The sequence below is a fragment of the Halopseudomonas phragmitis genome, from assembly GCF_002056295.1.
Lineage (GTDB): Bacteria > Pseudomonadota > Gammaproteobacteria > Pseudomonadales > Pseudomonadaceae > Halopseudomonas > Halopseudomonas phragmitis.
In genome coordinates, this window is record NZ_CP020100.1 from 230,687 (window position 1) to 285,475 (window position 54,789).

Here is a 54,789-nt window from a genome sequence, read left to right on the forward strand (position 1 = left end):
TGATGATCAGTTTGTCCATACGGTATCTCTTGGTTAGGCGCCGCTCAGGCGCGGCTGGCCCAGGCTTGGCGGGTAAAGAACTTCATGGTCACCGCATGGATTGCACCGCTCTGGATCTGGTCGTTGAGCAATGCGTAAATCTGTTGCTGGCGTTTGACCGGCGACAACGCCGCAAGGCTGTCACTGATCACGTTGAGCTGAAAATTGCAGCCTTCGCCTTCCACTTCGACCTGGGCGTCGGCCAGGCTGGACTCGATAAGCTGCTTGACTTCACTGGCCTGCATTTACATCTCTCCACTGCGGCATGACCGCAAAACTTCGATTGTCGACTGGCGCGCCTCAGGCGTCCAGCCATTCATCCAACCCATAGACTTCAGCCATGCTGCGCAGACCAGCGGGCATGCCTTCAACCTTGAGTTCGACCGAGCGCTCTTTCAGAGCCCGCGCCGCTACCAGCAGCAGTGACAGGCCGACACTGTTGGCACGCTCGACCTGGGACAGGTCCAGCACCACGCTCTGCTGGACATGGCGCATGGCGGCGATGATTTGCTCACGCAGGTCCTTGGCGGTGTCGAAGTCAAGATTGCCTTCGACCACCCAGCGACCGGGCTGGGCGCGGCTCTCAATCAGCTTGGCTTTCACTCGGCGGCCCCATTGTTTTCAAGGGTTTCGGCGATCACGCCGCCCCAACCGTCGATCACTGCGTCGAGATTGTTGCGGTTGGCCTGCATGGCCTGGGCGAACTGATCACGGAACAGCAGGCCGATGTTGATGCCTTCAACGATCACATTGCGCATCATCCATTTGCCGTCGACCAGGGCCATGGTGTAGTTGACCTGATAGACGTTGCCGCTGGCAGTGTGGATTTCCATGGTCACGTTGGTCCGGTCCGGACGCTGCTGATCACGCGCGGTCGGCGGCAACACCTTGACTTCGCCACTGTTGAACTCCAGCAGAGCGTTGCCATAGAACTGCACCAGGCTGCGCTTGAAGGTGTCAACGAAGCGCTCGATCTGCTCGTCGGTCGCGTTGCGGCTGAAACGCACGGTCATCACGCTGCGGGCAATGCCCTGGTAATCGATGACCGGCTCAAGAATTTCGTTCAGGCCGTTCAAAAAGGCCTCGGAATCCTGCTTGTACAGCTCACGATTGGCGTCCAGCACCTCAAGCACCCGCTTGGAGGAGTCCTCAACGATCTGATACGGCGTAGCACTAGCCTGAGCCAGCACCGGCAGGCTGCACAGCAGAGCAAAGAAAGTGGTGAGTATGGCTCGCATCGGTTACTCCAGTTTTTAGTCGTCGTTACTGACCGTATTGAACAGGAAACGGCCAATCAGTTCCTCCAGCACCATGGCGGACTGGGTATCGTAGATCTCGCTGCCGTCAACCAGGAAGTCGTCTTCGCCACCCACGCTGATGCCGATATATTTCTCGCCCAGCAGCCCGGCGGTAAGGATTGAGGCGGAGCTGTCGGCTGGCAGGGTGTCGATATCGCCACGAATAGCCATCTCCACCCGGCCGGTGTAGCGGTCTTTGTCGAACTCGATGGCGGTAACCTGACCGATGGTAACCCCGGCCATGGTGACTCGGGCCCGAGTGGTCAGGCCGGAGATGTTGTCGAAGTGGGCATGCACCTTGTAGGTGTCCCCGGTGGCGTTCACGGTCAGACCACTGACACGCAGGGCCAGCACCAGCAAGGCCAATACGCCGATCAGGATGAACAGGCCAACGGTCAATTCCAGAGTACGGGTACGCATGATCGGTTTCCTTGGCTGATCAGAACATCAAAGCTGTAAGAATGAAATCAAGGCCGAGTACGGCCAACGAGGCATAAACTACGGTACGGGTGGTCGCCCGGCTGATACCCTCGGAAGTCGGCTCGCAGTCATAACCCTGGAATACCGCAATCCAGGTCACTACGAAGGCGAACACCACGGCCTTGGTCAGACCGTTGAGCACATCATGAGTAAACTGCACCGAGTTCTGCATGTTTGCCCAATAGGAGCCGGAATAAACTCCGAGCCAGTCCACGGCGACCATGGCGCCACCCCAAATGCCAACGACGCAGAAAATCAGCGCCAGCAATGGCATGGAAATAAAACCGGCCCACAGACGCGGCGCAATCACGTATTTGAGCGGGTCAACGCCGATCATTTCCATGCTCGACAACTGCTCGGTAGCCTTCATCAGGCCGATCTCAGCGGTCAGCGCAGAACCGGCACGACCGGCGAACAGCAAGGCGGTCACTACCGGCCCCAGCTCACGCAGCAGTGTCAGTGCAACCATCTGGCCGACGGCCTGTTCGGAACCGTAGTCCTTGAGGATGTTGTAGCCCTGCAGGGCCAGCACCATGCCGATGAACAGACCAGACACCACGATGATCGCCAGCGACAGCACACCCACGGCATAAAGCTGCTTGACCAGCAACTGGAAGCCGTTGCCAAAACGCGAGCGGCCGACCAGCGCGTTAAACAGAAACACCCCGGAACGGCCCGTCGCAGCCAGTACATCCAGACCTGAACGGCCGATCAGGGCCACCCGATCGATCATAGTCTTCACGCCTTGCGATCTCCTTTGAGCAGGTCATCCATATAACGGCTCGCCGGGAAGTGGAACGGCACCGGACCGTCCGGTTCACCCTTCATAAACTGGCGAATGCGTGGATTGTCCGAATTCATCAGCTCGTCCGGGCGCCCGTGACCCAGCACCTGGGTATCACCAACCACATAGATGTAGTCAGCGATGCTGGCGGTTTCGGTCAGGTCGTGGGAGACCACAATGCTGGTCAATCCCAGCGCGTCGTTGAGCAACCGGATCAGACGCACCAGCACGCCCATGGAGATCGGGTCCTGGCCGACGAATGGCTCGTCGTACATCATCAACTGCGGGTCCAGGGCAATCGCCCGGGCCAGTGCCACCCGCCGTTTCATGCCCCCGGACAACTCATCGGGCATCAGGCCAATGGCACCGCGCAACCCCACCGCCTGCAACTTCAGCAGCACGATGTCACGGATCATGTCTTCAGGCAGATCGGTATGCACCCGCAACGGGAAGGCGACGTTCTCGAACACCGACAGATCAGTAAACAATGCGCCACTCTGGAACAGCATGCCCATGTGCTCACGGGCCCGGAACAGGGCATCGCGCCCCAACTCGGGAATATTCTGACCATTGACCAGGATTTTGCCGCCATCCGGGCGTAACTGCGCGCCGATCAGACGCAAAAAAGTGGTCTTGCCGCAACCGGACGGGCCCATGATGGCCGTTACCTTGCCACGCGGGATACGGATATTGACCCGATCAAAGATGATCCGGTCGCCGCGCCTGAACGTGACGTCTTGCAGCTCGACGATGTAATCCGAAAACTCGGTCATAGAGGGACTCAGCCTTAAGTCTGGACGGATGTCGGCTAAAATGAACGCGGTAATATACCAGCTCCCCCCGCCCGGCCCAAGCCGCGCAACATCCACTTACCGATTATGCCCGCCGTGGCGGGCAGGGTCATAGCGCCAGAGCTGGTGAGTTGTCGCTCACAAACCGCTATACTGGCGCGCTAACCTGAATACCGATGGCGAGTTCATGTCCGATTTTGATTACATTGCCTCCGCCAGGCGCACCATTAGCCTCGAACGCGATGCGGTCGACAGCCTGCTGGCGCGCCTGGACGACACCTTTATTCGAGCCTGCGAGACCCTTCTGGCCTGTACCGGCCGGATCGTGGTAACCGGCATGGGCAAATCCGGCCATATCGGCCGCAAACTCGCCGCCACCCTGGCCAGCACCGGATCGCCGGCATTTTTCGTCCACCCCGGTGAAGCCAGCCATGGCGACATGGGCATGATCACCAGCGAAGATGTGGTGATCGCCCTGTCCAACTCCGGCAATACCGCCGAGGTCGTCACCCTGCTGCCCTTGATCAAGCGCCTGGGCGCACCACTGATCAGCCTGACCGGCAACCCCGAGTCGACCCTGGCCGAAGCCGCGGTGGCCAACCTCAACACCGGCGTCGAGCAGGAAGCCTGCCCGCTCAACCTGGCCCCGACCTCCAGCACTACTACCGCACTGGTCATGGGCGACGCCCTGGCCATCGCCCTGCTTGAGGCGCGCGGCTTCAGCGCCGAAGACTTCGCCTTCTCGCATCCGGGCGGTAGCCTGGGCCGGCGCCTGTTGCTGCTGGTTGACGACATCATGCATGCCGGCGAGCGCATGCCGCTGGTCAGCCCCGACACACCGCTGCGCGATGCCCTGCTGGAAATGACCCGCAAAGGCCTGGGCCTGACCGGGATCGTCGACGCCGAAGGCAAACTGGCCGGGATCTTCACTGACGGCGATCTGCGCCGCACCCTGGACCATGATGTCGACCTGCGCAGCGCCAGCATTGCCCAGGTCATGACCCCGCGCAGCAAGACCGTGCGCAAGGGCATTCTCGCTGCCGAAGCTCTGAAAGTAATGGAAGACGCCAAGATCAGCGGACTGTTCGTGGTCGACACCGAAGGCCGCCCGGTTGGCGCGCTGAACATGCACGATCTGCTGCGCGCGGGGGTAGTATGAACCTGAGTCACTCACAACTGCTTGAACGGGCCCAGCAGATCCGCCTGGCGATTTTCGATGTCGATGGCGTCCTGACCGATGGCCGGCTGTTCTTCATGCCCGACGGCACCGAGTTCAAGTCGTTCAACACCCTCGACGGCCACGGTATCAAGATGCTGATCGCCTCCGGCGTCGAGGTTGCAATCATCAGCGGCCGCCAGTCGCCACTGGTTGAGCGACGCGCCGCCAACCTTGGCATTCGCCACCTGATCCAGGGCCGCGAAGACAAGCTCAACGCACTGGCGGAACTGCGCCAGCAGGTACCGGTCGAACTGTCTCAGATAGCCTTTCTCGGCGATGACCTGCCAGACTTGCCGGTGATCCGCCGGGTCGGCCTTGGCATGGCGGTAGCCACTGCCGACAGCTTCGTTCGCGAGCAGGCCCACGGCATCACCCAAGCTTGTGGTGGCGCTGGTGCCGCCCGGGAATTCTGTGAACTGATCATGCACGCCCAGGGCACCCTGGACAGTGCAAGGGCCGCCTACCTGTGAAATTGCAACTGCCCCGCTACCTGCTAACCGGCGCGCTGGCCATCCTGGCTACCGTGGTGGCATTGGCTGTGGGCTATTGGAACATCGGCCTGTCGCGTTACACTCCGGCACCGCTGGTCACTGACCCGGCCCAGCCGGATTTCTTCATGGAAAATCCGCGCATTCTGCAGCGCAATGAAGAAGGCCGACCGCGCTACCGCCTGGAAAGCGAACAGGCCCGCCACCTGGCCAGCAACGACAGTACCGAACTAAGCGCTCCGCGCCTGCTGTTCTATCGTGAAGGCGAGGCACAACCGTGGGAAACCATTTCCCGCAAGGCCTATACCTACGATAACGCCGACCGGGTCGAACTGGTCGGCGATGTGCAGATCGAGCAGCGCCTGCCCGGCCAGCCGCGGCGCAAGCTGAGCACAGAGGCATTGACCGTGTTTCCGCCCCGTGATTACGCGGAAACCGACCAGGACGTTAAAATCGAGGCTGCCCGCGGCGTCACTACCGCCACCGGCATGCAGCTATACTTCAACGACGGCCGCGTAACGCTGCTGTCCAATGTACGAGGCCAACATGAGGTGCGCTAACCCTCTGCTGCTCACTGCACTACTGCTTACCCCTTCGCTGCCTGCGCTGGCACTGCCGAGCGACAGCGAACAACCGATTCGCATCCAGGCCAACAGCGCCACCCTGGATGATCGCAACAACACTGCGGTCTACACCGGCAACGTGATTGTCACCCAAGGCACCATGCGCCTGACCGGCAACCGGGTGACGCTCAATACCGATGCCAATGGCGAGGTCAGCAAAATCGTCTCGGTCGGCAGCCCGGCCACTTACCGGCAGACCCCCCGCGAAGGCCAGACGCCGATCAACGCCCGCGGTCTGACCATCGAATATCACGCCGATGTCGAACGCATCATCCTGATCGAGCAGGCCTTCCTCGAACAGGACAGCAACACCTTCCGCGGCGAATACGTCACTTATGACATTCAGCGCCAGGTAGTCGATGCCGGCCGGGCACCGGGCGCCAGCGGCCCCAGCGCCAGTGGCGACGAACGCATCGAAATCATCATTCAGCCGCGCAGACGCAGCGAGTAAGCCAGCCATGACAACCCTAGAGGCGCGCCACCTGGCCAAGGCCTACAAGGCCCGCAAGGTGGTCCGGGATATCTCGGTCACCATCAACAGCGGCGAGATCGTCGGCCTGCTGGGCCCCAATGGCGCCGGCAAGACCACCAGCTTCTACATGATCGTCGGACTGGTAAAGGCCGACGAAGGGCATATCCTGATCGACGGCAAGGACATCACCGCCCTGCCAATGCACGGCCGCGCCCGTCAGGGGATCGGCTATCTGCCCCAGGAAGCCTCGATCTTCCGCAAGCTGTCGGTAGCCGACAACATCATGGCGATTCTGGAAACCCGCAAAGACCTGAACCGCAAGGGCCGGCTGGGCAAACTCGACGCCCTGCTGCGCGAGTTCCACATTCACCACCTGGCCGACACCAAGGGCATGAGCCTGTCCGGCGGCGAGCGCCGCCGCGCCGAAATCGCCCGGGCCCTGGCCAGCGAACCCAAGTTCGTACTGCTTGACGAACCTTTCGCCGGGGTCGATCCGATTTCGGTCAACGACATCAAACAGATCATCCAGCATTTGCGTGACAAGGGGATCGGCGTGCTGATCACCGACCACAATGTGCGCGAAACTCTCGACATCTGCGACAAGGCCTATATTGTCAACGACGGCCATATCATCGCTGAAGGTGACGCTGAAGCTGTGCTGTCCAACCAGTTGGTCAAAGATGTCTATCTTGGGCACACCTTCCGCCTGTAAAAGCGCACACATTTCAGGCATGCTAGAGGCCTGTACGGTTTATTGGTTAACACCCGCCGCACAGGCCGACAGGGAGGGTGGGCCTGGCCTCGGAATGGTTAGACTCAGCGCATAAGGTATTTCGCCAAACAATGAAACCCACGCTCGTCCTCAAGATGGGGCAGCAGCTGACCATGACCCCTCAGCTGCAGCAGGCCATTCGACTACTCCAGCTATCCAGCCTCGATCTTCAACAAGAGGTTCAAGAGGCCATGGAGGCCAATCCGCTGCTGGAAATGGCCGACGATGGCGATGACGACTATCCCAGCGCCAGCCAGGAAAACGGCCTCGACAGCGACGACGCACCAGCAGTCACTCTGCCCGAGCCAGTCGAGCTTGACTCCATCAGCCCGCACAGCGACGACGAAGGCAACTGGAACGAACAGATCCCCAACGAGCTGCCGGTCGATACCCAATGGGAAGATGTCTACCAGACTTCGGCCAGCTCACTGCCCAGCAACGATGACGAAGACTGGGACTACACCTCGCGCACCGGCACCGGCGAAACCCTGCAGAGCCACCTGGAATGGCAGCTCAACCTGCTGCCGATGTCCGATACCGACCGCATGATCGCCACGGCCCTGATCGATGCGATCAACGCCGACGGCTATCTTGAAGAAACCCTTGAAGAGATTCTGGCCTCCTTCGATCCGGAACTGGAGATCGAACTGGACGAGGTCGAAATGGTCCTGCACCGCATTCAGCAATTCGAACCGGTCGGCATTGCCGCCCGCGACCTGAGCGAATGCCTGCTGCTGCAACTGCGCCAGTTGCCAAGCGACACCCCACTGCTCGAACAGGCGATGAAGGTGGTCAAGGATCACCTGGAACTGCTCGGCAACCGCGACTTTGCCCAGTTGATGCGCCGCACCCGGCTCAAGGAAGACCAGTTGCGGGTGGTCATCGCCCTGATCCAGACCCTGAACCCGCGCCCAGGCGCGGAAATCGCCTCTGGCGAGCCGGAATACGTGATCCCCGACGTGATCGTGCGGCGCGACAACCAGCGCTGGATCGTCGAACTGAACCAGGATGCCGTGCCCAAGGTCCGGGTCAACGGCCACTACGCCTCGATGGTACGCCGAGCCGACAGCAGCGAAGACAACACCTACCTGCGCAACCACCTGCAGGAAGCCCGCTGGTTCATCAAGAGCCTGCAGAGCCGCAACGAAACCCTGATGAAAGTTGCCAGCCAGATCGTCGAGCATCAGCGCGGGTTCCTCGAGCACGGCGAAGAAGCCATGAAGCCTCTGGTCCTGCACGACATCGCCGAAGCGGTAGGCATGCATGAATCGACCATCTCGCGGGTCACCACCCAGAAATACATGCATACCCCGCGCGGAATCTTCGAGCTGAAGTACTTTTTCTCCAGCCACGTCAGTACCAGCGAGGGCGGCGAGTTCTCCTCCACCGCTATCCGGGCACTGATCAAAAAGCTGGTTGCAGCGGAAAACCCGAAGAAACCATTGAGCGACAGCAAGATCGCTGGTTTACTTGAAGAACAGGGGATCCACGTAGCCCGACGGACCATCGCAAAGTATCGCGAGTCATTGAACATCGCCCCGTCGAGCGAACGAAAGCGTTTGGTTTAACCCATACAGATCAATGAATTCGGTAGTAACAAGTGGCAACATGGGTACCACACCGGTACCCGGTAACAACAGCCAACCAGGAGAAGCCGTATGCAACTAAACATTAGCGGTCATCAACTCGACGTCACCGAATCCCTGCGCGACTACATCAACGAAAAAATGGCCCGCCTTGAGCGGCACTTCGACAGGATCACCAATGTTCAGGTGACCCTGGAAGTCGAGAAGCTGCGCCAGAAGGTCGAAGCCACCCTGCACATCGCCGGGGGCGAAGTGGTCGCCAACGCCGAGCACACGGATATGTATGCAGCGATTGATTTGCTTACCGACAAGCTCGACCGGCAGCTGATCAAGCACAAGGAAAAACACCTGGATCGCCAACAAGGCGCCAACGACCGTTAATCCCGGCCCAACAGAGTCATGCAAATAACCCACATACTGACCCCCGAGCGCACCTTCTCCGGTGTGCAAGGGGGCTCGAAGAAACGTGTGCTGGAGCTGATCGGCAAGCTGATTGCCCAGCACACCGACCTCGACGCCGACACTATCTACGAAAACCTGATTGCCCGGGAAAAGCTGGGTTCGACCGGCTTCGGCCACGGCATCGCCATTCCCCACTGTCGGCTCACCGGCTGCGAACAGGCCGTTGGCGCCTTGCTGCAACTGGAAAGCAAGATCGATTACGACGCTCTGGACGGCGAACCGGTAGACCTGATTTTCGTATTGCTGGTCCCCCAGGAAGCCACCGAGCAACACCTGCAGATTCTCAAGATGCTGGCCGAAAAGCTTGACCAGGCCGAGCTGCGCGAAGCACTGCGCAAGGCTCCGGACGCCAGCAGCCTGTACCAGACAATGGTCGGCAGCGACGGGAGCTAAACATGCGTCTGGTTGTGGTCAGTGGCCGTTCCGGCTCAGGCAAGAGTACCGCCCTACACCTGCTGGAAGACAACGGCTACTACTGCATCGACAACTTGCCAGCCGGCCTGCTGCCAGAGCTGGCCAAGGAAGCCAACAACACCGAGCTGAACCTGCCCAAGGTGGCAATCAGCATCGATGCGCGCAACCTGCCCAGCGACCTGCGGCGCTTCCCCGAGTTGCTCAAGCAGGTCCGTGACGCCGGCATTCGCTGCGATATTCTGTTCCTTGCCGCCACCGACGAAGTGCTGATCAAGCGCTTCTCCGAGACCCGGCGCAAACACCCTCTGACCGACAGCAGCCACTCGCTGGCCGAGGCCATCGCCGAAGAACTGCGCCTGCTTGAGCCGATCATCGACCTGGCCGATCTCAAGATCGACACCAGCCACCTGACCCTCTATCAGCTGCGCGAACAGCTCAAGCAGCGGCTGCTCGGCAGCGATGCCAAGCAGCCCTCGATTCTGATTCAGTCATTTGGTTTCAAACGCGGCGTGCCGGTCGATGCCGACCTGGTTTTTGACGTGCGCTGCCTGCCCAACCCGTACTGGAATCCTGACCTGCGGCCCTATTCGGGCAAGGACCAGCCGGTCTGCGAGTTCCTTGAGGCCCAGCCGGATGTTCAGGAAATGTACCAGGACATCTTCCAGTTCCTGCAAAAATGGCTGCCGCGCTATGCCGCCGGCGAGCGCAGCTACATGACCATCGCTATCGGCTGCACCGGCGGCCACCACCGCTCGGTCTACCTGGCCGAACGTCTGGCCCGGGAACTGGGCGACACCAGCACCAACAACCTTATCCTCCGTCATCGCGACCTGCCCTGACCATGCCGACTACCCGCGTTCAAATCATCAACAAACTCGGCCTGCACGCCCGCGCAGCCGCCAAATTCGTCGGCGTCGCCAGCCGCTACGGCTGCCAGGTAAAAATCGGTCAGAATGAACAAAGCCAGGTCGATGGCAAAAGCATCATGCAAGTGATGATGCTCGCCGCCAGCAAAGGCAGCGAAGTCAGCATCACCTGCGAAGGAGAACAGGCCGAGCAGGCTATGGAAGAACTGCTGGCCCTGATCAATGATTATTTTGGCGAGGGTGAATAGATTCAGGCACTGAAGCCGGGGCCTACGCGCCGCCCACCGTCATCCCATCCACCAACCAGCTCCCGGTCAGATAGTTGCCGCGCCGCTCCACATCGCTGCCAACACAGCGCAATTGACGGAACATATCGCGCAGATTACCGGCAATGGTGACCTCCTTGACCGGATGCACGATCTGGCCATTTTCGACCCAGAACCCACCAGCACCCCGTGAGTAGTCACCGGTCACCCCGTTGACACCCTGCCCCATCAATTCCGTCACCAGCAGCCCCGTGCCCATTTCCGCCAACAGCGCATTCAGATCGCCGGCATTGCTGGTAATGTGCAGATTGTGAACCCCGCCGGCATTGGCCGTACTGGGCAGACCGAGCTTGCGTCCGGAATAGCTGCTGAGCATCCAGCTCTTGAGTACCCCATCCTCGACGAAGGCCTGCTCCCGAGTGGCCAGCCCCTCGCCATCGAAAGCCGCACTACCCAATGCCCGCAGCAGATGCGGGCGCTCATCGACCGTCACCCAGGCAGGGAACAGCGGCTTGCCGAGGGCATCAAGCAGAAAGGTCGACTGGCGATACACCGCACCACCGGCAATCGCCCCCATCAGGCTGCTCAGCAGACCGGCGGCCTGATCGGCCACAAACAGCACCGGCACCTTGGCGGTCTTGATCGAGCGCGCCCCGATCCGCGCCAACGCCCGTTCGGCCGCCTTGCGCCCCAGAGCATCGGCCGCAGGCAACAGCTCAGCCTGGCGATCAACGCCATACCAGTAGTCGCGCTGCATACCCTCATCGCTGTTGCTGATCATTACCGCCGAAACACTGTGACGGGTACCGAGCGAACTGCCAATAAACCCATGGCTATTGCCATACACCCGGCAACCCTGCTGACTGCTGACGTGAGCCCCGTCGCTGACCAGCCGGGTATCCAGCGCCAACCCGGCCGCCTCGCAGGCCAGCGCCCGCTCAATGGCCTGTTCAGCGCTCAGTTGCCAGGGGTGGTAAAGGTCCAGATCCGGCAGATCCCTGGCCATCAGCTCAGGATCACCAAGCCCGGCATAGGGGTCTTGTGAAGCATGCCGGGCAATCGCCAGCGCCGCTTCCACTGCTGAACGAATCGCCCCATCGGAGGTATCCGAAGTGCTGGCCGAGCCCTTGCGCTGGTCCAGATAAAGAGTGATACCAAAGCCCTGATCACGATTGAACTCGACCGTTTCCACCTCGCCCTGACGCACGCCAACCGACAGCCCGGTATTCTGGCTGACCGCCACCTCACAGGCCGACGCGCCCTGGCGGCGAGCCTCGTCGAGAATAAAGGCCACACGCTGCTCCAGATGCAGGCGCAAGCCTTGGGGATCGTCGTGTTGTACGGCGGGATTGGCAGTCATGTCACCTCCTGATAATCAGGCCCCTAGTCTACCCCATCCAGAGCCGGACAGCCGTCCCGCAACCGGGTATCATATTGGCTGATTCAATACCAACGGTATCACGATGACCGAGTTTCACGATGAACAGCAGTTTGATGAGGACGAAGGCGTCAGCAAGAGTCAGGTCAAGCGCGAACTGCAAGCCCTGCGCGACCTGGGCCAACGCCTGCTCGAGCTCAAGCCGGAACAACTGGCCAAGCTCGAACTGACCGACAAACTGCGCCTGGCACTGGCCGAAGCCCACAGGCACACCGCCCGTGGCGCGCTCAAGCGCCACATGAGCTTTGTCGGCAAGCTGATGCGTGATCAGGATATCGAAGCGATCCAGGCCTTTGTCGACCGTCTGGACAGCAGCAGCCAGGCCCACGCCCAGCACTTCCACCAGCTCGAACGCTGGCGCGACCGCATCCTCAGCGGCAACCCGGACGAACTGGAAGCCTTCATCAGCAGCTATCCCCAGGCCGCCAGCGAGCGCCAGACTCTACGCCAACTGACCCGTCAGGCAGCCAAGGAAGCCAAGGAAAACAAACCACCAGCCGCCGCCCGCAAGGTCTTCAAGCTGATCAGAACGCTGGTTGAAGAGTAAGCACAGCCGTCCCGAATAACTCGTTTATTCGGGAACTGGGCAACGAAGAGCGCTTCATCCACGCAGCGCCGCCTCGATCGCAGCAATGTCGATCTTGCGCATTTGCATCATCGCCTCGAAAACACGCTTGGCCGTAGCGGGATCGGGGTGCATGAGCGCCTGGGTCAGGACAACCGGCGTTATCTGCCAAGACAACCCCCACTTATCCTTACACCAACCACATTCGCTTTCCTGGCCACCGTTTCCAACAATCGCATTCCAATAACGGTCCGTCTCCTCCTGGTCCGTGGTTGCGACCTGAAACGAGAACGCCTCACTGTGCGTGAACTCGGGACCACCGTTAAGCCCCAGACACGGGATACCCATAACGGTGAAATCAACAGTCAGCACATCCCCCTTCTTACCCGCCGGATAATCTCCCGGTGCGTAGAGGACTGCACCGACGGATGAGTCAGGGAAGGTATCCGCGTAGAAGCGCGCGGCCTCTTCCGCATCGCCGTCGTACCAAAGGCAGATGGTGGTCTTGGCTGGTGTTTTCATGTCTTTGCTCCTGTTCGGCTCTGGGTATCACACCTGGTAGTCGCACGGAGAAAGAGCGAATCGACATGCCCGGCAAAGAAATGAGCTACAACAACGCCTTGAGGGCTTCCAAACTATCGGGCCCGCCCGCCAGCCGCACACAACCCTTTGCCTCCTGCTCCCATGAAGCAGCAGAAGACAGATGCAGGTGAACAGCAACCCGTGACGCAATCTCTCCGCTTAGCAGACCGGCAGGCACCCAGATCCAGCCTGTATCACGCAGCACGTTGGGCACAGGACTGCCACAGACCGAACAAAAATCACTGCGGTAGCCGGTTGGTTTTTGAAATGAACTGATCCTGGATTCGCCGGCAACCCACCGGAAGCACTCTTGCCGCACAAACGTAGCGGCATTGGCTGTAGACCCAGTAGCCTGACGACACAGAGAACAATGACATTGATAGAGATTCGGCAGATCCCCTTCTATCTCAAAAGCCACCTCACCGCAGAGGCACACACCCTTCATGGATCATTAACTCCCTGCTATGCCTTTTGCTGCGCACGATGGTATGCAACAAGCGCATTGGCGTGACCATGACCAATGCTGTGCTCCGATTTAAGAAAAGCCACTTGCTCCATATGTTTACGCTCTTTCACAGAGTCAAGAATGGCAAACCAGTGAGCAACGGGCTTTCCATAGGCCTTCTCAATAGATGGAAAGTAAGAGGCAGGCCCTTTGACTTTCGTTTCGGCTGTCATATTGAGTCCTCAGGTTTTGGTGTAGGAAGCATAGCGGCAGGGGCGGAAGGCTGGTAGTTAACGTTCGGCTCTGGGGCTGCATGGAGCGAAGCGTAATGCAGCCCCTAGCAGCCGTTTGTTAAAACGACTTATCAGCACGCTCGAACTCTTTTAGCATTTTAATACCCATGTAAATTGCTTCATGCGCATGCCCTTCTGATATTTTTTGACCATGAATAGCAGCGTTGCATACCTTTAGAATGTAGTCGAATGAACTATGCAAACCTTGGCATTTAGGGTATTGATTAACAAATTCACGGAATAACTGCCTTGCAGACATGTATTTTGACTTCATTGATAGCGGATCAGCGGTCTGTGTTCGCTTTCCTAGAATCTCTCTAAGAGATTTCTCCAACTCTATTCTGAGCCTAGCAAGTGCAAAGTTAGGATCATTTCCTGATTGGTTAAGATAAGCTTCCAGCTCATCCTCCACTTCCTCAGGAGACTCCTGATTTTTCAATGTTGCATTAAGTTCTTCTTTTGCTTCCTGAACCTGCTCTCTTCCGGGAAAATGCACATTAACTGTTTGATTTACCGTGTTAGATATTGCAGTTATCATGTCACTACAAACATTAAGGAATTGTCGAGTCTCTCCTTTAAATTCTGCCACTTCAGTCTTAACCTGGGATATCTCTTTCTCAAAAGCCAGAAACTTTCCAAGACTTATCTTTTTGCCATAGGCAGAAGCAAGAAAAGATCGCTAAAACCAGTAATGTCAGCGAAGCAGTGCCGATATCTTCTTTTGGCGGAAAACCGATGCCATATAGCCCCATAAGAAAAAGCCCGACACCAACTAATCTACATAGAAATGGAAAAATGTCGAATAGAAATATTACTTTGAGTTTTTCCACCGAACTTCCTTGTTGTTTTAACGCCTGTAGCTGCGACAAATTGCGAGCGCAGCGAGTAATTTGTCCGACAGGCTACACTTGTTAGCCATTGCTAGAGTAGCCCTTACCCCAGGATGTTTGGGCAAAGCCAGCATCGTCAGCGAGCAGCAGCCGCAGTTTGTTTGAAAATGATCGACCAGTTAGATCAAAGTACTTGATAGTAACTGGAATCTCTGCCCCAGCGCTCCATGAGTCCGATTGACCAAGGTGCCAAAACGCATTCGAAGCAGACCGCCCATTTGCAAGGACGGGAATGTAGATATTGCTAAAGAAGCAGCGCTGCGCATCTACGGGAATTGCTTGTTGGATTGAAGCCGCCTTAACATGCGCTTCCTCTGCAATAAGTCGAATGTCACGGGCTGGTCGATTGCCCGTATTTTCAACTAGAAGGTTAAGGACAATACCACCCTCTCCGCCAGATACAGCAGTAATACGAGCCGTTACCAGAGGTCTATTAACTTGGCGCCATGAATAGACAGCAAAGAATAAAGACACAATTGCGATTGCTGATGAAAATATGCTGATGTAGATCGGTGTCATGATGTTCTCACGGAGCTATTCTGAGGGCTAACGCCGCGTTCTGCGGCAAATTTGGAGCGCAGCGAAAAATTTGTCCGGCAGCAGAGCATTGTTAGACCTGGATCTACAAAGGAGTAAGGTCGGAAAAAGATTCATCACTAGATAATCCTGAATGCCTTTTCATCATCAAGACCATCATAGCTCTGCAACCTCACCGCACTCTCAATCAATACGATTCTCGCTAGGTAGGCGGCATGCTTACGCTCAGCAGCAAATGACTCTAGCCTGTCGTAATGGGTGCCGTGCAGTATCTGTGATCGACCATGGTCATAGATGTCTTTTATTAATTGTTTTAAGGTTCGAGGTCGACTGCCTCCTATCACCTGTACATCGCCATCTGTACCGGTTAAGTGAACAACCATATCTCGAATGCCGACATTTTTTCCGCCACAACAGAGTACATCCAGGCAGGTTCCAAGCTTGGCCAATGCTATGGTATCACTTGATTCTCGGTTGCCCTCACCAAACCAATCTAAAGCCGTGGCCCATCGGTTGACAAGCTTAGGGTGCGGGTGATTCCCTGGATCGACCAACCCCTTTAGGATTGCTTCAAATGCCGGAATGATTTCATTCATATCAGTCAATGCTTGTACTACCCTTTCAGGGGATAGCGAAGGAAACCGCCCCCCGAGCACGCTTCCGGGTAACCAAAGGAACCCGTTCGTTTCGATTAAGCTATCGCTACCAACAGGCGGCAAACGCTCATCTTGCAGTGCCTGCTGGAGGAAACACTCGGGCGCACCAATTCCCAAAGAAACTGAGTCAAGTGCCGTCTTGCTGACGAGCCTAGCTAGTTTGCGTGAGAACTGACGCTCATACCCATAAATGGTTACTTCGACTAAGGCTGGACATGTTGAGACGGCCCTGTAAACGGCACCTGCCAACCCTTCCAATAGCGATTTGTCTTTAGGTTGCTGCAGAGCACTATTGAGAATTTCCTTCCAGCGATGATTCGCCTCTGGTTGGTTCAAATATCGGTCTTTTCCATTCTCGGGAAAGTCGACCTTATCTATCCAGTCAGCTCTACTTAAGATAGTTACTGGGCCGAGCGAGAAAGGGCCATTTCTCTCCATGCCCAAAGTCCACGCTGGGAAATAGTGCGTATGCTCATTGGTAATTTTCGCGAGCCTCTCTTCGATGAGCGATTTCAAGCTAGCGATCAAGTTGCCCGCGTCGATTCCATCAAAACCTAAAAATCTTTCCTCAGCATGCAGATCAGCAACTGCTTGGCGGACTATCTTATAGTATTCTTCGGGCTCGATCTTAAGTGAGTTCTTTGGTCGATTTTGATGGAGAGTGCTTGAGAACTGCCAGAGAGCTTCCCTTGCCTTCTGGGTAAAGTATCTCTGCATGCCGTTGTCGGCAGTTACAAAATCAGGAATGCCGACTTCTTCGGACCAAGGTTCCGCTCCCTTGTGCACGCGATCCAGCTCGTCCACTAAAGTCTTTAGCCCCGTCTTTAACTCCATTTTTCCTCGCTGAATATTCCATTGACTCTTGCTAGTCTACTGATGCTGGTCCTGCCCACGAAAAGTAGACACTGTTATGCGCATTTTCGCTCAAACTCTGCTGGGCTGATGTTGCCTAGAGCAGAGTGTCTCCGTTTACGGTTATAAAAAATTTCGATGTACTCGAAGATACCGGATCGAACCGCCTCGATGGAAGCATATTGCTCGGCATAGATCAGCTCGACCTTGAGCCGGCTGTAGAAGGACTCCATCACCGCGTTGTCCCAGCAGTTACCCTGGCGACTCATGCTGGGCAAGCAGCCCCGGGAGCGGACCATATCCAGATACTTCACCGAGCGGAATTGCACCCCTCGATCCGAGTGAATGATCAGCCCAGGCTGAAGGTCCCGGCTTGCAAACGCCATCCTGAGTGCACCCATCACCAACTTCTCCGTCATCGAGCTATCGAGCTATCGAGCTTCCAACCCACGATGGCCCGCGAATAGAGGTCCATCACCGTCGCCAGATAGAGCCAACGCCCGTTGACCCAGATATAGGTGATGTCTGTCACCCATTTTTGATTAGGCCCCTTCGCACAAAACCGGCGGCGCAGCAGGTTTTCTTCCACATTGGCCATTGTCGGGCTGGCGGAGCGGTAGTGAAAGCCTTTGCCATTACGCGCCCGAATGCCGCGTAAGCGCATGATGTTGGCTACGAGGTTCTTTGAGCAAGGCAGTCCCGCTGCCTTCAGTTCATCAACCAGCCTCGGGGCCCCGTAGCGGGCCTTATACTGCGCAAACAACTCAACCACCTTGCACTCAACCTTTTCGCGGTGTAGCTGCCTAGCGCAAGGTGGACGCTTCTACCACTTGTAGAAGCCTGACCGAGACACTGACAGAGCCCGACACATCAAGGTAACCGGGTATTGCCCCAGATACTCTGCAATGACGACGTACTTCACTCCTGGTGCTTCGCAAAGTACGCCGCAGCCTTTTTTAGGAATTCATTTTCCTTCCGAGCTTCATTCAGCTCACGCTTGAGGCGGCGTACCTCTTCTGATTCCTTCCTGGAATAATCAACACCATCCATCGTGTTGAACTGCTTTTCAGACAGACGAGTGAACTGTCGGCGCCAGTTGTAGATCTGGCCGGGATGCAGCTCCAACTCCTTGGCAACCGATGCCGCCGTATTGCCGGGCTGGTCTGCTCGGCGTACGGCTTCCCGGCGAAATTCCTCAGTATATGCGTGCCGCTTCTTGGCCATGTCACACCTCCTGCTAGGGGCTACCTAACTATAGAAGGTGTCTACTGCTCATGGGTAACTCGGATGCCTAACGCCTTACACACCGGTTTGGTATAGTTGGCAGTTTTTTTGCGCAAGCGAAAAAGGTGACGAATTTACCAAATCCGCGTGCTGTAACTTGTTAGGCATTTTGTAGCTGTTCAAGAAGCTCACCTTCTATTTCTTTTAGCATAAATTCCTCGTTATCTAAAAACCATTTTAGAGAGATAAATTCCAGCCCTAATCTTCCAACATAGTGCTCAGATGCAATATAAAAAAAGGGCTCTTCATAGCCATCAATCATCTTAGAAAAAATAAATCCTGCATCTTCAGACATCACGATATCTAGATCGTAACCAATGCTTTTAAACATCGACTTAAGAATAGAACCATCAACAACAACAAATAAGTACACCTCACCAGCTAAAAAACGGTACAAAGAAGCAGCATCTTTTATAGATAGCGTAAATGGATAGTAATTATCCCATCGACCATCAGTTTTGGCTTGGTTTAGCATATAAACCAAAGGCTCTTCAATTCCGTTGAATAGATTATCATAGTCGGTAACTACCCCTGTTTGAATGCCCACATAGTGCAGCCCTGGCTCAGGGCAAACCCTGCAGAACTTATCATCAAAAAGGGAACGAATAACCTCATTTATTGCTGAGTTATGATGTTTCTCTTCTTCTGGGAATGCCACACGTTTCATGCTGTCTAGGCCACCAATCGACCCTACATCGCTTTCAAAATAACTATGTATTTTATCTATTGACTCAATTTGTCGCTTTACTCGCTTATTCGTGTTTGAACTAGACTTAACCTCAATCACATGAGGGTCACTTGCACCTAGAAGGCAAATATCACCATGCCTTATCGAGTTGGTGATATCACAAAGGATAGCAGGAACATTGTGCTCAGTGGCACTCATGACTAATTGCCATTCCTTCTCTATTCCTTCTTTCCCACCAATATACCCAGACGTTTTTTTTATTTCTGGTGAATCCACTTCAAAGATAAGCCGCTTGAGATTCCATTTACTAACGTACTTAAAAACAATGCCATCACCAAAACATCTCCAAACGTAAAGCAGGAATTTATAGCCAGATAATGATTTCTTTACGCTTGAAATCTTTGATTTAATTTCAATAGAGCGCTCTTTACCATTCTTGTTTGATCTCAGGGATTTTTTTAGCCCTCCTAGCTCCGCTTTCTTTTTATTTATTCGTACCTCTGTACCCAATATCCTTTCAAGAATGTATTTTTGAATTTCCAAAAGCGGAGAGAAATCCTCACTTGATGGATCAATTGCATCAAGCATATCCTTTAAGGCAAAAATATGCCTCTTATAGTATTTCAACATGCTAAGGTTTGAATCCACAGATCACCTAACGCCTAACGCCGCGCTTTGCGGCAAGTTTGGAGCGCAGCGGAAAACTTGTCCGACAACAGCGCTTTGTTAGGTTCCATCTCAAATAATCCCCTTTGATTGCATCCAAGCCATCATGTTTGCAAAATTCTGAGGCTCTGGGATTCTTGACGCTGCTAGCATCCTGTGAACTCGCTGCTCTCTTTTCGCTGGATCAGATGGTAGATTATTCCATTTGGGGTTGTTAGATACTAAGTTTCGAATTCGCTGCTCAAGAATAGCTTCACTGGCCATAGCAACAGATAGGGCTGCGTCAAATGTACAGATTAATTTCCGAACAATTGTTGCGAAATTAATGCAGTCCTTTAAGTTCAACTCGATACTTTGACCAAGTGTTTGGCTCGGCAATATAAAATTATTACGAAACGGTGAAGGTTTTACTGCTTGGATTGTTGCCAATTCGGTATGCTTGTCAATTATATCCTGCGTCACAACACCCTCTGAGTGAATGAATGAATTTCTGCATTCTTTGAAAAACCTATACGCAAGCAAATGTTGATCTATGAAAGACCAGCAATTTAAGTATGATTTTTTTAGGGTCGGAAGAAATTCATCCTTCATCAACGTCGATGCGGAAGTATTAGCTTCATTCACAGCAACTGGATAGCCTGATACCTGTCTATTTGCCCTTACGCCAGAAGGAAATTGAATTGCTTTTGCGTTCCTTTCATAAGTAGATGAGGAGAATAAATCCTTACAGACTTTTTCTGCCCAGCCCTCATATAAAGTACACACATCAAACAAAATCCATCGAGAAAAATCTTTTTCGTGTTCAGCCCAATCTGTTTTCACAAATAATTTTTTGAAGTCAATTCCACCGGGCATAGGCAATCCCGCAAGAAATTTATTTTCAATTTCACTGATATGTAGATCTGGAAACTGGGTATTAAAACCTCTCACTTGCCACCAAAGTTCACGTAATCCTGCATAGCTCCCCCAAATAAAGCTGAAAACATCACCTAATCGGTTGTCTACACTTTGAGTCGACGAAAAAAAGAATGCTGGCTTTGAACTGGGCATAATTTAAGTACCTAACAGTGAAGTGGATCGACAGCTTTATGACCACATATCGTTGGCTTCTCTATGATTGCTGTCCTCCCCAACACAGTCGAGCGAAAAACCCTCATACATTCAGCCCCTTAGCCAACTCCCCAAACACTCTAGCGTAATCGCTTGGCTTCTCTGTTTCATGCACACAATCATGCCCTGGCGCACGCTGGGCGCAGGGTTTTGCATGGGATTCAAAGGTGCATGGCAGGGCAAGGGCTGCTCTGCTGCGGATTGCGTGTCCGTGCTGGGTCATGCTGACCTCCTGTCGATAATGATTTGAAGATAAACCGTTATCGCGTGAAGGCCAAGGGCCATTTTTGTGGCTGAGCGCCCAAACCTGGGCAACAGAAACACAAAACCCCGGCCAGGTAACCCGGCCGGGGTTTTGTTGAGGCGCTGCGCGGGGCTTAGTAGCCCAGAGCGAAGTCTTCCTCGGCCATGTCCATCAGGTTGTCAGCACCGGACAGGATGGCTTCAACATGCGCGCGGGTACGCGGCAGGATGCGCTGGTAGTAGAAGCGCGCAGTCTGCAGCTTGGCCTTGTAGAAGGCCGCGTCGTCAGTACCGGCAGCCAGCTTCTCAGCGGCCACGCGGGCCATGTCAGCCCAGAAGTAGGCCAGGCAGACGTAACCGGAGTACATCAGGTAGTCCACCGAAGCGGCACCGACCATCTCGCGGTCTTTCATGGCAGCCATGCCGATCTTCATGGTCAGGTCGGCCCATTCCTTGTTCAGCTGAGCCAGCGGCGCAACGAACTCTTTGACCGAGTCGTTGGCTTCCTGAGCCTGGCAGAACTTGTGGACGATCTTGGTGAAGCCCTTGAGTGCTTCGCCCTGGGTCATCAGTACCTTGCGGCCGAGCAGGTCGAGGGCCTGGATGCCGGTGGTGCCTTCATACAGCATGGAGATACGGGCATCACGCACGTTCTGTTCCATGCCCCATTCGGCGATAAAACCGTGACCGCCGTAGATCTGCACGCCGTGGTTGGCGGCTTCGAAGCCGACTTCGGTCATGAACGCCTTGGCGATCGGGGTGAGGAAGGCCAGCAGCGCATCAGCGGCTTTCTTCTGCTCCGGGTCCTGGCTGTTCTTGACAATATCCACCTGCTTGGCGGTGAAGTAGACCATTGCCCGGTTGCCTTCAGCAAAGGCTTTCATGGTCAGCAGCATGCGGCGTACATCGGGGTGAACGATGATCGGGTCAGCAGCTTTCTCGGGCGCCTTGGCACCGGTCAGAGCGCGCATTTGCAGACGCTCGCGGGCATACTTGATGCCACCCTGGAAGCCGATTTCGGCATGGGCCAGACCCTGCAGTGCAGTACCCAGACGGGCGGTGTTCATGAAGGTGAACATGGCGTTCAGGCCCTTGTTCGGCTCGCCGATCAGGAAGCCGGTGGCGCCGTCGAAGTTCATGACGCAAGTGGCGTTGCCATGGATACCCATTTTGTGTTCCAGCGAGCCGCAGGATACGCCATTGCGCTCGCCCTTCTCGCCATTGGCGTCGGGCAGGAACTTGGGAACGATAAACAGGGAGATACCCTTGGTGCCGGCCGGGGCGTCGGGCAGGCGGGCCAGAACGATATGGACGATGTTCTCGGCCATGTCGTGCTCACCGGAAGAAATGAAGATCTTGGTGCCGGAAACCTTGTAGCTGCCATCGGCCTGCGGCTCAGCCTTGGTGCGCAGCATGCCCAGGTCGGTACCGCAGTGCGGCTCGGTCAGACACATGGTGCCGGTCCACTGACCGGAAACCAGCTTGGTCAGGTAGACGTGCTTCTGCTCGTCGCTGCCGTGGGTGTCGATGGTATTCATGGCGCCGTGCGACAGGCCCGGGTACATACCCCAGGACCAGTTGGCCTGGCCAACCATTTCGCTGATCGCCAGACCCAGCGACTCGGGCAGGCCCTGACCACCGTGCTCAACGTCATGCGCCAGGCTCGGCCAGCCGCCTTCGACGAACTGCTGGTAGGCTTCCTTGAAGCCAGTCGGGGTCTTGACGCCTTCCGGACTCCAGGTGCAGCCTTCGGTGTCGCCAACGCGGTTCAACGGAGCAATCACCTGCTCACAGAACTTGGCGCCCTCTTCCAGAATCGCATTGACCATATCCGGAGTGGCGTCTTCGCAACCCGGCAGACTCTGATAATGTTCTTCGTAACCCAGAAGTTCATCACGCACGAAACGGATGTCACGCAGGGGAGCCTTGTAATCTGGCATGGCACTTGACCTCGACGGTTGTTACGGGATGCGACAGCCTGTGGCTGCAATTATGTTACGGGGCCTTTGAAAGTCATCTGCACAGGCAGCTTTCAAACGCGTGTTTGAAACATACGTTTACGCCAGCACACTGTCAACCCCTCGTGAATGTCCGACCATAAATAATTTGTAAATGGTGCGCGCCTGCCCCAGGACTCAGCGTCAGGCCAATGGAGCAGACCAGAGAAAAGCAGAAGGAAAACGAGAACTGCTGCGCGGAGGTATCAGCGCAGCAGCAGGGAATTCAGAGGGGTAAAAAAATCAGGCAGTTACATCCAGCAAGGTGCCCAGCACCTCATCGGCGGTATCGATCACCGAGGCGCCAGCTTCCACTTCACGCTGAGCCAGTTGCAGTTCAACCAGGCTGTCGACCAGATTGACCGGGCGGCTGGTTTCCACTGCAGTGGTGGCCACGGGTTGAGGGTTGGCCGGTTGTGCCGGTACCGCCTGGGCTGCGGCCGGATCGTCGGGCAGGGCCAGGCGGGCGATATCGTTCGCTGCTCCGGTCATCCGTTGCTGGCCCTGACGCACACTGTTCAGGCCAGAGGACATTACATCAAGCATGGCCATAGGCTGGTCCTCAGGTAAATTCATGCAGGAGCCTCTGAAAAACTACCTACGTTGGCAATACGGCGTTAAAAACGACCTCAAAATGCTCATTTACCACATGTAAACTGCGCTTTTTCGATCGTTTTTGCCTTGTCTTGCCTGCCTCGCCGACGTTTTTCAGAGGCTCCTGTTTAACCATTCAAGCACAATCGGCCAGCCATGGGTAGTTTTGCCTCACAGCAGTGGGGTCAGATCCAGACATTCGGCGACCCAGCGGCTATCAACCTGTTCCAGCCAGGGCACTTCTCCCAGGCACGGCGCCGGCAGCAGCTTGCGCAGGGTTTCCAGGTTTTCCCGCGGGCGGCTCATGTTCGGATCGACCTGATTGGCCACCCAGCCGACCAGCCGTAGCCCGCTGGCGGCGATTGATTCGGCGGTCAGCAGGGCGTGGTTGATACAACCCAGACGCAGCCCCACTACCATGATCACCGGCAGTTTCAGATCAACGGCCAGTTCGGCCAGAGTCTGTTCCTCATTGAGCGGCACCTTCCAGCCGCCGGCGCCTTCAACCAGCGTCAGATCGGCATTGCGGTCGAATACTTGCAAACAGGCGCCAGCCAGCAGCTCGACGCTGAGCCCGACATTTTCCTCACGGGCGGCGATATGCGGGGCAATGGCCGACTCCAGGGTAATCGGGTTGACCAACTCGTAGGCCAGCGGCGGATGACATTCAGCCTGCAGCGCCAGCGCGTCATCATTGCGCAGACCTTCGGCGGTGCGTTCACAGCCAGCCGCGACCGGCTTGACCGCTGCGGTGGTCAGGCCCGCCTGGCGGGCGGCATGCAGCAGGCCGGCGGCGATGGTGGTTTTGCCGATCTCGGTATCGGTTCCGGTTACGAAATAGCGTTTGGACATTTCAACCCTCCTTATAAAGCTGAACCTGGGCGACGTGGTAAGTGGCGGGCAGGCCTTGAGGCTGGCGATAGCTTTCATAAGCCTCGGTCAGGGCTCGCAAGCGCGCCCTGCCAGTCAGGCCGCCGGGCCGCCCGGGGTTGATGTTGTGGGCACCCAACGCCTTGAGTTCATGGGTCAGGCCACTGAGTTGGGGGTAATGCAGCACATGGGTTTCGATATCGCAGCTCAGGCCGGCAAAACCGGCACTGGCCAGACAATCCCGCAGATGGGCTTCAGGCATGAAGCGATTGACGTGCACGAAGCCATCCACTGCCTGCCAGGCGGCGCGCAATTCACTCAGTGATCCTTCTACCAGTGTAGTCAACGCCAACCGCCCACCTGGTCGCAGGGCCCGCCGCGCCTCGGCCAGGGCCTTGCCCAAGTCCGGGCACCACTGCAGCGCCAGGCTGGAAAAGATCAGATCCTGGGATTCATCCCGCAGCGGCAGTGCCTCGGCATCGGCGGCGATCCAGCCATGTCCGGTCTCGCCCTGCTCACGGGCAAAACGCAACATGCCTTCGGCCAGATCAAGCCCGGCAACCGGCACCGCATAACGCCGGGCCAGCGCCCGGGTGAAGTAGCCGGTGCCACAACCCAGGTCGACGACGTACTCCGGCTGCCAGGCCGCTGGCAAGCGCTCAAGCAGGTTGTGCCCGACCTGACGCTGAAAGGCCGCTGCCTGATCATAGGTGGCGGCCGCCCGCCCGAACGAACTGGCGACCTGCTGTTTGTCGATCACGGCCTCAGGCATCACGAGCCTCGAGAAACTCGCCGATCCGGGCCGCCAGCCAGACTGGCTGCTCCAGAGGCAGGGCATGACTGGCCTGACCATGCACAACCAGCCGCACACCCGGCGCCAGGGTCCGCAAATGATCAGCCAGCGCCACCGGCACCAGGGCATCACGCGCAGCCAGGCAATGCAGGCTGGCTGTCGGGTTGTTTTTCAGGGCACTGCGGTGGTCAAGCACACCAAGCAGAGCCAGGGCATGCAGGCGCTGCTCTTCGTCGGCCTGATCCCAGCTCAGCATGCGGCTGAGGCTGCGGGCCTGATCACTGCCCTGGGTCACCAGCAAGGCAAAGCGTTTGAGGGTCTTGTCTGGTTGCAGGCGAAAGTCATTGAGAAAGGCCTTGAAGGTGGCAGTGGCCATGGCCTCGGGCCAGTCTTCGCGGGCAACGAAGCAGGCATTGCTGGCGATAGTCACCACCTGCCGATAACGCTCAGGGAAACGCCGTTGCAACTGCATGGCCAGCATCCCGCCCAGCGACCAGCCAACCAGCACACCGGGCGGCAGGCGCTCGGCCAGCTCACTCAGATCGGTCTCCAGGCTGGACATCTGCACCGCGGGCAACTCATGGGCAGCAACCTGCCAGCCCGGCAGTTCTTCGCCCAGCGCTGCCGTCAGCGGTTGCATGCTGGCAGCGGCCTGGGCCCAGCCCGGTAACAGACTGAGGTTGTTCATTCGCCCTCCGGCAGTTCACGTAATGCCTGTTGCAGCGCTTCAAGCAATTGGTTGACATCATCTTCGCTGTGCAGCGCCGACAGCGTTACCCGCAGCCGGGCGGTGCCACGCGGTACGGTGGGCGGTCGAATCGCGGTAACCAGAATGCCGCGCCGCCGCAGGGCCGCCGACAGTCCCAGCGCGCGTTCGCTGCTGCCAACCAGAATCGGCTGGATCGGGGTCGGGCTGTCCATCAGATTCAGCCCCAGCGCGCTGACGCCCAGGCGGAACTGGGCGATCAACTGGGCCAGGCGCTCGCGCCGCCAGTGCTCACCCTGCAGCAACTGCAGGCTACGCAGCGTGGCGCAGGCGACTGCCGGCGGCTGGCTGGTGGTATAGATGTACGGGCGGGCAAACTGGATCAGGCTTTCGATCAGTTCCTCACTGCCGGCAACGAAGGCTCCAGCGGTGCCGAACGCCTTGCCCAGGGTGCCAATCAGCACCGGCACCTGATCAACGTTCAGGCCAAAATGCTCGACGATCCCGCCACCATTGCGGCCCAGGCAGCCAAAGCCGTGGGCATCGTCAACCATCACCCAGGCGCCGTGCTCGCGGGCCTTGGCGCACAACGCCGGCAGCTCGGCCAGGTCGCCGTCCATGCTGAACACGCCGTCGGTTACCACCAGCGTGTTGCCTTCGGCCTTGGCCAGACGGCTGCCAAGGCTTTCAATATCGTTGTGCAGATAGCGTGAGAAGCGCGCGCCGCTGAGCAGCCCGGCATCCAGCAACGAGGCATGATTGAGGCGATCTTCCAGCACTGTATCGCCCTGGCCAACCAACGCCGTTACCGTGCCCAGATTGGCCATGTAGCCGCTGGACAGCAGCAGCGCCCGTGGGCGACCGGTGAATTCGGCCAAGGCCTCTTCCAGAGCATGGTGCGGGCTGCTGTGGCCTACCACCAGATGCGATGCACCGCCGCCGACACCCCACTGCCGGGCACCTTCGGCGAAGGCTTCGATCACCGCCGGATGACTGGCCAGACCCAGATAGTCGTTGTTGCAGAACGCCAGCAGCGGCTGGCCATCAACCACCACCCGCACCCCTTGCGGCGATTCCAGCAACGGACGCTGACGGTAGAGGTGGGCGGCGCGGCGTTCAGCCAGGCGCGAAGACAGATCAAAGGGCATAGTGGCTCTTCAGAAAGTGCAGGCCGTTTCAGCAGCCGTGCGAGGAAAACACTGATCAAGTTGGACCTTGCGCCTGTCGCATTGTCCTACCCCTGGGCCAGGCACGCTGTGAACCCATCCCTGGGCGCTCGACGATGCCCGTCCAGGGCATCGACGGCCTGTCCCAGGGGTAGGACAACACGACACTGGATGCATTGCAGTTGATCAGCGTTTCCCAGCCTGATCAGTGGCCGAGGCTAAACAGCCTCACACCGCCGCATTGACGAACAGCGCACTGTCACGCTGCTCCACCAGAGCCTGCTCGATGGCGGCCTGATGAACTTCATCGTCATGTTCTTCGCGCTCTTCCGGCTTGATGCCCAGGCGCTCGAACAGGCGCATGTCTTTCTCAGCCTGCGGGTTGGAGGTGGTCAGCAGACGGTCACCGTAGAAGATCGAGTTGGCGCCGGCGAAGAACGCCAGCGACTGGGTCTGCTCGTTCATCTGCTCGCGCCCGGCAGACAGCCGCACATGCGATTTCGGCATCATGATCCGGGCTACCGCCAGGGTGCGGATGAAGTCGAACGGATCGACATCTTCCTCGCTTTCCAGCGGAGTGCCCTTGACCTTGACCAGCATGTTGATCGGCACGCTTTCCGGGTGCTCCGGCAGGTTGGCCAGCTGAATCAGCAGGCCGGCGCGGTCTTCCAGGCTTTCACCCATGCCAAGAATACCGCCGGAGCAGATTTTCATGCCGGCATCACGGACGTACGACAGGGTTTGCAAACGCTCGCCAAAAGTCCGGGTGGTGATGATGTTGCCGTAGAACTCCGGCGAGGTATCCAGGTTGTGGTTGTAGTAGTCCAGCCCAGCCTCGGCCAGCGCCGCGGTCTGCTCCTTGGTCAGCTTGCCCAGGGTCATGCAGGTTTCCAGCCCCAGCGCACGCACGCCACGGACCATCTGCAGAACGTAGGGCATGTCTTTGTCAGACGGATGTTTCCAGGCCGCGCCCATGCAGAAGCGGGTGGCGCCGATGGCCTTGGCCTTGGCGGCCTCGTCCAGCACCTTCTGCACTTCCATCAGCTTTTCCTTGTCCAGGCCGGTGTTGTAGTGGCCGGATTGCGGACAATACTTGCAGTCTTCCGGGCAGGCGCCGGTCTTGATCGACAGCAACGTGGAGACCTGAACCCGGTTGGCATCGAAATGCTGGCGGTGCACAGTCTGCGCCTGGAACAGCAGGTCATTGAAAGGCTGACGGAACAGCGCGAGAACCTCGGCCTGGGTCCAGTCGTGACGAAGTGCGGATTGGGTCATGGAATACATCCTTGGCGATTGCACGGTGCCCCCGAAGGGGTAACTCTTATGACTCGCATCATAGCGACGGCAAGGAGGCTGTCAACCCATGATCAAGCACAAGGTTTACCAGTGGTTATTATTTAACCAATCGCATTGCCTGTTATGCCTGGGCAGTCAACCCAATGCTGCCGGGCTATGCGAGAGCTGTCTGGCCGAGCTGCCCTGGCAAGGCCCACAGTGCCGTCAATGTGCTCTGCCGCTGAGCAGCGCCGAGCAGTTGTGCGGCAAATGCCAGCAGTCACCCCCGGCCTTTGCTCAGGTTGTTGCGCCGCTGCTCTATCAGTTCCCACTCGACAGCCTGATCCCGGCGTTCAAGCATCACGGCCAGTTAGCATACGGTCGTATGCTGGCCCGGCTGCTGAGTGACGCTGTTCAGCATCATTATCAGGAACGGCAACTGGCCTGGCCGGATCTGCTGCTACCCATGCCCCTGCACCCCAAGCGTCAGGCCCGACGGGGTTTCAATCAGGCCTTCGAGCTGGCCAGGCCAATAGCCCGCAGCCTGAAGCTGAAGCTCGACAGCAATAATCTGATCCGCCAACGGCCAACACCGGCCCAGCAAGGGCTCAATGCCGACGAGCGCCGACGCAATCTGGCCGGCGCCTTTCACTGCCGCCACCCCGAGCGGCTGGCGGGCCTGCATCTGGCGCTGATCGATGATGTGCTGACTACCGGCAGCAGCGCCCAGGAAGCCAGCCGCACCTTGCTGGCCGCCGGAGCGGCCAGTGTCAGTGTCTGGTGCGTGGCGCGCACGCCTTAGCCAGCCCGACATGGATTGTCACAGGTCTAACGGCCTTCGCAATGACGGTTAGACTTGACCTTGTCTGCGGCAACCATCAGCCTTCACCCCTGCCCCTCAGATACGGAGCTGTCCGATGTCCACCCACCCGTTCGCCACCCTCACCCCGGATACCGTGCTCGATGCGGTGGAAAGCCTGGGGCTGGTCAGTGACGCCCGTATTCTGACATTGAACAGTTACGAGAACCGGGTATTTCAGGTTGGCATCGAGGGTCAGCAACCATTGATCGCCAAGTTCTACCGCCCGGACCGCTGGTCCGATGAGGCCATCCTTGAGGAGCACGCCTTCTCCCAGGAACTGGCCGAACGCGATATTCCGGTGATTGCGCCCACCGCCTACGCTGGCCGCACCCTGTTCGAGCATGCCGGCTTTCGTTTCAGTCTGTTCCGCCGCTTCGGTGGCCGGGCACCGGAGTTCGATGATCCTGACCAGTTGCTGATGCTGGGGCGCCTGCTCGGACGCTTGCATGCGGTTGGCGCGATGCGCCCGTTCGAGCACCGGCCGGCGCTGACCGTCGACAATTTCGGGCATGAGAGCCTGAACTTTCTGCGTGAGCACGACTGTGTCCCGGACAGCCTGCGCCCGGCCTACTTCTCGGTGGCCGACGACCTGCTGAAACGGATTGAAGCGCAGATGGCCGAGCATCCGTACCAGTCGATCCGCCTGCACGGCGATCTGCACGTCGGCAATCTGCTGTGGCGCGATGACCTGCTGTATATGGTTGATATGGATGACTGCCGCATGGGCCCGGCGGTTCAGGATCTGTGGATGATGCTCTCGGGCGAACGTGACCAGCGCCAGGCGCAACTGGCCGAGCTGGTCGATGGCTACAATGAATTCCACGATTTCGACCCGCGCCAGCTCAACCTGATCGAGTCGCTGCGCAGCCTGCGGCTGATTCACTACAGCGCCTGGCTGGCCCGACGCTGGGATGACCCGGCATTTCCCAAGCACTTCCCCTGGTTCGCCAGTGAGCGCTACTGGGCCGAACAGGTTCTGACCCTGCGCGAGCAACGCGCGGCATTGGATGAACTGCCGCTGCGGCTTTTCTGACTGGATTGCCACGCCGCTACGCGGCTCGCAATGACGGGGAACGGCTGAAGGCTGGGGCCTTTCCCGTCATCGCGAGGGTCGCAGACCCGTGGCGATCCAGGATTTGGTAGCCTGGCAGGGCGAGCCCGGTCTGATTCGCGGGCATCACAGTTATCAATGAAAGTTTTCAGTCATATTCCGAACACCTACACTCGCCCGCGTTCTCAACAGAGGTTACTGTCATGACCGATATCCTGCCCGATGCCCGCAACCTGGCCTTTGAGCTCTACGAAGTGCTGGATGCCGAGGCTCTGACCCAGCGCGAGCGTTTCGCCGAGCACAACCGCGAGACCTTCGACGCCTCGATCAACACCGCCCGCGCCATCGCCGAGAAATATTTCCTGCCGCACAATCGCAAAAGCGATGAAAACGAGCCGCAGTATGTCGATGGCGCCGCCGAACTGATTCCCGAGGTCAAACCAGCGGTCGACGCGTTCCTTGAGGCCGGTTTCCTGAATGCCACCCGCAGCTTCGAGCAGGGCGGCATGCAACTGCCTACGCTGTTGTCCCAGGCCTGCTTTACCCAGTTCCAGGCCGCCAACATCGCCACCTCGTCCTACGCCATGCTGACCATGGGCGCAGCCAACCTGATCGAGACCTTCGGTAATGAGGAACAGAAACAGCGTTTCCTGCAACCGATGATCGAGGGCCGGTTCTTCGGCACCATGGCCCTGACCGAGCCGCATGCCGGTTCCTCGCTGTCGGACATTCGCACCAAGGCCGAACCGGCCGCCGATGGCAGCTATCGACTCAAGGGCAACAAGATTTTCATTTCCGGCGGCGATCACCCGCTGTCGGAGAATATCGTGCACATGGTTCTGGCCAAGCTGCCCGACGCCCCGCCCGGGGTCAAAGGCATCAGCCTGTTCATCGTGCCCAAGTTCCTGGTCAACGATGACGGCAGCCTGGGCCAGCGCAATGACGTGACCCTGGCCGGCCTGTTCCACAAGATGGGCTGGCGCGGTACTACTTCCACCGCGCTGAACTTCGGTGACAATGGCGAGTGCGTCGGCTATCTGGTGGGCAAGCCGCATCATGGTCTGAACTACATGTTCCAGATGATGAACGAGGCCCGTATTGGCGTTGGCATGGGTGCGGTCATGCTCGGCTACGCCGGCTACCAGTACTCGCTGGACTACGCCCGCAACCGCCCGCAGGGCCGCCTGCCGGACGGCAAGGATCCGACCAGCCCGCAGGTGGCGATCGTCGAGCACACCGACGTCAAACGTATGCTGCTGACCCAGAAGGCCTACGTTGAAGGTGGCTATGACCTGGGGCTCTATGCCTCACGACTGGTCGACGACAGTGAAACCCTGCCGACCGAGCAGGAGCGCAAAGACGCCCACCAGTTGCTCGATCTGCTGACCCCGATCGTCAAGGCCTGGCCGTCAGACTACTGCCTCAAGGCCAACGAACTGGCGATCCAGATTCTTGGTGGCCATGGCTACACCCGTGAATACCCGGTCGAGCAGTACTACCGCGACAATCGCCTGAACCCGATCCATGAAGGCACCAACGGCATCCAGTCGCTGGATCTGCTGGGGCGCAAGGTGGTGATGAACAACGGCGCCGCGCTCAAGCAGCTGTCAGCCCTGATCCAGGACACCTGCCAGCGTGCTGGCGAGCATACCGAGCTGAACGGCCTGCGCGAGCCGCTGGAAAAGCTCCATGCGCATCTGGGTAAGGTGACTCTGAGCCTGCTCGGCAACCTCGGCCAGGGCAAGGTCAACGAGGCGCTGGCCAACTCGATCCTGTACCTCAACAGCTTCGGTCATATGGTGATCGGCTGGCGCTGGCTGGAACAGGCCGTTCGCGCTCAGCAGGGCCTGAATGCCGGCAACCCGGCTGATGCCGACTTCTATCGCGGCAAGCTGCAAGCCGCCCGTTACTTCCTGACTTGGGAAGTACCGAGCTGCCACCATGCACTGAACCTGCTGGAAAGCCTGGACCCTACCTGTCTGGAAATGCAGGACGCCTGGTTCTAAGCCTCAACGCTGCTTCCTTGTGCCCCGGCCACCAAGGCCGGAGCGCAAGGAAGCGCTTCCCAATACCAGCCAGTCAGACTACCCTTCTGTCAGTCACTGTCTGGAAGCTGCTTCATGCGTTATCCGCTCGTTCTTGTTCTATTCCTGTCCCTGATCTGGCCGCTGCCGGGCTTCGCCCAGTCAGACCTGGATACCACGATTGAGTCGGTGCGCACCAGCATCGAGCACCTGGCCGAAAGCGCCTTGCCCGAAGCCGAGAAGAAGGAATTGCAGGAGCTGTATCAAAGCACTTTGGGCTTTCTGCAGCGCAGCAAGACATCCGATGAAAACCTGGCCGCCCTGCGCCAGGAGCTGGATCAGGCGCCTACGGTCATCAGCGATCTGCGTCGCCAGTCCGAACAACTCAAGGTCACCGACAGCGACCAGTTGCGCCAGCGCTATACCAATCAGAACCTGGAAAGCCTGGAAGAACTGCTGGGCAACAAGGTCGGCCATATGTTCGCCTGGCAGAACGAACTGACCAGCGTCAACAGCGACCTGATTGCCGCCCAAACCCGGCCGGAACGCACCCAATCCAGCATTTCCAGCAACCAGACCCGCGAGCAGGCCATCAACGAGCAGCTTCGGCTGCTGCAGCGCCAGCCCGACAGCGCCGTTAAAAGCGCCAGACAGAGCATGCTGCGGGCCGAATTGCAAAGCCTGCAACGAGCCAACGACCTGCTGCGCCAGCGGCTGCTGGGCAACAGCGTGCTGCAGGATATCGCCACCCAGAAACGCGACCTGCTGAGTCGGCAAATCAGCGAGATCGAAACCGATCTCCAGATCCTCCAGGATGTGATCGACGACAAGCGCCGAACCCAGTCGGAACAGGCTGTCAGCGACGTGGCCAGCCAGGTACTGGAGGGTAGCGAACATCGGGTGTTGCGCGAACAGGCTGGACTCAACCGCCAGCTCAGCGAAGAGCTGCTGCGAATCACCAACCAGATGAGCGACCTGACCCGCAAGAACATCCTGACCCAGCAGCAGATCGACAGCCTGACCCAGATTGATCAGGCGCTGGAACAGCAGATCAGCGTACTGGAAGGCAGCCTGGTGCTGTCACGAATCCTCCAGCAGCAAAAACGCAATTTGCCCCAGGTCCGGGTCGACTCCAGCGTCACCGAACTGATTGCCGAATTGCGCCTGCGTCAGTTCGAGCTGACTCAGTTACGTGATGAACTGGCCACGCCCAGTGCCTATCTGGAACGAGTACTGCAACGCCTGCCGGAAAGCCTGCGCGAGGAATTGCGCCCGGACCTTGAACAGGTGGTCAACAGCCGGCCCACACTGGTCGAGCAACTAATCACCAATAGCAACAACCTGCTGAGCCTGGCCATTACCCTGCAACTGAATCAGCGCCAGCTCCAGCAACTGAGCGGCGACCTGCGCCGCACCATCGATGACCAGTTGTTCTGGGTGCCCAGCAACCGACCGATCGACAAATCCTGGCTGACCGCCCTACCGGGCCGTATCGGCCAGCAGTGGACCGAGCTGGCTCTACTGCAGCAATCCAGCCTGCTAATCAAGGCATTGAGAGACAACCTGCTGGGTGTAGGGCTATTGATCGTCGGCCTGGGATTGTACTTCTGGCGACGACCATTGCTGCGCCGGACCTTGCGGAGCGTGCATGACGACATTGGCCATTTCCGCCGTGACAGCAGCCGACATACACCCAAGGCAATACTGCTGACTGCGCTACTAGTTACGCCCGTGCCCTTCGTGCTGGCCGGACTGGGCCTGATTCTGAAGCTGAGTGAAGCCGACGACCTGACGGCGCTGAGCGCGGCCCTGCTGCAAGCTGCGCTGGCCTGGTTCGTCCTGCATCTGCTGTACCGGGTATTCGATGCCCAGGGTATTGCCGAACGGCATTTCCGCTGGGATACCAAGCTGGTGCAGCGTCTGCACCGCCTGACCCGCGACGTGGCCTGGGTCGCTCTGCCTCTGGTGGTGGTCATCGCCCTGGCCGAAGTGTTGCCCGAGCACTTGAATGACGACGTACTCGGCCGCCTGATCATGTTCTTCGGCCTGTTGGGGCTTGGGGTTCTGCTGGTGCGGCTGATGTGGCGTACCGAGCCACTCTACAGCTCTCGCCTGGTTCACCACAGCGCCACCCTGGTACTAGGCCTGACGCCCCTGATTCTGGCCGGCATGACCGCCTGGGGGTATCACTACACCTCGATCAGACTGGCTGACCGGTTCATCGACACCCTGTATTTGATCGTGGCCTGGATGCTGGTTGAGGGCACAGTAGTGCGCAACCTCAACGTTGCCGGTCGCCGGCTGGCCTATCAACGGGCACTGAGCAAGCGCCAGGCCGCGCAGCAGCAAGCCAAGGAAAGCAGCGAGGACTCAGAGATCGTCGCCGTCGAGATCCCGGAAATGGACCTCCAGCAGATCAACCAGCAATCTCTGCGACTGGCCAAACTGGGGCTGCTGCTGTTGTTCGGCGTATTGGTCTATCTGACCTGGTCTGATCTGGTCAGTGCGGCCTCTTATCTGGAGTCGATTGCCCTCTGGGAATACAACAGCGGGACCGCAGACAACCCGATGATCGTACCCATGAGCGCCGCCGATGTGCTCGGCGCGCTGGTCATCGTGGTGCTGACCATCACGCTGGCCCGCAACCTGCCGGGCCTGCTGGAAATTCTGGTGTTGTCGCGCATGGAGCTGCGCCAGGGCAGCAGCTACGCCATTACCACTCTGCTCAGCTACACCATCATCAGCATCGGTATCATCAGCGGCCTGTCGGCGCTTGGCGTGAGCTGGGACAAGCTGCAATGGCTGGTGGCCGCACTGGGTGTTGGCCTGGGCTTTGGCTTGCAGGAAATCTTCGCCAACTTCATTTCCGGCCTGATCATCCTGTTCGAGCGACCGGTACGCATCGGTGACGTGGTGACCATTGGCACGCTGTCCGGCACGGTCAACCGCATCCGGATTCGCGCCACCACCATCACCGATTTCGACCGCAAGGAAATCATCGTCCCGAACAAGACCTTCGTCACCAGCCAGTTGATCAACTGGTCGCTGAACGACACCGTGACCCGGGTGACGGTCAAGCTCGGGGCGGCCTATGGTTCGGATCTGGCGCTGATCAAGCAATTGCTGCTGCAGATCGCTGACAACAACAGCCGGGTACTCAAGGACCCGGCGCCGGTTGTACTGTTCCTCAACTTTGGTGACAGCACCCTGGACCATGAACTGCGTATTCATGTGAAGGAACTGGGTGACCGCAACCCGGCCATCGATGAAATCAACCGTGAAATCGATCGACTGTTCCGCGAAAACAACATCGAAATCGCCTTCCGCCAGGTCGACGTCAACCTGCGCACCAGCGAAGGTCTGGAGAAGCTGATCGAAAGCCGCAAGGGCTAAGGGGCTGGAAACTGCGAGCCTTGATTGGGAACGAGCCTAACGCTTGAAGCTTTGGGCTCGAAGCCTGAAAATGCCGCAGTCCACCACCTCGAGAACTCTCCGATGCCCAAAGCTTCCGAATTGAAAAAAGGCCAGATCGTGCAGGTCAACGGCCAGCCGCACATCGTCTCGCAGATCGACGTCAAAAGCCCGTCCTCGCGCAGCGGCACCACCCTGTACAAGGTGCGCTTCAACCATGTGCAGACCAAGCAGAAAGTCGACCAGAGCCTGACCGGCGATGACTTTCTGACCCCGGTGGACTTTCAGAAGCGCCCGGTTGCTTTCCTCTATCAGGATGCCGACGGCTACACCTTCATGGATAACGAAGACTTCGCCCAGTTCACCCTGAGTGCCGAACAACTCGAAGAGCAGTTGCCCTATCTGTACGAGAGTATCGAAGGTTTGTATGGCCTGCTGGTTGAAGGCAACCTGGTTGGCGTGGAGCTGCCAGCCGTGGTGGAAATGCCGATTGAAGACACCCCGCCGGCGATCAAGGGCTCTTCGGCCAGCGCCCGGACCAAGACTGCACGCTTTGCCACCGGCCTGGAAATCCAGATCCCCGAGTATCTGGAAACCGGTGAAGTGGTGCGCATCAACACCGAATCCGGCAAGTTCATGTCCCGCGCCTGATGCGCGGCAAGCCACAACAGACAGAAGAGAGCCCCATGACCAGCCCCCACATCATCGAGCCTACCAGCCCTGCCGACGCCTGCGTGATCTGGCTGCATGGCCTTGGCGCCGACCGCTTCGACTTCGTCCCGGTAGTCCAGATGCTCGGCCTGCCGGCCGGGCATGGCATTCGCTTCATCTTTCCCCAGGCGCCGACTCGGCCGGTCACCATCAATGGCGGCTTCCCGATGCCAAGCTGGTACGACATTCTCGGCATGGCGCCAGCCCGCGCCATCAATCATGAGCAGATGCAGCAGTCGGCTGACAGCGTAGAAGCTCTGATCCAGCAACAACTGGCAGAGGGCATTGCTGCCGAGCGCATCATCCTGGCCGGTTTCTCTCAGGGCGGCGCGGTTGTGCTGCACAACGCTGCTCAGCAACGCCGGGCACTGGGCGGGGTCATGGCGCTGTCGACCTACGGCCCGACCCTGGACAGTCTGCTGGGCACCCCCGGCGCACCAGCCCTGGACATCTTCTTCGGTCACGGCCGCCACGACGACATCGTTCTGCCGGCCATGGGGCGTGATGCCTGTGAGCGCATGCAGGCTGCTGGTCACCGTGTGGAGTGGCATGACTACCCGATGACCCACGAAGTCTGCCCGCAGGAAATTGCCGACATCCGCCACTGGCTGGGCAGCCGGCTCGGTCTCTGAATCCAGCTTGCGATTCGCCAGCCAACCCCGTCATCGCGCAAGGTCCACAGTGCAGACAGGTGCGGGGTTGAACTGGCTACCTCCCCCCTGTCATCGCGAGGGCCACCGGCCCGTGGCGATCCAGATGCCTGGCGCATGCACGCGGCAACAATCTGAACTGTTCAAAAAATCACCGGCCGGAGTCTTCGCACTCTGCCCGGCTTGCATTACACTGGCCCGTTGACACTCACCCTCAAGCCAGAGAGATGCCTGTGCTTAAAGCACTAAAAAAACTATTCAACAAACCCGGAGAGCCGCTGCAGGAAGACAGCCTGCCCGATATTGAAAAACAGCAAGCGGCTACCAAGGAAAAAAGCCGCGCGCCCAGGGACAGCAAGCCCCGTCAGGACAAGCCCCAGGCCGGGAAAGACGCACGCAAACCCCGACAGCAGGACAAACCCAAGCGTAAATCCCAGGCACCGGCCGAACCAGCCAAGCCCTGGTCGCTACACGATTTCCAGGTCGCTCCGGCCGAAGGTAAGACCCGCTTCCACGACTTCCCGCTGCCTGACAGCCTGATGCGCGCCATTCAGGAGCAGGGCTTCAGCTATTGCACCCCGATTCAGGCTGCCGTGCTGGGCAAGACCCTGCGTGGCCAGGACGCTATCGGCCGGGCCCAGACCGGCACCGGCAAGACTGCCGCGTTCCTCACCTCGACCATCTCCCAGTTGCTGGACACCCCGCCACCGGACGAACGCTTCATGGGCGAGCCGCGCGCGCTGATCATTGCCCCGACCCGCGAGCTGGTCATGCAGATTGCCAGCGACGCCGAAGGTCTGACCAAGCACTGCAAGCTCAACGTCATGACCTTCGTCGGCGGCATGGATATCGACAAGCAACTGCGTCAGCTCGAACAGCGCTACTGCGACATTCTGGTCGCCACTCCAGGCCGGTTGCTGGACTTCTGCAACCGGGGTGAAGTACATCTGGATCTGGTGGAAATACTGGTCCTGGATGAAGCCGACCGCATGCTCGACATGGGCTTTATTCCCCAGGTGCGCCAGATCATCCGCCAGACTCCGCGCAAGGGTGAGCGCCAGACCCTGCTGTTTTCGGCCACCTTCAGCGATGACGTGATGAACCTGGCCCGGCAATGGACCGAAAATCCCGCAGTGGTCGAAATCGAGCCAGAACGCCCGGCCTCGGAAAACGTCACCCAGCAGGTCTATGCGGTCAGCGGCAGCGACAAATACAAGCTGCTGTTCAACCTGGTGACCCAGCTGGAACTGGAGCGGGTGATGGTGTTCGCCAACCGCAAGGACGAAGTGCGGCGCATTCAGGAGCGCCTGGTACGCGACGGTATCGATGCCGCTCAACTGTCCGGCGACGTGCCGCAACAAAAGCGCGTGCGTACTCTGGAGAACTTCAAGAACGGCAAGCTGCGAGTACTGGTGGCCACCGACGTGGCCGGACGCGGCATTCATATCGACGGCATCAGCCACGTGATCAACTACACCCTGCCGGAAGACCCTGAAGACTACGTGCACCGCATCGGTCGTACCGGGCGCGCTGGCGCCAAGGGAACCTCGATCAGTTTTGCCGGTGAGGATGATGCCTTTCAGGTGCCGCCGATCGAAGAACTGCTGGGCGGCAAGCTGGACTGCATTCCACCGGAGGAGCGTTTCCTCAAGCCGGTGCCCAAGCATCAGCACAGCGCCGAAGAACATGCCGAAATCCGCGCCAACGAGACCGCCCAGGCCGAAGCCGCCGCCCGCGCCCGCCGGCGCAGCAGCAACCGCCGCGATACCCGCCGGCGCTAAGGAAACATTGATTAATTGCACGCAAGCTCAGTAGCCCAGTTGGCGCTGACCTGTTCTGGACTGTCGATGCCCTGGACGGGCATCGTCAAGCCCCCAGGGGTGAGGCAAGCGTTTACGAAGCATGCTTCGTGCGCAGCCGAACGCCGACCGATCTGTGATCGGTTGGCCGGACCCGGAGGGGGTTCACGGCGTGTCCAGAACAGGTCAGCGACAATTGGGCCAACACTGAAACAGGCTTAACCAGTGTTCCCAAAGCAAATCAATCAGGGAATGTTCCAACCGAGGCGCGGCAATTTTTCAACTGCCGGGCCGATGACTATAACGTGGTTTTTTCACCCCTGCCCAGCGCTGTTCGTCGATTGATGAATTAAATTTTTTTGCGCTTGTCAGCGTCACGAAAGCTGCGCTATACCTCGTTCAACCGGTTCCAACCCAAGGGTGATCCCTTGATACCCATGGGCGACGAGAACCGGCCCCGCGGACTGCCAGGTCCCGCCAGGGCACTGATACAGTTCGGAATGATCGGCCCCTTGCGAGGTGTACGCCTATGGATGCGTGCGGACATACCCGACACACTTTCTACGTCCTTGATACCAATGTCCTGATTCACGACCCCAACGCCCTGCTCAACTTCGAGGAACACCACGTCATCATCCCGATGACAGTCCTGGAAGAACTCGACAAGCTCAAATCCGGAAAATCCAGCACCGCCGCTGACTGCCGCCAGGCAATTCGCGTAATCGACAAGACCCTGAATGATGCACCACCCGACCAGGTTGAACAGGGCGTACCGATCCAGCGCGGCAAACTCGGCCCCAACGGCACGCTGGCAATCCTGATGGAAAAAGCGCCGACACCCTCGCTCTGCCTACCCAACGACCTCAACGACAACAAGATCATCAACCAGCTTTGCCTGCTCAAACAGCTTCACCCCGAAGATCGCATCGTCCTGGTCTCCAAGGACATCAACATGCGCCTGAAGGCGCGTGGCTGCGGGATCGATGCCGAGGACTACCACACCGACCAACTGCTCGACGACATTGATCTGCTGGCTCGTGGTTACCATCAGGTCGAAGGTTCATTCTGGGACCGGGTTACCAAGGTCGAAACCCGGCAGTTGAGTGGCCAGACCCTGCACGATGTGCAACTGACCGACAACCTGCCCGCCCTGCACATCAACGATTTCATCATCGACGATCAAGGGTTCATCGGCTGGGTCAAATCAATCCAGGGTGGTCAGTTGTGTATCCGTGATCTGCATCAGGAGCCGCTGCTGCATCAGGAAGCCTGGGGCCTGCGCCCACGCGACGTGTTCCAGGCACTGGCCATGTACGCCCTGCTCGATCCAGACATCCATCTGGTCAACCTGACCGGCGCTGCCGGCTCGGGCAAGACCATCCTGGCGCTGGCCGCAGCCATCGAGCAGACCATGGTCAGCAAGACCTACCGGCGGATCATTGCCACCCGCAGCACCCAGGGCCTGGACGAAGACATTGGTTTTCTGCCCGGCACCGAAGCGGAGAAAATGGAACCCTGGCTCGGCGCGATCACCGACAATCTGGAAGCCCTGCACCTGGATGACGAGTGCACCCACAGCAGTGTCGATTACATCCTCGACCGGGTGCCGCTACAGTTCAAATCCCTGAACTACATTCGCGGTCGCAGCTTTCAGCAAAGCTTCATCCTGATCGACGAAAGCCAGAACCTCACCCCGCACCAGATCAAGACCATCATTACCCGCGCCGGTAGCGGCTCGAAGGTGGTCTGCCTGGGCAACCTGGCGCAGATCGACACGCCCTACCTCAACGCCACCAGTTCAGGCCTGACCTACCTGACCGAATGCTTCAAGGACTTCCCCCACGGTGTGCACATTCACCTGCAGGGCGTTCCGCGTTCGCTGTTGGCCGAGTATGCGGAGAGTCATCTGTAAAACCCTTCACCGGAGGCTGGCAGCCCCAGCCTCCGGCCTACTGGGTCATTGCCGGGCTATTCCAAGGTAAACCACTGTACTTCGACGCGGCGATTGAGATCGCTGTTGCTACCGACCGGCTCTTCCCAGCCACGCCCGACCAGCTCGATCCGGTCACGCTCAATGTCAGGGTGACGTTCCAGCAGCGCATCGGCCACCGCCTGGGTACGTTGACGTGACAACTCCATGGCCTTCATCGCCATGGCGCGCACCAGCGCCGGTCCACCCTGACGTTCGAACTCGGGCACGCTCTGGTCATCGACGTGCCCTCTCAGCAGCACCATTGAACCCGGACTGACCTGCAGGAAGCGCTTGATATCATCCAGAAACGCCTGGTTCTCGCTGGCCCGCGCATCCAGTACCGCTGAGTTGGGGTTGAAAAAGAAGCGGATGTCCTTGCTGAGCAGGGCATCACCCTCAATCGCTACACGGTTATGAGTCTTGATCGGCGCAATGGCAATGCTCTGACCGGCATAAATGCCACTGGCGTCCAGCGCTTGCAGAGCGGCCAGATCGACGAAACGGGCCGGATCGGACGGGTTGCGGATCAGGTTGCCGTAAGCCAGCACGGAAGACTGGAAAATACCCTGGTAGGAGCCGGCCGAGTCAATGGTGCCTTCGAAAAAGGCCTTGTTCTCCGGTACGTTGCTGAAGTGCACCTTGCCAAGCTCATCCCGCGTCTCGTCCTCGCTCCAGCCAAAAGCCCGGCCAACCAGAGCCAGATGAGCCTCAGGGGTTTCACGCAGTTGCTGGTTACCTTCCATCAGGCCATGCACCAGGCCTTCGACCATGCGCGGCTGACTTTCGGCAAAGCCCTTGTTGACCAGCAACAGGTCGGCGATGACCAGCAGGTTGCGGTTTGAGACCAGCATTTTCGCCAGGCCGCGCGACTCTGCCACAACCTGATCGGTACGCGGCGACCAGCCCACACAACCGTTCAGACGCCCGGTGCCAGCCTCCAGCACCTGTGCGTAGGCGTCGCAGGCAACCACCGCATCCTCATAAAACACCAGCCCAAGCTCAGCCGCACCCGGACGTGCATCCAGATCATCCAACACCCGGATCGGCACACCGGCCTCGGAAGCCAGATAACGGATGAAGAAGTCGCTCTCATTGAATTGGCTTGCTGCCAGCACCTTGCCCTTGAGCTGGTTAATGCTGGTGATGCCCTGATCTACCACGACCTGATTGGCGCCCCGTGAGAAGGCAATCTGGGCCGGCACCTTGACCTCGAACTGACGCCCCAACACAGCCAGCACATCGGCGGTGGTGACCGAAACCCCGACCTGACCGCTGTTGAGCTTCGACCAACCCTCTTCTTCGCTCAAGGTCAGCCGCACCTGAAAGCCGTACTCACGGGCAAAAATCGAGTCCGGATTAGGCTCCAGCCCGCCGTTGGCGACGACCAAGCCGGCGTAACCGGCGTATTCACTGATGTCCACATCAACCACACCGCCCTGCGGCACATAGGGCGCAGCCGGGGCCAGTGTCGGCAAACTTTGCAGTGGCTCCTCGGGCACAGGCACACCGGAGTCGGGGGCAGAGTCCTGGGTTATGTCGGCTGCGCTCTCCTGATGGCCATCCCCATCCTGAGCAAGCATCCACACGCCCATGCCGACCAGGACCGCAACCAGCATGAAAAAAACAAAAATGCCGGCTACCGAACCGGCCTGCCGCTGTCGCAGCTCTTTCATGAACAATCTCCTTTTGTGATAAGCATCAGGCATCCCTTGCAGCATCAGGGCAATGCGCGCAGCCGGCTAAGTTACTTGACTCGCCGTTGCAACGAAAGCCCTTGAGGGTGATTAGCCGCCTCTATCAAACCAATACACACTCTCTTATGCGGCTTGCGGCATAATAGGCCCCAGCTATTAACGGAGGTGCTTTTATGCTGATGGTCATTTCCCCGGCCAAGACCCTGGATTACGACACCGCGCCGGTGATCAGCGATTACACCGAGCCACGCTTTGTCGAACATAGCCAGGCACTGATCAAGATCCTGCGCGACAAGTCGGTACAGGACATTGCCGAGTTGATGTCGTTGTCGGACAAGCTGGCCGCGCTTAACGTTGCCCGCTACGGCAGCTGGCACCCGCAGAGCACGCCCGACAATGCCAAGCAGGCGCTGCTGGCCTTCAAGGGGGATGTCTATACCGGGCTGAACGCCGAGGATTTCGAGGCTGAGGATTTCGCCTTCGCCCAGCGTCACCTGCGCATGCTGTCAGGCCTCTACGGGCTGCTGCGCCCGCTGGATCTGATGCAGCCGTATCGACTGGAAATGGGCACCAGGCTGGCCAACCCACAGGGCAAGGATCTGTATGCATTCTGGGGGGATCAGATCAGTGAATGGCTGAACCAGGACCTGGCTGAACAGGGCGATCAGGTGCTGCTCAACCTGGCCTCGCAGGAATACTTTGGCGCAGTCAAACCCAAGGCGCTGAACGCCCGGGTGATCAATACCGAGTTCCGCGACCAGAAGAACGGTCAGTACAAGATCATCAGCTTCTACGCCAAAAAGGCCCGTGGCCTGATGGCCCGCTACGTGATCAAGGAGCGCCTGACCGATCCGCAAGCGCTAAAGGACTTCAACCTGGACGGCTACTACTACGACCCGGCCAGCTCCAGCAACGACAAGCTGGTGTTTTTACGCGACGAGCAGAGCTGAGCCCACTGGATCGCCACGGGCCTGCGGCCCTCGCGATGACGGGGAAGAGGTGCGAACCCTACCTACACGGACTCCCGCCCAGGACAAGGGTATCGCCCTCGCCTCGCCAAAAGCATACAGCCCTCTCTCCCACTAAGGAGAGAGGGTACAGCTCTCAACCCGCCAGAAGCGAACAACCCCCGCTTCCACCGAGGAAAGAGCGCAGCCCTTGCCCGCCAGCCCTCCCTCCCGCTAAGGAAAAAGGGCACAGCCCTCAACCCACCAAAGCGCCCTCCGCTTCTGCCGAGGAAAAAGAGCGCACGCCAGGGGAGCGGGCGCAGCCCACACGCAGGGCACCACCGCCTCCCCGTCATTGCGAGCCGCGTAGCGGCGTGGCAATCCAGAGCGGGGTCGATCAGCTATCAAAGCCCGGGTAAAGCCGCTGCACCTTGCGCAGCAGAGCCGGCCAGGCCAGGTTGGCGCCAGCGCCCTTGGTAACGTCGCGCATGCTCTGAATCGCGCTATCAAGAATCACCTGCGGAATCGGAATCAGCTCACTGCCACCGGCCTGAGCCTGGACCTGAATCTCGCAGCAACGCTGCAGGGTATACATGCCCAGGAAGGCTTCAGCGACGTTGCGGCCACAGGTCATCAGACCGTGGTTACGCAGCACCATGTTCTTGGTCATGCCCAGATCCTTCTGCAGGCGAGCTTTCTCGTCCTCACGCAGGGCCACACCCTCATAGTCGTGGTAGGACAGACTGCTGAGTACAAACAGTGCCTGCTGGGAAATCGGCAGAATGCCGTCCTTCTGCGCCGACACACCAACACCGGCATTGGTGTGAGTGTGCAGCACGCAACCAACATCGTGGCGCACCTCATGCACAGCGCTGTGGATGGTGAACCCGGCCGGATTGATATCGTAGGGCGAGTCCATCAGCTTGTTGCCTTCCAGGTCGATCTTGACCAGGTTGGAGGCGGTAATTTCTTCAAACATCAAGCCATAGGGGTTGATCAGGAAGTGCTCGGTGCCCGGGATCTTGGCTGAGATATGAGTGAACACCACATCATCCCAACCGTACATGGCGACCAGGCGGTAGCAGGCGGCCAGATCGACACGGGTCTGCCATTCCTCGGCGCTGACCTGATCCTTGACGTCGAGTACCGGCAGGTTCTGCATTGCATTCATCGGGCTATCCTCTTGTGATTGTTGGGATCACTGATCCACAGCCGGCCAAGATGCGGCATACTGTCGCGATCAGTCATAGGGGGAGTCTAGACCGTGACCGCGAAGCGGACTGTCTCGCAATTTACAGTGTCGGGCAAAGCCGAAGATCATAAATTGGCCAAGCTGCTACAGGACAACCGCTGGTTCAGCGAATTGCCACAGCCGGTGCTCGACGATATTCAGGCCCAGGCCCGTTATCGCAAGCTGGAAGATGGCGAGTGCGTCTACGCCAAAGATGATATGCCCGATGGCCTGTACGGGGTACTCAGTGGTGCGGCCCGGATCAGCAACATCGGCCAGGACGGACGCGAGGCGGTACTGGCAATTCTCAGCCCGGGTAGCTGGTTCGGTGAGGTGTCGCTGTTCGATGGCCTGCCGCGCTCACATGATACCCACGCCAGCGGCCCGACCGAACTGCTGTTCATTCCACGCCAGAATTTTCAGCAGTTGCTGGAACGTCATGCCGAGCTTTACCCGCTGTTCATGCGCCTGCTCTGCCGTCGCCTGCGGTTGTCATTCACCATGCAGGAAGACAGCGCCCTGCTGCCTCTGCCATCGCGCCTGGCCAAACGTCTGCTGATGCATGCCCACAACTACGGCCAGACCGAAGACTCCGGCGGCCGGCTGGCAGTGCAACTGTCTCAGGAATCTCTGGGGCTGATGCTCAACAGCTCGCGGCAAAGCATCAACAAGCTGCTCAAGCGTCTGGAGGCAGCCGGCTGGCTACAGATCCGCTACGGCCTGATCATCATCGCCGATGAACAGGCCCTGGCCCAGTTGGCCAACGGCGAGCAGCCGGAAGACGTCAGCCCTTGAGCAGTGCGGCCAGTTCGTCGATCCAGGGCTCGGCGTCGAGTTCGGGGGTCACGGTTTCACTGGCATCCAGTTGCAACATGGGCAGCGCCTCACGGGCCTGCAACTCCAGCATCAGCTCGCGCAGCAGTTGGCCACCCTGGCAGAAGGTATCGCCATAGGAGGAATCGCCCAGGGCGATCACCCCGAACGGTACGCCAGTAAACAGCGGGAAGCGATCCTGCAGTTCGTGATAGAACGGCAGCAGGCTGTCGGGCAACTCGCCCATGCCGGTGGTCGACGTACACAACACAATGGCTTGAGGCTGGCTGGCCAGCAGCGCATCCACCGTTGCCGGCTTGACCCGGCTTACTTGCAAACCGGCTGCGGCCAGACGCGCGGCGGCCTCATCAGCCACCAGATCTGCCGTGCCATAAACCGAACCACTGACTACCGTGACCTGCATAAACGCCCCCATGACTGTTGAACGGGGGCTATTATGCCGGATTAGGAACCGGACTGCCCGGCCATGGACAGCCAGACCCGATCCGATAGAATGTCAGCAAACCCTATGAGAGCGCTGCGGCAATGATCAATGCCAAACTACTGCAAATGGTGGTCAATGCATCCAATGACGGCATCGTGGTGGCCGAACAGGAAGGCGACGACAACATTCTGATTTACGTGAACGAAGCCTTCGAGCGGCTGACCGGCTTCAAGGCCGAGGACATCCTTTACCAGGACTGCCGCTTCCTGCAGAAAGATGATCGCGACCAGCCCGGCCTGCGCAACATTCGCGAGGCGATCCGCGCTGGCCGCCCCTGCCGTGAGGTGATACGCAACTATCACAAGGACGGCTCGCTGTTCTGGAATGAACTATCGATCACACCGGTGTTCAACGAAGCTGATCAGCTCACCTACTTCATCGGCATTCAGAAGGATGTCACCGTCCAGGTCGAAGCCCAGCAGCGGTTGCAGGAGCTGGAAGCCCAGGTAGCCCAGCTCAAGCAGCAACTGGCTGCCCTGAACGGCGATCAGGGCTGATCCAGACGACCGCCCAGTAACGCCCGCAGACGCCAGGTCAGACCCTGGTCCAACTCACCCAGCAGCACCACGCCCTGCTTGCTCAGGGCCACGCTCTGCTGCTGGCAAGCATCCCCTACCAACGCCAGCGGGCACTCCAGCGCCTGCTCCAGGCGGCGCAGGGTGGTCAGCACCCCGCCCTCCAGAGGCTGATCGGCGTACAACAGCACGGCGGCATAGCCATCCGCCGGGATCTGGCCAGCCAAACTCGCCAACCCCACCGGCTCGAACAGACTGACAGGCGCGGCATCAGCATCGGCAATCAGCGCCGCCGCCAGCAATAGCTCCAGCTCTTGCTGAGGTCCCGGCAGATTGATCAACAGCACACTGGGCGCCTCTGGGCTGTGATAGGCAATCCGCTGGAACAGCCGGCTGCGCAAGAAACCATCCAGCAAAGCCCAGCAGGCCGGTCCGGTACTCTGCGAGCGTTCACGCCAGATTCGCCAGACCGGCAGCAGAACATCGGCAAAGGCTACCGCCAGCGGAAAACTGGCCATGATCTGACCATAGACCGACTCCAGTTGGCGCACGTCAAACCCCACCAACGCTGCATGCAACCGCTCGCGCCAGATCCGCAGTGCAGCCGGCAAGGGCTCGGCATCGGCAGTGGCTGCCGGTTCAGGTAGTGGCTGCCGGTCGATGACCGACGCTACCTTGCTGACCGTAACGCCCCGCTTGATCCAGGCGGTAATGGCCCGCACCCGCTCAATATCGGCCATCGAGTACAGGCGGTGACCACTGTCGGTCCGGTGCGGGACCAATAACCCATAGCGGCGCTCCCAGGCCCGCAGGGTTACCGAGTTGACTCCGGTCAGGCGCGACACTTCACGGATCGGATAAAGCTCCTCCTGCTCCAGTCGCTCGAGCGGGCAGCCTTCTGTATTGGCGCTATCATCGGTCATGTTGGCATGCTGTCTGTTGTCCGCCGACAGGCGGTGTTGGCTCAAACGGAACACGGCGTTAATTAAGTTGTACCAGTATTGTACAACAGCGCAAACACTGTAACACTTTGCAGAACAACCAGAGCGGTTAAAGGTATCCGGACCACAACGCGCTACAGTCCCGGGCAGGTTTGCATGATAATATTCATCGCCCGTCCAGAACATGGACATCCAGAAGGCTGAAGATGAACGACACCCCAGCAGTGCTGATTACTGGCGGCGCCCAACGCGTTGGCCTGCACTGTGCGCGCCGGTTCGTCGAAGACGGCTACCCGGTGATCATCACCTGCCGCCGGCTGCGCCAGGAGTGGCAGGCAAATCCGTTACAGGGCATTGAGCCGATCCTCGCCGACTTTTCCACCCAGGCCGGCATCGAGCGGCTGGTCGCTCAGCTCCACGAGCGCGGCACCCGGTTGCGGGCACTGATTCACAATGCCTCGCTCTGGCTCGATGACAGCCACGCCGGCGAAGGCTTCCAGCAGATGTTCATGATCCACATGCAGGCCCCCTATCTGCTGAACCTGGCCTGCGCCGACCTGTTCCCCAACGATCAGCCGGCCGACATCATCCACCTGAGCGATGACGTGACCCGTCGCGGCAGTGCCAAACATATCGCCTACGCCGCCAGCAAATCCGGCCTGGAAGGAATGACCCGCTCCTTCGCGACCCGTTTCGCACCACGGATCAAGGTCAATGCCATCGCCCCAGCCCTGATCATGTTCAACGACGGCGACAGCCCCGCCTATCGGGAACGGGCACTGGCCAAATCAGCCTTGGGTCTCGAGCCCGGGCCGGAAGTGGTCTACCAGTCCATTCGCTACCTGATGGACAACCCTTACGTCACAGGTACCTGCCTTGAGCTGAACGGCGGCAGGCACCTCAAATAATCAGTACGGAATTTCCGCCATGAGCCTTGAAAAACTGACCCAGAATTATCACGACATCCTCTCCAACCTTGGCGAGGACCCAGACCGTGGTGGCCTCAAGGACACCCCCAAACGGGCAGCCAAGGCCATGCAGTTCCTGTGTCGCGGCTATGACCAGTCGCTGGAGGAAATCGTCAACGGCGCGCTGTTCGAGTCGGACAACGATGAAATGGTGATCGTCAAGGACATCGAGCTGTACTCGCTGTGCGAACATCACATGCTGCCCTTTATCGGCAAGGCCCACGTCGCCTACATTCCGACCGGCAAGGTCATCGGCCTGTCCAAGGTTGCCCGCATCGTCGACATGTTCGCCCGGCGCCTGCAAATTCAGGAGAACCTGACCCGGCAGATCGCCGAAGCCCTGCAGTCGGTTACCGAAGCACGCGGTGTTGCGGTCGTGATCGAAGCCAAGCACATGTGCATGATGATGCGCGGCGTCGAGAAGCAGAACTCATCGATGTACAGCTCGGTCATGCTTGGCGCCTTCCGCGAATCGGTCAACACCCGCCAGGAGTTCCTGCAACTGATCACCCGAGGCCAGTAAGTCATGCAGCAGATTACTCCCGGCCTGGCCAGAATCCGGATCAAGAACCTGCGCCTGCGTACCTATATCGGTATCAATGAAGAGGAAATCCTCAACCGCCAGGACGTAGTGATCAACGCGACCATTCTCTATCCTGCAAACCAGGCGGTAGAGGTCAACCAGATTGACCAGGCGCTCAATTACCGAACCATCACCAAGGCCTTTATCCAGCATGTCGAAACCAACCGCTTCGCCCTGCTCGAACGCCTGACCCAGGAACTGCTGGATATCGTCATGGCTCATGCCCAGGTGCGCTATGCCGAGGTCGAAGTCGACAAGCCCCACGCCCTGCGCTTTGCCGATTCGGTCTCGATCACCCTGAGCGCCAGCCGCGACTGACACCGCCTGGCCAGCCTGGGAGGCAGCCTCGGCCAGGATCAATTATGCTTTTCAAAGACCGGGCAACGATTGCCCGGCCCAAAGCCTGCCAGTATCATCCATGCCAGTCCTGACCCACGCGGAGTAGATCATGACCAATCAAGAGCGCATCGAACTGGAAGCCGCCGCCTTTCGCAACCTGGTGAGCCACCTGCGCAGCCGCAAGGACGTGCAGAACATCGACCTCATGACCCTGGCCGGCTTCTGCCGCAACTGCCTGGCCAAGTGGTACAAGGCCGCCGCCGACGACATGGATATCGCCATCAGTATCGACGAAGCCCGCGAAGCCATCTACGGCATGCCCTACGCCGACTGGAAAAGCAAATACCAGAAAGAAGCCACCCCCGAGCAACAAGCCGCATTCGACAAGGCCCAGAAATAATGCAAAGCACGCAGTTCATCGCCAGCCTGGGTACGCCCAGCCACCGTTTTGCCGACACCCTGGCATTCATTGACGCCCACTACGACTATCAGCCCAGCGCCTTTCGCAACGGCGATGTCGACAACAGCGCCGAACAGAACCAGGGGTCGTGCAAGGTCCTGGCCATGGCCCTGGATCTGGGCCTGAGCGATCAGCAGGCTCTGCTGTGCTTTGCCGAGCACTATCAGGCCGTACTCGACGATCCCCACGGCGATGCCCACGGCAACATCCGCGCGCTGATGCGCCATGGCCTGGCCGGGGTCAGTTTCGAGCAACGCCCTCTCGCTCGCCGCCAACCGGCACAAGGTTGATGAACGACTGATGGCAGTCAAACTCCTCAACCCCGAAGGCGACTTTCCCGCTGCCGGCCTGCTGCGCAGGCTGGCCGGAATGTTCTACGACTTTCTGTTGTGCGTCGCACTGGTCATGGTGCTGACCCTGGGCTACCAGCAAGGGCTGCTACGCGCCCTGTATGGCGCCGACACCCTGCTGGCGATGTCCGAAGCTGGCCAACTCGACCGCGACCCACTGCTCGGCGTACTGCTGCTGCTCAGCCTGCTCACGTTCTTCATCGGCTTCTGGAGCTGGAAAGGCCAGACCCTGGGCATGCAGGCCTGGCGTGTCAGACTGCAGCAGCCCGACGGCCGTTCGATCACCCTGCGCCAGGGCCTGATCCGCTTCTTCGTCGGCCTGGCCTCCTGGCTATGCGGCGGCCTCGGCCACCTGTGGATGCTCTGGGACAAGCAGTCCCGCAGCTGGCAGGACATCGCCTCGGGTACGCAGTTGGTTAGATTGCCCAAGCGGTAAGGGCATTAGTTGGCAGGCCTTCGCACCAGTGACCGGACCAGAGTACGGGTTATTTTCCACAAAGCAGCGGGCACATGGAGCAGCAAAAGCAACAGAACCAGTAACGCCCAGCAGGCTCTGATAATCCGGGAGACATCGGACTCACCGGGTTCACGGATGCCGAGCGTCAGCTTGATCGCACCATCTGCAGTTTGACCACGACTGGTAACCACCCCTTCCAGATTGAAATTGTCGGACTGCTCGCCGTTTGCGTAAGCGAGCAGTCTATCCATCAACTTTTTCTGATCAGTATAGCGTTCAACATAAGTCCGACTCTTGGACTTTGGCATCTCCACAACCAACAGCACGCCCCCCGCTTGCAATGGCGCTAGCTGCTCGAATAGTGCGCGAATATTGTCTGCAATCACCTGCTGGCCAAGAAACCTCACTTGAAGGTTAAACCCGTCGATGTCAGCACGACTGATCAGTGGTGACCGCGGGGTTTCACCCTCCTCTGCAGGCCGGACCGGATGAAACCCCTTGCGCAGAAATTCATCGGTCAACACGCAAGCCATCAATGCAGAATTTGGCAACGATGGAGATAACTTTTGGCCGGGTTGGCCGTCAAAACACAAATTCCGAATGGCATCCACTGCTTGAGCGTGATTGACCACCACGAAGAGATCAGAGGAAAGAAAAGCCTCAAGTGGCACACTTCTGGGGAGGTCTTCAAGCTGAAGTCGATGGGCCTTGATAAGGGTAGCATCGTACATTTCACCCAAGTGCTCTATTCTGCGAGAAAACTCGATTGGCTGAGCAGTACCACCCCACCTCACCGCATCGCAGTTTAGTCGGTACGATCCATGCACAGAACTTGGCGCCCCTATCTGACAACGCCCGTCACCCTCAACTGCAATCAGACTGCCGATATGAGGTTTAGCTGCAATTATGTCTTCAGCTGACGCATAGAGTACAGGAGACGAGCCCTGAAGATGGTGAAAACCCCATAGTACGTCAGCAAAGGGATTCTGTGATTCTGACTGAACCCACAACAGCCCAAGGCAGGCGACAATCGCCAACACCAGGTGCCGTCCCCAGCGCAGAGGGCCACGATATGGTCGTTCCTGGTCCAGCGACAGCTTGCCGTTGAAACTGACACAACTAAAATCCGTAACACGGACTTCTGCACGCGTGACAGCCCTGTCTGCCAGCTCGTGCTCCCAGTAATACGGCACGGTGAATGCCAACTTGTCCGATAGTGCCACTGCATGTTCAGCGGCCCAGTCGGGATTGGCATGAGGCAGTAGCCGCAAAGGGCCTTCAACAAGATTGACACCTACCGGCTCATGCCGCTTGCGCCGAAACCAGAACAGCCAGATCGCCAACACTGATAGACACAGTGCGACTACGCCACTTGCCCACTGGCCGGACTCCTGACCAATAGCGAACAGATAAAACGCCAGAAGCCAAATCAACCCTGAAAGAAATCCCAGCCCTGGACCCTTGCGCCGCTTAAGCTCTGCAGGTGTTTCAGGTCGCTGAGCCAGTATTCGGACTGCACCAACAGCCTCAGATATTGTTTGCTCTGTTTTAGCGTCGGCTGAATGCGTTAGTGTGCGTCTAAGCCGCTTGCCGACCACATCAAAACCAATGGCATGCTCGACAGCACCAGCCTCCCCAGCCATCCACCTCGCCAACTGGGCCTCAGTGAGTTTGAAACGCCCATGCCCCTCGACAATATCGAATGTGTCATTGAACCGCAGCAAAATTGCGTAGTGCCCTGCAAACACTACATCCGCAGACACGACGCTGTCGTCCAGGTAGTCACGAGCGTCGTAGGGCACCTTCACTTCAAGACCATTGATCATGTCAACAGCGGGTGGCTTATGCGGATCGCCACTGTCCTCGCCAAGACGGGAATGCACTCCTCTCAACCGATATACGCCTTTACTTCTTAGTGTAATCGGATCATGGGGCACTAAAGCTTCAACCAGATAGGGCTGCAGAGCCTCTTCTTCTTCGGCAGTGATTGAGCGAATAAATGGCGAACTCCGGATGAAGCGGTCAGCCGCCTTTGCCGCATGCGCCTGTCGATGACGGAAACTATTAAACTCTGCATTTCGCTCAGCTAGAGCAACTAAAACTGGCAAAGACATTATGAGAAGTCTCCTGGTCTTGCATAAAACACAACCAAGAGCATTCGCCCTGAGCGGCGACAAAGGGCCTGTCTCCCAAGAGCGCTAGCAGCCTGAATAAATGGGTACGATACACACATAAATAGGACGTCCTTATCCCGAATTAAGCGGCTGAGCTTGCGAGCAGAAAACATAGACCCAAAGCCAACAGCAGAAGTAATGAGTCATGGCCTGAATGAGCCAGAGATCTCAGCGGAATCAATACCAATACCGCACGTGGAGAACATGATGTTCAGGCGATCGCCCCCTTCAGACTGAGGGCTCGGAGCCAGGCTCACCAGCACTAGAAAGATCAGCCAATACCTTCTTCGCCCCAAAAACACCAATCAATCCAACGGGGACAAAGGGTACGCAACCAACGATAAACATTATTGCCCCGGCCTTGGCTTTGCCGGCACACACCAGCAGCATCCCCACAGCACTGACGGCCACGAACGCGCCCATCCAGGGAACGACAGGCCTGTAATGCGGATCTGTGCTCAGAAAAACCAGCGCGCCCACATGAATAGCCATCGCAATATACATACGAACATCCATTTACATTCTCCTTTTTGACCAACACAGTACTTATGATTTCTGGTTTGTTTATCCAAGCAACCTGGTGATCGGCGCCTCATTCTCTGAATTTAGCTGAAGCTACTCAGGCGGGGCCGCTACCGTGTTGCGGTCAGTGCATATACCGCACGTGCCGCACCATAATGTTCAGGCGGTCCATATTGACCTTGGAGATATCTGATATCTCCTGGATCCTGCGCTTGTAGGTTTGCTCATCCATATCCCGCCAGTAGCGCGCAGGTCGACCTGTGCGCTGATCATGCTCGGCGGTGGTCGGATCAAGGTGACGGAAAGGCTCCAAATCAGGCACCTCGGGCAACGGCTTACTGATATCCATGTATTGCTGCCAGAAGTCCCACAGCGCCATGCAATGGGTCTGAATCCCAACCTTGCCCATCAGCACACTGAAGTCAATCGCCGCCACCTGATAACGATGTACAAGGTTGAGCATATGCAACGGAAAGCCCTGACGGTCGGGAATCGTATGGATAGCAGCATCGAATTCGTAGAAGGGGGCGACAAAGTCTCCCTCGATACCCAGCTTGCGGAACTGCCCTGGCTTGCGGGCAAAAATAGTGACCAGGCCAGTCTGACGGTTCATTTCCCACACTGGGCCTTTGCGTGAAGGCTTGAGCAGATAGCGTTCGGGGACGTATTTCAGGACGAGATATCCAATAAGCCAAGAAACCAAACATGGCGTCAAAACCCAAAACCCAAGCTCTAAAACAGTAATAAAAACGTCATAGAGCGAAGAATCTCTTAGCGCGAACGCGACAACGGGAAACCCGATAATAAAAGTCGCCAAGATAACGATAAAACTCCACTTCCCAAGCCCATGCATATAGATAAACAACTGTGTCCACCCCTGCAACGGGGTATATCGATATCGTTGATGATCAAACACCGCATTGAGGGTTTCAGCCAGCCGCGCACGGTAGCCTGGCTCCTGCCGCTCACGTTCATCTTCCTCTCTGAGGCTCTTGGGGTCAAAACCGCCAATAAATCCGATAGGAAGAATTTCCTGGGTATAGCCCCACGGCAGCCGTTGGGATAAGGCGCCCGTATGCCTCCTGACCTGTGGTGGCTGGTCAGGAATGTGGGTCGAGTCATAGGCCTGCGGGCCGTAGACGGTGCTGAAGTCCATATCTGTCATTACGTTTGCTCTACTAAATCACTTACTTGATCGGCCCAGAATGCCTGACCGGTTCTGATGTAATTAATACGTCCATGCCTGGAAGAGTCGTACTGGAGCGGGTCTTTGGGTTCTGGTGCGGGGAAAACCCAGTGACGCTGATCTGTACCCTGTGCGGACAACTGCACACGTACCGCCCAGCCTATAGCCAGGGTTTGGCTCATAGAAACAGCCTGCTGCAACCGGCTTTGACGCGGCAACGGAGGCTCTTCAAGATAGATGTCCAACCCTTCTGGCGTCAGTTCCTGATGAACAACAAATGAAGGCACATTCATACAGCTGAGATCGGTAGCCAGCGAGCGGGTATCCAACTCGAACTGCTTGCCATGCACCGGGTGAGTTGTAACAGATGTCACCCCTTCCAGAGACGTTGTGCTGACCGTTTCCGTCATACTT

63 protein-coding genes (2 of these 63 only partly in view) are annotated in these 54,789 nt (G+C 58.2%); 28 read left to right on the top strand and 35 right to left on the bottom strand.

Translation table 11 applies throughout. The annotated features are described in order from the left end of the window. The 7 genes in view from murA to BVH74_RS01030 are tightly spaced (at most 55 nt apart) and all read right to left on the bottom strand, a layout consistent with a single transcriptional unit that may run on beyond the window. Positions 1-19, bottom strand: partial view of a UDP-N-acetylglucosamine 1-carboxyvinyltransferase gene (gene murA, locus BVH74_RS01000; RefSeq protein WP_080048286.1) — the 5' portion only. 1,247 nt of this gene lie to the left of the window's left edge; the window shows 19 of its 1,266 coding nt (coding positions 1-19); its start codon is at positions 17-19; the stop codon falls past the left edge of the window. A 25-nt stretch (positions 20-44) separates the two neighbouring features. Further along, a complete protein-coding gene (locus BVH74_RS01005; protein WP_080048287.1) occupies positions 45-284 on the bottom strand; it encodes a BolA family protein in 240 nt (79 codons plus the stop codon). A 55-nt stretch (positions 285-339) separates the two neighbouring features. Then, complete coding sequence (locus tag BVH74_RS01010; protein WP_080048288.1) at positions 340-642, bottom strand: STAS domain-containing protein; 303 nt, start codon at positions 640-642, stop codon at positions 340-342. Further along, positions 639-1,277: an MlaC/ttg2D family ABC transporter substrate-binding protein gene (locus BVH74_RS01015; RefSeq protein WP_080048289.1), complete on the bottom strand. Its 639-nt coding sequence runs from the start codon at positions 1,275-1,277 to the stop codon at positions 639-641. Before BVH74_RS01015 ends, BVH74_RS01010 begins: the two co-directional genes overlap by 4 nt. Before the next feature lie 15 nt (positions 1,278-1,292). Then, entirely contained in the window at positions 1,293-1,757 is a 465-nt protein-coding gene (gene mlaD, locus BVH74_RS01020) for an outer membrane lipid asymmetry maintenance protein MlaD (RefSeq protein ID WP_080048290.1), read from the bottom strand. Positions 1,758-1,776: 19 nt separating this feature from the next. Continuing rightward, positions 1,777-2,550 carry a lipid asymmetry maintenance ABC transporter permease subunit MlaE gene (gene mlaE / locus BVH74_RS01025; protein WP_080048291.1) on the bottom strand — a complete coding sequence of 258 codons (774 nt, stop codon included), beginning with the start codon at positions 2,548-2,550 and terminating at the stop codon, positions 1,777-1,779. 5 nt (positions 2,551-2,555) lie between these two features. Beyond that, positions 2,556-3,374 (bottom strand): ATP-binding cassette domain-containing protein, encoded by an 819-nt coding sequence (locus tag BVH74_RS01030; RefSeq protein WP_080048292.1) that lies wholly within the window; start codon positions 3,372-3,374, stop codon positions 2,556-2,558. A 205-nt stretch (positions 3,375-3,579) separates the two neighbouring features. Between BVH74_RS01030 and BVH74_RS01035 the strand changes: the two genes are divergently transcribed. The 10 genes from BVH74_RS01035 to BVH74_RS01080 all read left to right on the top strand — a co-directional run bounded on the left by BVH74_RS01035 (position 3,580) and on the right by BVH74_RS01080 (position 10,542). Then, complete coding sequence (locus tag BVH74_RS01035) at positions 3,580-4,551, top strand: KpsF/GutQ family sugar-phosphate isomerase (RefSeq protein ID WP_080048293.1); 972 nt, start codon at positions 3,580-3,582, stop codon at positions 4,549-4,551. Further along, positions 4,548-5,081, top strand: a complete 534-nt coding sequence (locus BVH74_RS01040) for a KdsC family phosphatase (RefSeq protein ID WP_080048294.1) — start codon at positions 4,548-4,550, stop codon at positions 5,079-5,081. The genes BVH74_RS01035 and BVH74_RS01040 overlap by 4 nt, the downstream gene beginning before the upstream one ends. Continuing rightward, a complete protein-coding gene (lptC, locus tag BVH74_RS01045) occupies positions 5,078-5,659 on the top strand; it encodes an LPS export ABC transporter periplasmic protein LptC (RefSeq protein WP_080048295.1) in 582 nt (193 codons plus the stop codon). The genes BVH74_RS01040 and lptC overlap by 4 nt, the downstream gene beginning before the upstream one ends. Next, a complete protein-coding gene (gene lptA, locus BVH74_RS01050; protein WP_080048296.1) occupies positions 5,646-6,173 on the top strand; it encodes a lipopolysaccharide transport periplasmic protein LptA in 528 nt (175 codons plus the stop codon). Before lptC ends, lptA begins: the two co-directional genes overlap by 14 nt. 7 nt (positions 6,174-6,180) lie before the next feature. After that, complete coding sequence (lptB, locus tag BVH74_RS01055; RefSeq protein ID WP_080048297.1) at positions 6,181-6,906, top strand: LPS export ABC transporter ATP-binding protein; 726 nt, start codon at positions 6,181-6,183, stop codon at positions 6,904-6,906. Between the two features lie 131 nt (positions 6,907-7,037). Continuing rightward, positions 7,038-8,534, top strand: coding sequence for an RNA polymerase factor sigma-54 (locus tag BVH74_RS01060; RefSeq protein ID WP_080048298.1), 1,497 nt, complete (start codon positions 7,038-7,040; stop codon positions 8,532-8,534). A gap of 90 nt (positions 8,535-8,624) precedes the next feature. Continuing rightward, positions 8,625-8,933 carry a ribosome hibernation-promoting factor, HPF/YfiA family gene (hpf, locus tag BVH74_RS01065; RefSeq protein ID WP_080048299.1) on the top strand — a complete coding sequence of 103 codons (309 nt, stop codon included), beginning with the start codon at positions 8,625-8,627 and terminating at the stop codon, positions 8,931-8,933. A gap of 18 nt (positions 8,934-8,951) precedes the next feature. Then, positions 8,952-9,407 (top strand): PTS IIA-like nitrogen regulatory protein PtsN, encoded by a 456-nt coding sequence (gene ptsN, locus BVH74_RS01070; RefSeq protein WP_080048300.1) that lies wholly within the window; start codon positions 8,952-8,954, stop codon positions 9,405-9,407. Positions 9,408-9,409: 2 nt separating this feature from the next. Further along, complete coding sequence (rapZ, locus tag BVH74_RS01075; protein WP_080048301.1) at positions 9,410-10,267, top strand: RNase adapter RapZ; 858 nt, start codon at positions 9,410-9,412, stop codon at positions 10,265-10,267. 2 nt (positions 10,268-10,269) lie between these two features. Continuing rightward, on the top strand, positions 10,270-10,542 hold the full coding sequence (locus BVH74_RS01080) for an HPr family phosphocarrier protein (RefSeq protein ID WP_080048302.1): 273 nt from the start codon (positions 10,270-10,272) through the stop codon (positions 10,540-10,542). A gap of 22 nt (positions 10,543-10,564) precedes the next feature. Here the strand turns inward: BVH74_RS01080 and pmbA are convergent, their stop codons facing one another. Next, a complete protein-coding gene (gene pmbA / locus BVH74_RS01085) occupies positions 10,565-11,920 on the bottom strand; it encodes a metalloprotease PmbA (RefSeq protein WP_080048303.1) in 1,356 nt (451 codons plus the stop codon). Between the two features lie 103 nt (positions 11,921-12,023). Between pmbA and yjgA the strand changes: the two genes are divergently transcribed. Next, the gene (yjgA, locus tag BVH74_RS01090; RefSeq protein WP_080048304.1) at positions 12,024-12,545 is read left to right on the top strand and encodes a ribosome biogenesis factor YjgA; all 522 of its coding nucleotides are present in this window, start codon (positions 12,024-12,026) and stop codon (positions 12,543-12,545) included. Between the two features lie 54 nt (positions 12,546-12,599). Here the strand turns inward: yjgA and BVH74_RS01095 are convergent, their stop codons facing one another. The 19 genes from BVH74_RS01095 to bioB form a co-directional block, all read right to left on the bottom strand. Then, positions 12,600-13,085: a VOC family protein gene (locus tag BVH74_RS01095; RefSeq protein WP_080048305.1), complete on the bottom strand. Its 486-nt coding sequence runs from the start codon at positions 13,083-13,085 to the stop codon at positions 12,600-12,602. An 85-nt stretch (positions 13,086-13,170) separates the two neighbouring features. Further along, entirely contained in the window at positions 13,171-13,590 is a 420-nt protein-coding gene (locus BVH74_RS19085) for a GFA family protein (protein ID WP_080048306.1), read from the bottom strand. A 17-nt stretch (positions 13,591-13,607) separates the two neighbouring features. Further along, a complete protein-coding gene (locus tag BVH74_RS01105) occupies positions 13,608-13,823 on the bottom strand; it encodes a DUF4287 domain-containing protein (RefSeq protein WP_080048307.1) in 216 nt (71 codons plus the stop codon). Positions 13,824-13,941: 118 nt separating this feature from the next. Then, complete coding sequence (locus BVH74_RS01110; protein WP_218189160.1) at positions 13,942-14,472, bottom strand: hypothetical protein; 531 nt, start codon at positions 14,470-14,472, stop codon at positions 13,942-13,944. Between the two features lie 28 nt (positions 14,473-14,500). After that, positions 14,501-14,713: a hypothetical protein gene (locus tag BVH74_RS18910; protein WP_218189161.1), complete on the bottom strand. Its 213-nt coding sequence runs from the start codon at positions 14,711-14,713 to the stop codon at positions 14,501-14,503. An 81-nt stretch (positions 14,714-14,794) separates the two neighbouring features. Then, on the bottom strand, positions 14,795-15,292 hold the full coding sequence (locus BVH74_RS18725) for a DUF8453 domain-containing protein (protein WP_155121676.1): 498 nt from the start codon (positions 15,290-15,292) through the stop codon (positions 14,795-14,797). Between the two features lie 137 nt (positions 15,293-15,429). Then, positions 15,430-16,770: a hypothetical protein gene (locus BVH74_RS01115; RefSeq protein ID WP_231705554.1), complete on the bottom strand. Its 1,341-nt coding sequence runs from the start codon at positions 16,768-16,770 to the stop codon at positions 15,430-15,432. Between the two features lie 104 nt (positions 16,771-16,874). Further along, entirely contained in the window at positions 16,875-17,237 is a 363-nt protein-coding gene (locus tag BVH74_RS01120; RefSeq protein WP_155121677.1) for an integrase core domain-containing protein, read from the bottom strand. Further along, the gene (locus tag BVH74_RS18730; protein WP_155121678.1) at positions 17,234-17,590 is read right to left on the bottom strand and encodes a DDE-type integrase/transposase/recombinase; all 357 of its coding nucleotides are present in this window, start codon (positions 17,588-17,590) and stop codon (positions 17,234-17,236) included. Before BVH74_RS18730 ends, BVH74_RS01120 begins: the two co-directional genes overlap by 4 nt. Before the next feature lie 146 nt (positions 17,591-17,736). After that, entirely contained in the window at positions 17,737-18,042 is a 306-nt protein-coding gene (locus BVH74_RS01130) for a transposase (RefSeq protein ID WP_218189162.1), read from the bottom strand. A 160-nt stretch (positions 18,043-18,202) separates the two neighbouring features. Beyond that, positions 18,203-19,420 (bottom strand): hypothetical protein, encoded by a 1,218-nt coding sequence (locus BVH74_RS01135; RefSeq protein WP_080048309.1) that lies wholly within the window; start codon positions 19,418-19,420, stop codon positions 18,203-18,205. A gap of 108 nt (positions 19,421-19,528) precedes the next feature. Next, positions 19,529-20,506, bottom strand: coding sequence for a hypothetical protein (locus BVH74_RS18735; protein WP_155121679.1), 978 nt, complete (start codon positions 20,504-20,506; stop codon positions 19,529-19,531). Between the two features lie 437 nt (positions 20,507-20,943). Continuing rightward, complete coding sequence (locus BVH74_RS01140) at positions 20,944-22,749, bottom strand: phenylacyl-CoA dehydrogenase (protein WP_080048310.1); 1,806 nt, start codon at positions 22,747-22,749, stop codon at positions 20,944-20,946. A gap of 300 nt (positions 22,750-23,049) precedes the next feature. Continuing rightward, positions 23,050-23,382, bottom strand: coding sequence for a flagellar basal body rod C-terminal domain-containing protein (locus BVH74_RS01145; RefSeq protein WP_080048311.1), 333 nt, complete (start codon positions 23,380-23,382; stop codon positions 23,050-23,052). Between the two features lie 189 nt (positions 23,383-23,571). Then, positions 23,572-24,252, bottom strand: a complete 681-nt coding sequence (gene bioD / locus BVH74_RS01150) for a dethiobiotin synthase (RefSeq protein ID WP_080048312.1) — start codon at positions 24,250-24,252, stop codon at positions 23,572-23,574. Position 24,253: 1 nt separating this feature from the next. Further along, positions 24,254-25,042, bottom strand: coding sequence for a malonyl-ACP O-methyltransferase BioC (bioC, locus tag BVH74_RS01155; RefSeq protein ID WP_080048313.1), 789 nt, complete (start codon positions 25,040-25,042; stop codon positions 24,254-24,256). Further along, a complete protein-coding gene (locus BVH74_RS01160; protein WP_080048314.1) occupies positions 25,035-25,751 on the bottom strand; it encodes an alpha/beta fold hydrolase in 717 nt (238 codons plus the stop codon). The genes bioC and BVH74_RS01160 overlap by 8 nt, the downstream gene beginning before the upstream one ends. Continuing rightward, positions 25,748-26,917, bottom strand: coding sequence for an 8-amino-7-oxononanoate synthase (bioF, locus tag BVH74_RS01165; protein ID WP_080048315.1), 1,170 nt, complete (start codon positions 26,915-26,917; stop codon positions 25,748-25,750). Before bioF ends, BVH74_RS01160 begins: the two co-directional genes overlap by 4 nt. A 246-nt stretch (positions 26,918-27,163) precedes the next feature. Next, positions 27,164-28,210, bottom strand: a complete 1,047-nt coding sequence (gene bioB / locus BVH74_RS01170) for a biotin synthase BioB (protein ID WP_119702168.1) — start codon at positions 28,208-28,210, stop codon at positions 27,164-27,166. Between the two features lie 88 nt (positions 28,211-28,298). Between bioB and BVH74_RS01175 the strand changes: the two genes are divergently transcribed. The 8 genes from BVH74_RS01175 to BVH74_RS01210 all read left to right on the top strand — a co-directional run bounded on the left by BVH74_RS01175 (position 28,299) and on the right by BVH74_RS01210 (position 40,630). Continuing rightward, on the top strand, positions 28,299-29,012 hold the full coding sequence (locus BVH74_RS01175; protein WP_080048317.1) for a ComFC family protein: 714 nt from the start codon (positions 28,299-28,301) through the stop codon (positions 29,010-29,012). Positions 29,013-29,127: 115 nt separating this feature from the next. Beyond that, complete coding sequence (locus BVH74_RS01180; RefSeq protein ID WP_080048318.1) at positions 29,128-30,105, top strand: serine/threonine protein kinase; 978 nt, start codon at positions 29,128-29,130, stop codon at positions 30,103-30,105. Positions 30,106-30,326: 221 nt separating this feature from the next. Further along, positions 30,327-32,129 (top strand): acyl-CoA dehydrogenase, encoded by a 1,803-nt coding sequence (locus BVH74_RS01185; RefSeq protein WP_080048319.1) that lies wholly within the window; start codon positions 30,327-30,329, stop codon positions 32,127-32,129. A gap of 114 nt (positions 32,130-32,243) precedes the next feature. Further along, a complete protein-coding gene (mscK, locus tag BVH74_RS01190) occupies positions 32,244-35,540 on the top strand; it encodes a mechanosensitive channel MscK (RefSeq protein WP_080048320.1) in 3,297 nt (1,098 codons plus the stop codon). A 102-nt stretch (positions 35,541-35,642) separates the two neighbouring features. Further along, the gene (gene efpL / locus BVH74_RS01195) at positions 35,643-36,209 is read left to right on the top strand and encodes an elongation factor P-like protein EfpL (protein WP_080048321.1); all 567 of its coding nucleotides are present in this window, start codon (positions 35,643-35,645) and stop codon (positions 36,207-36,209) included. Between the two features lie 35 nt (positions 36,210-36,244). After that, positions 36,245-36,901, top strand: a complete 657-nt coding sequence (locus BVH74_RS01200) for an alpha/beta hydrolase (RefSeq protein ID WP_080048322.1) — start codon at positions 36,245-36,247, stop codon at positions 36,899-36,901. Between the two features lie 251 nt (positions 36,902-37,152). Beyond that, positions 37,153-38,700, top strand: a complete 1,548-nt coding sequence (gene rhlB / locus BVH74_RS01205; protein WP_373279470.1) for an ATP-dependent RNA helicase RhlB — start codon at positions 37,153-37,155, stop codon at positions 38,698-38,700. A gap of 547 nt (positions 38,701-39,247) precedes the next feature. Next, positions 39,248-40,630: a PhoH family protein gene (locus BVH74_RS01210; RefSeq protein WP_080048324.1), complete on the top strand. Its 1,383-nt coding sequence runs from the start codon at positions 39,248-39,250 to the stop codon at positions 40,628-40,630. Positions 40,631-40,686: 56 nt separating this feature from the next. Here the strand turns inward: BVH74_RS01210 and BVH74_RS01215 are convergent, their stop codons facing one another. Next, positions 40,687-42,363, bottom strand: coding sequence for a phosphate ABC transporter substrate-binding/OmpA family protein (locus tag BVH74_RS01215; RefSeq protein ID WP_177344500.1), 1,677 nt, complete (start codon positions 42,361-42,363; stop codon positions 40,687-40,689). Between the two features lie 194 nt (positions 42,364-42,557). Between BVH74_RS01215 and yaaA the strand changes: the two genes are divergently transcribed. Further along, positions 42,558-43,334, top strand: a complete 777-nt coding sequence (gene yaaA / locus BVH74_RS01220) for a peroxide stress protein YaaA (protein WP_080048326.1) — start codon at positions 42,558-42,560, stop codon at positions 43,332-43,334. A 394-nt stretch (positions 43,335-43,728) separates the two neighbouring features. Here the strand turns inward: yaaA and BVH74_RS01225 are convergent, their stop codons facing one another. Further along, the gene (locus tag BVH74_RS01225) at positions 43,729-44,502 is read right to left on the bottom strand and encodes a class II aldolase/adducin family protein (protein WP_080048327.1); all 774 of its coding nucleotides are present in this window, start codon (positions 44,500-44,502) and stop codon (positions 43,729-43,731) included. Between the two features lie 153 nt (positions 44,503-44,655). Between BVH74_RS01225 and BVH74_RS01230 the strand changes: the two genes are divergently transcribed. Continuing rightward, positions 44,656-45,357, top strand: a complete 702-nt coding sequence (locus BVH74_RS01230) for a Crp/Fnr family transcriptional regulator (protein WP_131038240.1) — start codon at positions 44,656-44,658, stop codon at positions 45,355-45,357. Here the strand turns inward: BVH74_RS01230 and BVH74_RS01235 are convergent. Then, on the bottom strand, positions 45,347-45,799 hold the full coding sequence (locus BVH74_RS01235) for a flavodoxin domain-containing protein (RefSeq protein WP_080048329.1): 453 nt from the start codon (positions 45,797-45,799) through the stop codon (positions 45,347-45,349). The two genes, BVH74_RS01230 and BVH74_RS01235, sit on opposite strands and share 11 nt — an antisense overlap. 122 nt (positions 45,800-45,921) lie before the next feature. Between BVH74_RS01235 and BVH74_RS01240 the strand changes: the two genes are divergently transcribed. Then, on the top strand, positions 45,922-46,377 hold the full coding sequence (locus tag BVH74_RS01240) for a PAS domain-containing protein (protein WP_080048330.1): 456 nt from the start codon (positions 45,922-45,924) through the stop codon (positions 46,375-46,377). Here the strand turns inward: BVH74_RS01240 and BVH74_RS01245 are convergent. Then, complete coding sequence (locus tag BVH74_RS01245; protein ID WP_177344501.1) at positions 46,368-47,318, bottom strand: MerR family transcriptional regulator; 951 nt, start codon at positions 47,316-47,318, stop codon at positions 46,368-46,370. The two genes, BVH74_RS01240 and BVH74_RS01245, sit on opposite strands and share 10 nt — an antisense overlap. A 224-nt stretch (positions 47,319-47,542) precedes the next feature. Here BVH74_RS01245 and folM point away from each other — a divergent pair, with 224 nt between their 5' ends. From folM to BVH74_RS01275, 6 genes are all read left to right on the top strand, one after another. Then, positions 47,543-48,244: a dihydromonapterin reductase gene (gene folM / locus BVH74_RS01250; RefSeq protein ID WP_080048332.1), complete on the top strand. Its 702-nt coding sequence runs from the start codon at positions 47,543-47,545 to the stop codon at positions 48,242-48,244. A 19-nt stretch (positions 48,245-48,263) separates the two neighbouring features. Next, positions 48,264-48,827 carry a GTP cyclohydrolase I FolE gene (gene folE, locus BVH74_RS01255; RefSeq protein WP_080048333.1) on the top strand — a complete coding sequence of 188 codons (564 nt, stop codon included), beginning with the start codon at positions 48,264-48,266 and terminating at the stop codon, positions 48,825-48,827. A gap of 3 nt (positions 48,828-48,830) precedes the next feature. After that, positions 48,831-49,205: a dihydroneopterin triphosphate 2'-epimerase gene (folX, locus tag BVH74_RS01260; RefSeq protein WP_080048334.1), complete on the top strand. Its 375-nt coding sequence runs from the start codon at positions 48,831-48,833 to the stop codon at positions 49,203-49,205. A 130-nt stretch (positions 49,206-49,335) separates the two neighbouring features. Then, positions 49,336-49,626, top strand: a complete 291-nt coding sequence (locus BVH74_RS01265; protein WP_080048335.1) for a DUF1244 domain-containing protein — start codon at positions 49,336-49,338, stop codon at positions 49,624-49,626. Continuing rightward, entirely contained in the window at positions 49,626-49,976 is a 351-nt protein-coding gene (locus BVH74_RS01270; RefSeq protein WP_080048336.1) for a HopJ type III effector protein, read from the top strand. The genes BVH74_RS01265 and BVH74_RS01270 overlap by 1 nt, the downstream gene beginning before the upstream one ends. Before the next feature lie 10 nt (positions 49,977-49,986). Next, positions 49,987-50,472, top strand: a complete 486-nt coding sequence (locus BVH74_RS01275) for an RDD family protein (protein ID WP_080048337.1) — start codon at positions 49,987-49,989, stop codon at positions 50,470-50,472. Between the two features lie 5 nt (positions 50,473-50,477). Here the strand turns inward: BVH74_RS01275 and BVH74_RS01280 are convergent, their stop codons facing one another. The 4 genes from BVH74_RS01280 to BVH74_RS01295 all read right to left on the bottom strand — a co-directional run. Beyond that, positions 50,478-52,607, bottom strand: coding sequence for an IgaA/UmoB family intracellular growth attenuator (locus BVH74_RS01280; RefSeq protein WP_080048338.1), 2,130 nt, complete (start codon positions 52,605-52,607; stop codon positions 50,478-50,480). Between the two features lie 288 nt (positions 52,608-52,895). Beyond that, positions 52,896-53,183, bottom strand: coding sequence for a hypothetical protein (locus tag BVH74_RS01285; RefSeq protein ID WP_080048339.1), 288 nt, complete (start codon positions 53,181-53,183; stop codon positions 52,896-52,898). A 130-nt stretch (positions 53,184-53,313) separates the two neighbouring features. Next, a complete protein-coding gene (locus tag BVH74_RS01290; protein ID WP_080048340.1) occupies positions 53,314-54,354 on the bottom strand; it encodes a hypothetical protein in 1,041 nt (346 codons plus the stop codon). After that, positions 54,354-54,789 carry the final stretch of a hypothetical protein gene (locus BVH74_RS01295; protein ID WP_080048341.1) on the bottom strand. The gene runs 3,440 nt beyond the window's last position, so 436 of the gene's 3,876 nt are visible here — the last part of the coding sequence; its start codon lies beyond the right edge, outside the window — the gene reads right to left on this strand; the stop codon is at positions 54,354-54,356. Before BVH74_RS01295 ends, BVH74_RS01290 begins: the two co-directional genes overlap by 1 nt.

What these genes read in the sequence shown, in the direction of transcription:
- BVH74_RS01005 (WP_080048287.1), bottom strand. Translation starts at nt 284, where the DNA reads ATGCAGGCCAGTGAAGTCAAGCAGCTTATCGAGTCCAGCCTGGCCGAC.
- BVH74_RS01015 (WP_080048289.1), bottom strand. Translation starts at nt 1,277, where the DNA reads ATGCGAGCCATACTCACCACTTTCTTTGCTCTGCTGTGCAGCCTGCCG.
- mlaD (WP_080048290.1), bottom strand. Translation starts at nt 1,757, where the DNA reads ATGCGTACCCGTACTCTGGAATTGACCGTTGGCCTGTTCATCCTGATC.
- mlaE (WP_080048291.1), bottom strand. Translation starts at nt 2,550, where the DNA reads ATGATCGATCGGGTGGCCCTGATCGGCCGTTCAGGTCTGGATGTACTG.
- BVH74_RS01030 (WP_080048292.1), bottom strand. Translation starts at nt 3,374, where the DNA reads ATGACCGAGTTTTCGGATTACATCGTCGAGCTGCAAGACGTCACGTTC.
- BVH74_RS01035 (WP_080048293.1), top strand. Translation starts at nt 3,580, where the DNA reads ATGTCCGATTTTGATTACATTGCCTCCGCCAGGCGCACCATTAGCCTC.
- BVH74_RS01040 (WP_080048294.1), top strand. Translation starts at nt 4,548, where the DNA reads ATGAACCTGAGTCACTCACAACTGCTTGAACGGGCCCAGCAGATCCGC.
- lptA (WP_080048296.1), top strand. Translation starts at nt 5,646, where the DNA reads ATGAGGTGCGCTAACCCTCTGCTGCTCACTGCACTACTGCTTACCCCT.
- lptB (WP_080048297.1), top strand. Translation starts at nt 6,181, where the DNA reads ATGACAACCCTAGAGGCGCGCCACCTGGCCAAGGCCTACAAGGCCCGC.
- BVH74_RS01060 (WP_080048298.1), top strand. Translation starts at nt 7,038, where the DNA reads ATGAAACCCACGCTCGTCCTCAAGATGGGGCAGCAGCTGACCATGACC.
- hpf (WP_080048299.1), top strand. Translation starts at nt 8,625, where the DNA reads ATGCAACTAAACATTAGCGGTCATCAACTCGACGTCACCGAATCCCTG.
- ptsN (WP_080048300.1), top strand. Translation starts at nt 8,952, where the DNA reads ATGCAAATAACCCACATACTGACCCCCGAGCGCACCTTCTCCGGTGTG.
- rapZ (WP_080048301.1), top strand. Translation starts at nt 9,410, where the DNA reads ATGCGTCTGGTTGTGGTCAGTGGCCGTTCCGGCTCAGGCAAGAGTACC.
- BVH74_RS01080 (WP_080048302.1), top strand. Translation starts at nt 10,270, where the DNA reads ATGCCGACTACCCGCGTTCAAATCATCAACAAACTCGGCCTGCACGCC.
- pmbA (WP_080048303.1), bottom strand. Translation starts at nt 11,920, where the DNA reads ATGACTGCCAATCCCGCCGTACAACACGACGATCCCCAAGGCTTGCGC.
- yjgA (WP_080048304.1), top strand. Translation starts at nt 12,024, where the DNA reads ATGACCGAGTTTCACGATGAACAGCAGTTTGATGAGGACGAAGGCGTC.
- BVH74_RS01095 (WP_080048305.1), bottom strand. Translation starts at nt 13,085, where the DNA reads ATGAAAACACCAGCCAAGACCACCATCTGCCTTTGGTACGACGGCGAT.
- BVH74_RS19085 (WP_080048306.1), bottom strand. Translation starts at nt 13,590, where the DNA reads ATGAAGGGTGTGTGCCTCTGCGGTGAGGTGGCTTTTGAGATAGAAGGG.
- BVH74_RS01105 (WP_080048307.1), bottom strand. Translation starts at nt 13,823, where the DNA reads ATGACAGCCGAAACGAAAGTCAAAGGGCCTGCCTCTTACTTTCCATCT.
- BVH74_RS18725 (WP_155121676.1), bottom strand. Translation starts at nt 15,292, where the DNA reads ATGACACCGATCTACATCAGCATATTTTCATCAGCAATCGCAATTGTG.
- BVH74_RS01120 (WP_155121677.1), bottom strand. Translation starts at nt 17,237, where the DNA reads ATGACGGAGAAGTTGGTGATGGGTGCACTCAGGATGGCGTTTGCAAGC.
- BVH74_RS01130 (WP_218189162.1), bottom strand. Translation starts at nt 18,042, where the DNA reads ATGGCCAAGAAGCGGCACGCATATACTGAGGAATTTCGCCGGGAAGCC.
- BVH74_RS01135 (WP_080048309.1), bottom strand. Translation starts at nt 19,420, where the DNA reads ATGTTGAAATACTATAAGAGGCATATTTTTGCCTTAAAGGATATGCTT.
- BVH74_RS18735 (WP_155121679.1), bottom strand. Translation starts at nt 20,506, where the DNA reads ATGCCCAGTTCAAAGCCAGCATTCTTTTTTTCGTCGACTCAAAGTGTA.
- BVH74_RS01140 (WP_080048310.1), bottom strand. Translation starts at nt 22,749, where the DNA reads ATGCCAGATTACAAGGCTCCCCTGCGTGACATCCGTTTCGTGCGTGAT.
- BVH74_RS01145 (WP_080048311.1), bottom strand. Translation starts at nt 23,382, where the DNA reads ATGAATTTACCTGAGGACCAGCCTATGGCCATGCTTGATGTAATGTCC.
- bioD (WP_080048312.1), bottom strand. Translation starts at nt 24,252, where the DNA reads ATGTCCAAACGCTATTTCGTAACCGGAACCGATACCGAGATCGGCAAA.
- bioC (WP_080048313.1), bottom strand. Translation starts at nt 25,042, where the DNA reads ATGCCTGAGGCCGTGATCGACAAACAGCAGGTCGCCAGTTCGTTCGGG.
- BVH74_RS01160 (WP_080048314.1), bottom strand. Translation starts at nt 25,751, where the DNA reads ATGAACAACCTCAGTCTGTTACCGGGCTGGGCCCAGGCCGCTGCCAGC.
- bioF (WP_080048315.1), bottom strand. Translation starts at nt 26,917, where the DNA reads ATGCCCTTTGATCTGTCTTCGCGCCTGGCTGAACGCCGCGCCGCCCAC.
- bioB (WP_119702168.1), bottom strand. Translation starts at nt 28,210, where the DNA reads ATGACCCAATCCGCACTTCGTCACGACTGGACCCAGGCCGAGGTTCTC.
- BVH74_RS01175 (WP_080048317.1), top strand. Translation starts at nt 28,299, where the DNA reads ATGATCAAGCACAAGGTTTACCAGTGGTTATTATTTAACCAATCGCAT.
- BVH74_RS01180 (WP_080048318.1), top strand. Translation starts at nt 29,128, where the DNA reads ATGTCCACCCACCCGTTCGCCACCCTCACCCCGGATACCGTGCTCGAT.
- BVH74_RS01185 (WP_080048319.1), top strand. Translation starts at nt 30,327, where the DNA reads ATGACCGATATCCTGCCCGATGCCCGCAACCTGGCCTTTGAGCTCTAC.
- mscK (WP_080048320.1), top strand. Translation starts at nt 32,244, where the DNA reads ATGCGTTATCCGCTCGTTCTTGTTCTATTCCTGTCCCTGATCTGGCCG.
- efpL (WP_080048321.1), top strand. Translation starts at nt 35,643, where the DNA reads ATGCCCAAAGCTTCCGAATTGAAAAAAGGCCAGATCGTGCAGGTCAAC.
- BVH74_RS01200 (WP_080048322.1), top strand. Translation starts at nt 36,245, where the DNA reads ATGACCAGCCCCCACATCATCGAGCCTACCAGCCCTGCCGACGCCTGC.
- BVH74_RS01210 (WP_080048324.1), top strand. Translation starts at nt 39,248, where the DNA reads ATGGATGCGTGCGGACATACCCGACACACTTTCTACGTCCTTGATACC.
- BVH74_RS01215 (WP_177344500.1), bottom strand. Translation starts at nt 42,363, where the DNA reads ATGAAAGAGCTGCGACAGCGGCAGGCCGGTTCGGTAGCCGGCATTTTT.
- yaaA (WP_080048326.1), top strand. Translation starts at nt 42,558, where the DNA reads ATGCTGATGGTCATTTCCCCGGCCAAGACCCTGGATTACGACACCGCG.
- BVH74_RS01225 (WP_080048327.1), bottom strand. Translation starts at nt 44,502, where the DNA reads ATGAATGCAATGCAGAACCTGCCGGTACTCGACGTCAAGGATCAGGTC.
- BVH74_RS01235 (WP_080048329.1), bottom strand. Translation starts at nt 45,799, where the DNA reads ATGCAGGTCACGGTAGTCAGTGGTTCGGTTTATGGCACGGCAGATCTG.
- BVH74_RS01240 (WP_080048330.1), top strand. Translation starts at nt 45,922, where the DNA reads ATGATCAATGCCAAACTACTGCAAATGGTGGTCAATGCATCCAATGAC.
- BVH74_RS01245 (WP_177344501.1), bottom strand. Translation starts at nt 47,318, where the DNA reads ATGACCGATGATAGCGCCAATACAGAAGGCTGCCCGCTCGAGCGACTG.
- folM (WP_080048332.1), top strand. Translation starts at nt 47,543, where the DNA reads ATGAACGACACCCCAGCAGTGCTGATTACTGGCGGCGCCCAACGCGTT.
- folE (WP_080048333.1), top strand. Translation starts at nt 48,264, where the DNA reads ATGAGCCTTGAAAAACTGACCCAGAATTATCACGACATCCTCTCCAAC.
- folX (WP_080048334.1), top strand. Translation starts at nt 48,831, where the DNA reads ATGCAGCAGATTACTCCCGGCCTGGCCAGAATCCGGATCAAGAACCTG.
- BVH74_RS01265 (WP_080048335.1), top strand. Translation starts at nt 49,336, where the DNA reads ATGACCAATCAAGAGCGCATCGAACTGGAAGCCGCCGCCTTTCGCAAC.
- BVH74_RS01270 (WP_080048336.1), top strand. Translation starts at nt 49,626, where the DNA reads ATGCAAAGCACGCAGTTCATCGCCAGCCTGGGTACGCCCAGCCACCGT.
- BVH74_RS01275 (WP_080048337.1), top strand. Translation starts at nt 49,987, where the DNA reads ATGGCAGTCAAACTCCTCAACCCCGAAGGCGACTTTCCCGCTGCCGGC.
- BVH74_RS01280 (WP_080048338.1), bottom strand. Translation starts at nt 52,607, where the DNA reads ATGTCTTTGCCAGTTTTAGTTGCTCTAGCTGAGCGAAATGCAGAGTTT.
- BVH74_RS01285 (WP_080048339.1), bottom strand. Translation starts at nt 53,183, where the DNA reads ATGGATGTTCGTATGTATATTGCGATGGCTATTCATGTGGGCGCGCTG.
- BVH74_RS01290 (WP_080048340.1), bottom strand. Translation starts at nt 54,354, where the DNA reads ATGACAGATATGGACTTCAGCACCGTCTACGGCCCGCAGGCCTATGAC.